The following is a 57,671-nucleotide window of genomic DNA, read 5'->3' as shown; positions in this document are numbered from 1 at the left end:
CGTTGTCTGCGTTCGTGCCAATCACTTCCAGCTCCGGGTGCAGATCTTTCAGGCGCTGGTGCGCGTTCTGCATGATGCAGCCTTTACCCGCCATGGAGAGCATCTCGGCATCGTTCATGCCATCGCCAAAGGCGATACAGTCTTTCAGATCAAAACCCAGCCGTTTCGCTACCGCTTCCAGCGCGTGACCTTTGGACACCCCGCCCGCCATCACTTCCAGACAGGTCAGCGTGGAGAAGCTCACGTTCACGCGGTCGCCCCAGCGGGCGTTGATCGCCTGCTCCAGCGGCAGTAACTCCTCATGATTTACACAGGTGAAGAACACCTTACTGATCCCTTCCGGCTCCAGCAGACCCGGCTCGTACAGTGAGTACTGGAATACGGCTTCCTTGAAGAAGCGCATCTCTTCCGGGCGATGGCGGTTCATAAACCACTCGTCGTCGCGGTAAACGTTAGTCACGATATCCGGGTTGTTATGCACAATGCCGAACAAATCGGTGGCGATGTCACGATCGAGATTATGGGTAAAAATCAGGTTGCCGTCCGTGTCATGTACGCGCGCACCGTTAGAGGTGATCATGTACGACTTGATCTCCAGGTTATCGCGGATCTGCCCCACGTCCACGTGGTGGCGACCGGTGGCGAACACGAAGTTCACGCCACGGGCAGTCAGGAGTTTTAGGGTCTCTTTCGCATAAGGCGACAGGGTGTGGTCGGGGGAAAGCAGCGTGCCATCTAAATCAGATGCAACAACCTGGTACATAGGGATTTCAACCTCTGGTGGAAAACAATAATCAGTTATGCCTGTTGAAAAATTCAACAATGGCGTTGAGCGCGACTGAGCGCATAGCGTCCTTTTCAAAAAGGATCTCATGGTACGCACCGTTGATGACCAGCGGTTTACCCCCTTCACAGGGATGGCCCGCAGCGGCGCGAAGTTCACAATAGCGGTCATGCATGCGGTTATCCACCACACGCTCTTCTTCCGCCTGGATCAGGAGCGTCGGCGTGTCATCATCGCCTACGCCTGCCAGCACCTGTTCACCGGCATGAATACCTTCCCGCACCCAGTGCCAGGTGGGGCCGCCGACCCGCAGACGCGGTTCATCGGCATAAAAACGCAGGTTGCGCCGATAACGCTGCCGACTGTGGGTTAACACGTTGATGGCAAACGGTAACGCCCGCCAGCGTCCTGTTCCGATGGCATAGCCTTCTCGAATGCGCTGATGGCCCTCAGCCCAGTCGAGAAGATGGCGCACCATCCAGTCAGGAAAACGTATCACAATGCCGTACATCGGCGCGGTCAGCGCAATGGCGTCGCACTGGTGCTTATGGCGCTGCAAAAACAACGTCGAGATCGCGCCCCCCATGGAGTGGGCAAGAATATAACGCTTGCGCCACGGTCCGGGCTGCACTTCCTGCTGCCAGAACGCGGCCAGATCGTCGACGTAATCGCTGAAGTTATCCACGTGGCCGCGATGGGTATCCGGTAACATCCGGCCAGAAAGCCCCTGCCCGCGATGGTCGATAATTAACACATCAAAGCCCAGATGGAACAGGTCATACGCCAGCTCGGCATATTTGATATAGCTTTCGATGCGCCCGGGGCAGACCACAATCACCCGGTCATTTTTTTCATCACGGAAACGAACGAAGCGTACCGGGATTTCCCCGACGCCCATAAACTCATCTTCCTCACGCTGGCGCCAGAAATCGGTCAGCGGCCCCATGGAGAAAGCAGCAAATGCGTTTTCTCGTGTTTCCCAGTCCTTTTTCTGCTGAAACATTGGGTTTCCACCCCCCGTAATTCAGGGAATATCGTTTTTTTCGTCACCGGTCACAAAATGACTCAACAATAGCGTATTGTGGCATAAAAACAGACGATCCGGGAGTTTCAAATGACCTTCGAGTGGTGGTTCGCCTACCTGCTGACATCCATCATCCTCAGCCTTTCACCTGGCTCGGGCGCAATCAACACCATGACTACCTCCATTAATCACGGCTATCGCGGCGCGGTGGCGTCAATCGCCGGTTTACAGACCGGGCTTGGCATTCATATTGTGCTGGTGGGGATTGGTCTGGGCACGCTGTTCTCCCGTTCGGTGCTGGCCTTCGAGGTGCTGAAATGGGCTGGCGCAGCGTATCTTATCTGGCTGGGCATTCAGCAGTGGCGCACCGCTGGCTCGATTGATCTGCATACGCTCTCCCGGACGCAAACACGCGGCCACCTGTTTAAGCGCGCGGTGTTCGTTAACCTGACCAACCCGAAAAGCATCGTGTTCCTCGCCGCCCTGTTCCCGCAGTTTATCGTGCCGCATCAGCCACAGGTGATGCAGTACGTGGTGCTGGGCGCAACCACCATTATTGTCGATATCATTGTGATGATTGGTTACGCGACGCTGGCGCAGCGAATTGCGGCGTGGATCAAAGGGCCTAAGCAGATGAAGGCCCTGAACAAAGTCTTTGGTTCGCTGTTTATGCTGGTTGGCGCGCTGCTTGCGTCAGCGCGTCATGCTTAGCGAGAAATGATGAGATGAATGCCGAAGCCGGCGAACAACGCGCCGGCGAAGCCGTCGATCCACTTCGCGATGCGCTGGTAGCCGCGACGCATCGCCGGTAAGGCAAACAGGCTTGCCACAACGGTAAACCAGGCGAACGTTTCCACAACGATCAGCAGGAAGATCCCCCAGCGCGCGCCCGCGCCGACGTTATCCCCCACAAACAGCGAGAATACCGAGCCGAAGTAAATAATTGCTTTCGGGTTCGCCAGGTTGGTCAGCAGCCCTTTCACAAAGCTACGGCCGCCCGTTGCCAGCTCAACCTTTGGCTCTTCCGGCTTGTTCTCTTCTTTCTTCAGCGCCCCGCGCAGCATCTGGTAGCCCATCCAGCACAGGTACAGACCGCCGCCAACCATAATGATGTTATGCAGCCACGCCATTTTCGCCAGGATCAGGTTCAGACCGAGCAGCGCAACCGCCGCCCAGACCATGACGCCCATGGTAATACCGAGCACACCCATCATCGCCTCTTTGCGGGAGCGGCTGACGGCCGTTTGCGACACGAAGAAAAAATCAGGGCCTGGGCTCATCAGCGCAACGATGTGCACTAACGCCACGGTGAGAAATAGCATTAACATAATTAGCTCGCGGGGAAATAATACAGTGAGTCACCATCCTGGCACTTTTTCGCCCGGCTGACTACTCCTCATCATCACCATCAGCGTGGGAACGGATGAGCGCCATAAACTCTTTACCGAAGCGCTCCAGCTTGCGCGTGCCGACGCCGTTGACGCTGAGCATCTCGCTGGCGCTGAGCGGCATTTGCTCGGCCATCTCGATCAGCGTCGCGTCGTTGAACACCACGTATGGCGGGATGTTCTCTTCATCGGCAATAGCTTTACGCAGCTTACGCAGCTTGGCGAACAGCTTGCGGTCGTAGTTACCGCCGTAGGATTTTTGCATCACGCGCGGCTTCAGGGCGACGACGCGCGGAACGGCGAGCTTCAGTTCAACCTCGCCACGCAGGACAGGTCGCGCCGCTTCGGTCAGCTGAAGCGCAGAATGCTGGGCAATATTTTGCGTGGCAAAGCCGAGGTGGATCAACTGGCGGATAATACTCACCCAGTGCTCATGGCTCTGGTCTTTCCCGATGCCGTAAACCGGCAGCTTGTCGTGACCCATATCGCGGATACGCTGGTTGTTAGCCCCGCGCAGCACTTCAACGACGTAGCCCATCCCAAAGCGCTGGTTCACGCGTCCGATAGTCGAGAGCGCTTTGCGCGCGTCCATCAGGCCATCGTACTGCTTCGGCGGGTCGAGGCAGATATCGCAGTTGCCGCACGGCGCCTGACGCCCTTCACCAAAGTAGTTGAGTAACACCAGACGGCGGCAGGTTTGCGCTTCGGCGAAGGCCCCCATCGCGTTAAGCTTGTGGCGTTCGATATCCTGCAACTGCCCCTGCGGTTTCTCTTCCAGACAGCGGCGCAGCCACGCCATATCCGCCGGGTCGTAAAACAGCATCGCTTCCGCAGGCAGACCATCACGCCCGGCGCGGCCGGTTTCCTGATAGTAGGATTCGATATTGCGCGGAATGTCGAAATGCACCACAAAGCGCACGTTGGGCTTGTTGATCCCCATCCCGAACGCCACCGTTGCGACCACGATTTGCAGGTCGTCGCGCTGGAATTTTTCCTGCACGTCGGCGCGGATGTGGTTCTCTAACCCGGCATGGTATGCCGCCGCGCTAAAGCCGCGATTTTGCAGACGCGCAGCGGTGTCTTCCACCTTTGCGCGGCTGTTGCAGTAGATGATGCCGGACTTGCCGCGCTGCTCCTGCACGTAGCGCAGGAGCTGATCCAGCGGCTTGAACTTTTCCATCAGCATATAGCGGATGTTCGGGCGGTCGAAGCTGCTGACCTGAATATACGGGTCGTTCAGTCCCAGCAGGCGAACGATGTCCTGACGCGTGGTGTCGTCCGCCGTGGCGGTAAGCGCCATAAACGGCAGCTCGGGGAAGCGCTGACGAAGCTGGCCGAGGGCGGCGTATTCCGGGCGGAAATCGTGCCCCCACTGGGAGATACAGTGCGCTTCATCCACCGCCAGCAGCACCGGGTTCCAGTGCGCCAGGTGGTCGAGGAAGTTGTCCAGCATCAGGCGCTCTGGCGCGATATACAGCAGGCGAACCTGTCCGGTGCGGCACCCGGCCATCACCTCTTGCTGCTGCTCGCGAGTTTGCGTTGAGTTAAGACAGGCCGCCGCCACGCCGTTGGCGAGCAGCTGGTCGACCTGGTCTTTCATCAGGGAAATAAGGGGTGATACCACAACCGTCAGGCCATTAAGCACCAGCGCGGGCACCTGATAGCAGAGCGATTTACCGCCGCCGGTCGGCATGACCACCAGGCAATCGCGGCCTTCCAGAACGGTTTCAATGATGGTTTCCTGGCCAGGACGGAACTGCTGGTAGCCAAAGGTTTCATGCAAAACCTGTTTAGCCAGCGATTCCTGATTCAATACTTCCGCCTGCGCCACGTTAACCCCATATGCCAGAAATGAAACAGGCGCTATTTTCAGCGCCTGAGAGAGAAACTTCAACGTTTAACGCAAAAACATTCGAGCAGCTTAGAAAATATCGTTCAGCATGACGCCCACACCGACGCGGGTCTGGTTGAAGTTGTAGTCGATCAGCGATTCGCCGTAGCCGCTATACACCTGGGTATAGAGACGCACGTGTTTCGTTACCGGGTAGCTCAGGCCCAGCTCTGCACCGCCGTAGCCGGTATTCCAGTTGTACTGGCCTTTGGCGCTCAGCACCGCGTCACCCAGCTGATAGCCCACCTTAAGCTGATAGTATCCCATGTATTTGGTGATATCCGGGTTGTCATCGGTGCTGCCTACTACGTACCACGGCTTCACTTCCACCATGAAATTGCCGTTCTGCGCCATCAGACGCGTATAGATGCGGTTCCAGCTGCGTGAGGTTGGGTCGGAACGACCGTTGGAATCGTGGTTATAGCCCACCTCCACGTCTCGCAGCGTCCAGCCTGCAAACTCATAATCGGTGGCGAAACCGAGGAACAGCTGCGGTTCATAGTTGGTTTCGCGGAACGGTGATGACTCCCCGCTGTTGGAGAGTTGCCACCATGACTTCTGCGTGTAGGACGCGCCAAGTACCGAGTTCGGCCCCAGGATGCCGCGCCAGAACGGGAAGGCGAGGCTGAGCTGGAACTTCACCTCATCTTTACGCGCATTATCAGACCAGTTATAGGAGCTTATCGCCTCTTTGTTGAGATCGCTGGTCTGGGTGTAGATCACGTAGTTTGTGTCATACGGGTACAGCGTGAACGGATTGTCATGCTCCTGAAGCATATTGGCGATGATGCTGCCCTTAACGGCAGGTTTATCATGCACCTCTTTGATCGTCGCTTCCTGCGCATATGCTGTGAGGGGCAGCGCAACCGCCGCCAGTAACCAACCCAGATACGTCCGCATCGGTGGTGTTCTCCTGAAATGGTGACATTTAATGAATAGTTTTGTCCGGGCATTCTACAGACTTCTGCGATAACTTCCGCTTCCTCGTTTCTTAAAGTGGCATTCCTTTATCCTGAAGCATAAAATCAACATTTTGTTAACAACAAGGATGCCACGTCAGATGTCAGCCACACTCACCGCCGAAGAAACCTTAAAGCTCGTGGGCGAGATTTTTGTGTACCACATGCCGTTCAACCGTGCACTGGGTCTTGAGCTGGAGCGATACGAAAAAGACTTCGCTCAGCTGAGTTTCAATAATCAGCCAATGATGGTCGGTAACTGGGCGCAAAGCATTTTGCACGGCGGGGTAATTGCCTCCGCGCTGGACGTGGCGGCCGGTCTGGTGTGCGTGGGCAGCACGCTGACGCGCCACGACACCATCAACGAAGATGAGTTACGCCAGCGCCTGTCGCGCATGGGCACCATCGATTTACGCGTCGACTACCTGCGCCCAGGACGCGGAAACCGCTTCACCTGTACCAGCAGCCTGCTGCGCGCCGGGAATAAAGTTGCCGTCGCCCGCGTTGAGCTGCATAACGAGGAGCAGGTTTATATCGCCAGCGCAACCGCCACTTATATGGTGGGTTGAGACGGCAAATTCGGGTAAAATTACTTCACTTTTTTGTAACGGATTTTCCCGATGGATGCTAAACAGACGCGGCAGGGCGTTTTACTCGCCCTTGCCGCTTATTTTATTTGGGGTATAGCACCGGCGTACTTCAAACTTATCGCCTATGTCCCGGCGGACGAGATCCTCACTCACCGCGTCATCTGGTCGTTTTTCTTCATGATTGCGCTGATGAGTATCAGCCGTCAGTGGTCAGGCGTCAAAACGCTGCTGAAAACCCCGAAGAAGGTCTTCCTGCTCGCCCTCTCTGCGGTGCTGATTGGCGGAAACTGGCTGCTGTTTATCTGGGCGGTGAATAACCATCACATGCTCGAAGCCAGCCTGGGCTACTTTATTAACCCGCTGGTCAATATTTTGCTGGGGATGATTTTCCTCGGCGAGCGCTTTCGCCGGATGCAGTGGGTGGCAGTGATTCTGGCCTTCTGCGGCGTGCTGGTACAGCTGTGGACCTTCGGCTCACTGCCGGTTATCGCCCTGGGGCTGGCGTTCAGCTTTGCCTTCTACGGCCTGGTGCGTAAAAAAATCGCCGTGGAAGCGCAGACGGGAATGCTGTTTGAAACCCTGTGGCTGCTGCCTGTCGCCGCGATCTACCTGTTCGGTATTGCCGACAGCGCCACCAGCCATATGGGCAGCAACCCATGGTCGCTGAACCTGATGCTGATGGCCGCGGGCGTGGTCACGACGATACCCCTGCTGTGCTTCACCGGCGCGGCAACGCGTCTGCGCCTCTCCACGTTGGGCTTCTTCCAGTACATTGGCCCGACGCTGATGTTCCTGCTGGCGGTGGTGTTTTACGGCGAGGTGCCGGGTGCGGATAAGATGGTGACGTTCGCCTTTATCTGGGTGGCGCTGGCCATCTTTGTTGCGGATGCGATTTATACCCAGCGCAGGGTGCGCAAAGGGCTGTGATGTTGCCCTCACCCTAACCCTCTCCCACAGGGAGAGGGAATTCGATCGTAGGGCGGGTAAGCGCAGCGCCACCCGCCAGATTTTTACAGCCAGTTCCGGCGTTTAAAATAGAGATACGGCGCCAGCCCGGCGAGGATCATAAAGATAATCGCCCCCGGGTAGCCAAAGCTCCACTTCAGTTCCGGCATAAACTCGAAGTTCATCCCGTAGCTGGAGGCTACCAGCGTCGGCGGCAGGAACACCACGGACACCACCGAGAAGATCTTGATGATGCGGTTCTGCTCGATGTTGATGAAGCCCATCGCCGCCTGCATCAGGAAGTTGACCTTCTGGAACAGGGATTCGTTGTGCGGCAGCAGGGATTCGATATCGCGTAAGATCTCACGCGCCTGCTCCAGCTGACCGCCCGGCAGACGCGCCTTGCGCACCAGGAAGTTCAGCGCGCGCTGGGTATCCATCAGACACAAACGCACCTTCCAGCCGATATCTTCCAGCTCTGCCAGCGTGGACAACGCTTCGTCGTACTCATCACCCTGATGGCCTTCCATGATCACGCGGCTCAGCTTTTCCAGGTCGCTGTAGATGTTTTCGATTTCATCCGCCAGCTGTTCGATTTTGGTTTCGAACAGATCCAGCAGCAGCTCATAAGCGTTGCCGTCCATCATCGCCTGGCTGCGGGCACGCATACGGTAGAGACGAAACGCAGGCAGTTCGCGCTCGCGCAGGGTGAACAGGCGGCCATCGCGGATGGTAAACGCCACGGTGGAGTTCCCCGCGTGGTCTTCGGCATCCTCGAAAAAGAAGAAGGAGTGAATGTGCAGGCCGTCTTCGTCTTCAAAAAAACGGGCGGATGCTTCGATGTCTTCCAGTTCCGGGCGTGTCGCCAGGCTTTGCCCCAGTTCAGATTGTACGCGAAGGCGCTCATCGTCGTCCGGCTCGACCAGATCCACCCATACGGCATCAATGAGGGGCTGTGACTCTTCGGCTTCAAGCCGAGTCAGTCGGTTATTTTCGAGTTGAAATGCGCTCAACATGACCGGGACTCCCAATGCAAAAAATATCGGACAGTTCGGTGGGCACACAGAAACAAATTGGGTTTCAGACCATTAAACAGCCTGACTCAGCGCGACGGGAATGATGCAGTCGCTGACAACCACTAAGGCCATCAGCAAGAGGAGATAGCCTTAGGAGTTGTTCCTGGATGACAGGGAATTGAGCCAGTATCTACTGGGTGTGTCCAAGGCGAATGTCCTCTTAGCGTAATCGTGCGCGCATGTTACGCCAGCAATAACTGTGGCGTCAACACGCAACGGAACGCTGAAGGGCATTAATTGACCTTCAACGTATAAGGCTAGCAGATTATTACAAAATAGTGATATTTTTCTGAAAGTTACACACTTTCCAGCTTGGCATAGGCTGCCACCAGCCATTTGATCCCCTGCCCCTGGAACGCTACCTGCAAACGGCTGTGCTCGCCGCTGCCTTCCAGGTTGACGATGGTGCCTTCGCCAAACTTCGAGTGGCGCACGCGCTGGCCCAGCTTGTAACCGGTGTCGGTTTCAGAGATCGGCGAGCCCATACGCTGATGGCTGACCGGACGGCTGATGCTGGCGCGCAGGCGCACCTCTTCCACACACTCTTCCGGCAGTTCGCCGATAAAGCGCGACGGACGGTGATACACCTCTTTCCCGTACAGGCGGCGGGTTTCCGCGTAGGTCAGAGTCAGTTTCTGCATCGCACGGGTCACGCCCACGTAGGCCAGACGACGCTCCTCTTCCAGACGCCCGCCTTCATCCAGCGACATCTGGCTCGGGAACATCCCCTCTTCCATCCCGACGATGAACACCTGCGGGAACTCCAGACCTTTCGCGGAGTGCAGGGTCATCAGCTGAACCGCATCCTGCCAGGTATCGGCCTGCCCTTCACCCGCCTCCAGCGCGGCGTGAGAGAGGAATGCCTGCAACGGCATCAGGTCTTCGTCTTCTTCGTTGTAGCTGAACTGGCGCGTTGCCGTCACCAGTTCCTCTAAGTTCTCAATACGGGTCTGGCCCTTCTCGCCTTTTTCCTGCTCGTACATGGTGCGCAAGCCGGAATCTTTAATCACCCGGTCGGTCTGGACGTGCAGCGGCATGTCGGCCGTTTCCTGCGCCAGTGCGTCGATTAACTCCAGAAAGCGTTGCAATGCGCTGGCGGCGCGCCCGGCGAGGGCTTTTTCCTGTAACAGCTCGCGGCATGCCTGCCACAACGTGAGCTGACGATCGCGCGAGGCCTGACGCACCACGTCCAGCGTACGATCGCCGATGCCGCGCGTCGGTGTGTTCACCACGCGCTCAAATGCCGCATCGTCGTTACGGTTGGCAATCAGACGCAAGTACGAGAGCGCATCTTTGATCTCCTGACGTTCGAAGAAGCGCATACCTCCATAAATGCGGTACGGCATGCTCACCTGCAACAGCGCCTCTTCCAGCACGCGCGACTGGGCGTTGCTGCGATAGAGAATGGCACACTGCTCCAGCGCGCCGCCGTTCTCCTGCCAGGTTTTAATGCGGTTCACAACGAAACGGGCTTCGTCGAGCTCGTTGAAGGCGCAGTAAATCGAAATCGGTTCGCCGTCGACGCCATCGGTCCACAGCTTTTTACCCAGGCGCCCGTTGTTGTTCTCAATCAGGGCGTTGGCCGCGCTCAGAATGTTGCTGGTAGAACGGTAGTTCTGTTCCAGACGGATGGTTTGCGCGCCGGGGAAATCGTTGAGGAAGCGCTGGATGTTCTCCACCTGCGCGCCGCGCCAGCCGTAGATAGACTGGTCGTCATCGCCTACGATCATCACCTTGCCGGTATCCCCGGCCAGCAGGCGGATCCAGGCGTACTGGATGTTGTTGGTATCCTGGAATTCGTCCACCAGGATGTTGGTAAAGCGTTCACGGTAGTGTTGCAGGATATGCGGTTTGTTCAGCCACAGCTCGTGGGCGCGCAGCAGCAGCTCGGCGAAATCCACCAGACCGGCGCGATCGCACGCTTCCTGATAGGCCTTGTAGACGTTCTGCCAGGTCTGCTCGACCGGGTTACCGAAGCTCTGAATATGATGCGGACGCAGCCCTTCGTCTTTTTGACCGTTGATGTACCACATCGCCTGACGCGGCGGCCACTGCTTCTCGTCGAGATTCATCGCCTTGATCAGGCGTTTCAGCAGGCGCAGCTGATCTTCGCTGTCGAGGATCTGGAAATCCTGCGGCAGGTTAGCGTCCATATGGTGCGCGCGCAGCAGACGGTGCGCCAGGCCGTGGAAGGTGCCAACCCACATGCCGCCCTGGCTGGTGCCCATCAGCTGTGCGATACGGTGGCGCATCTCCGCCGCCGCCTTGTTGGTGAACGTCACGGCCATAATCGAGTACGGCGAGCAGTTCTCCACGCTCTGTAGCCAGGCGATACGGTGAACCAGCACGCGCGTCTTACCACTGCCCGCTCCAGCCAGTACCAGCAGGTTTGTACGCGAGGCGGCAACCGCGTCACGCTGTTTATCATTAAGGCTGTCGAGCAGGTAAGAAACGTCCATTGGCACCGTCACGTCATGGCGGGCAGGCAAATGTTTCCATTCGCCAAAACCCTGTTAATTTATACAGAACAATTGATGATTATATCAGCGTCGTGAGGGATGCCAACCGTGAAATTTCCACGTGCGGCAGAAGACGGCTATCCGGGGTAGTCATCAGATCGGCATTTTCCGGCTTGATCCAGCAGGCCTGCATGCCGCAGCGGATCGCCCCGGCGACGTCCGTGGTCAGGTCGTCGCCCACGTGCAGGATCTCACCGAGCGGCAAATCCAGTTTTTCCGCTGCCAGATGATACATATCGTTGAACGGCTTCGAGCGTCCGTGCGGGCCCGCGCGCAGCACGAACTGAAAATAGTTCCCCAGACCAAACAGTTCAGGCTGAGCGTTGCCGTTGGTGATGGCCACCAGCGGCCACTTTTCGGCGAGCTTCGCCAGCGTGTCGTGGGTCTCCTGCGGCACGTCGATGCGACTGCGCCATTTGGCGAAGTTTTCCATGGCCGCTTCGGCACCCGTGGCCGCGTCCTGCGCGCTCAGGCCGGCATTGAGCATCGCCTGCTCAACCGCACGGCGGCGCCATTCGGTCACGTCATGATAAATTTCCGGCTCGGTTTCCCGCAGGGACTGACGCAGCTTCTGGAAATCTTTGTTCTGCATTGTTTTCAGCGCAGGATGGTAGTTCTGCACAAACGCCAGCGACTCCTGCTCGGTACGCAGGATCACCGGACGATTGTCGTAAAGGGTGTCATCAAGATCAAACGTCAGGGCTGAGATCTGACCAAGTGGGCGGTAAAAACGCATTATTTCCCCCGTTTGGCGCGTGGATGCGCCGCGTCATACACCGAGGCAAGGTGTTGGAAGTCTAAGTGGGTATAGATTTGGGTGGTCGACAGATTCGCGTGACCAAGCAGCTCCTGTACGCCGCGCAGGTCGCCGCTTGATTCCAGCATGTGCGTCGCAAAAGAGTGGCGCAGCTTGTGGGGGTGAACGTGGCTGTTCAGCCCCTGCTTAATGCCCCACTCCGCAAAGCGCTTCTGCACGTTACGCGCCGAGATCCGCTTGCCGAGTTTCGACAGGAACAGCGCATCTTCGTCGGCGCCAAACAGCCCGCGCAGATCCAGCCAGTGCTCAATCCAGGAGACCGCATTGCGGCCGATCGGCAGGCGGCGCTCTTTGCTGCCCTTGCCCATTACCCACACCTCGGCGGATTCCAGATCGAGGTGCTTTAAGTCGAGGTTCACCAGCTCAGAGAGACGCAGGCCCGCGCCGTACATCACCTCCAGCATCGCGCGGTCGCGCACGGCCAGCGGATCGTTAAGATCGATATCCAGCAGGCGGTTTACGTCGTCGACGTCGATATTTTTCGGCAGATGACGCGGGGCTTTCGGCGTGGCGATCCCTTTTGCCGGGTTGGCTTTCAGACCGCCCTGACTGACCAGCCAGTCGAAGAAACTGCGCAGGGCAGAGAGCCGGAGCGCCAGGCTCGCCGGGCTGAGATTTTTTTTACGGCTACGCACGACGAACCCGCGTACCGTGGCGGCGTCACATTGTTGCCAGCTTTTCAGGCCGATTTCATCGGCAATCTGCATGATGGCATCAAGCTGACGCTGATAGTTGAGCAGCGTAATAGGGCTGAGCTGGCGTTCTACGCCCAGATAGCGCAGAAAGCGGATGACGTCAGTGGCGAGCAGTCCGTCCGTCATACGCGCTCAATCCAGCGCTCCAGCAACTCAGGCAACATCAGGGCGATCTCCTGCAACAGTTGCGTACCCTGCCCCTGTTCATAGTGATGCGCGTCGCGGCTGGTAAATAACATCACGCCCAGGTCACCATCGCGCCCCATCAGCGACATCGCCACCGAGCCGATAGCTTTGGCTTCCGGCAGCACCACCAGCAGTTCTGGCCCGTTGAGCGGCCCCAGATAATGGTGCTCATGGCCCAGACGCTGAATGCGCAGCGGCTCAAACGCCTGACGGCTCAGCGCCAGATGGGTAAACCCGGACGGCGCGCCAATGCGCCAGCGGTCAGGGAAGAGACGGATCGTCGCGCCTGCCAGCCCCAGCTCGCGCGCCCAGCGGTGGAAGCGGTTGAGGAACTCTTCGAGACTGTGTGCGGAAGCCAGACGCGCCTGAAGGTGCAGAAGACGGTAGAACAGGCTTTCGTTATTGCTGGCCTGCTCCATCAGCAGCGTCATGTTCTCTTCGAGCTGATTGATGTGGTTGCGCGAGCGCGCCATGTGCCATTCAACCAGCGACACGGTCTCGCGAACCGGATGCGGCACGCGCATCCGTTCGACGACGCGTGCATTGCGGATAAAAAACTCAGGATTGTGCAGCAGATAATCCACAACAGTGCTGTCGTCCAGCTCTGTTACAGGTTCCCGCAGTTCTTCCCCTGGTTGCTTCATAGATGGATAAACCCGTCATAAACATGTGTCGCCGGGCCAGTCATGTACAGTGGATGACCCGCTCCTTTCCAGGCGATATCAAGCCGACCGCCTGGTAATTCCACGCGAACCTCTTCTGCCAGTAACCCCTGTGAGATACCGACGGCCACCGCCGCACAGGCACCGCTTCCGCAGGCCTGGGTTTCGCCCGCGCCGCGCTCGTAAACCCGCAGGCGAATATGTTCACGCTTCACCACTTGCATGAAACCGATGTTCGCCCGCTCCGGGAAGCGCTCGTGGCTTTCCAGCACCGGGCCGAGCGTTTCAACCGCCGCGGTTTGCACATCATCCACCTGAATCACGCAGTGCGGGTTACCCATTGAGACGACGCCGCACAATACTGTCTGCTCGGCGGCACGCATGATATAGGTCTTTTCCGCTTTGTTGGCGCGAAACGGCACGGCAGAGGGTTCGAAGTTCGGCTCTCCCATGTTCACGCGCACCAGTTCGTCGTCGGTGACGCTGAGCACCATCCGGCCATTGGCGGTGCTGACGCGGATATCGCGCTTGTTGGTCAGCCCTTTCAGCCGAACAAAGCGGGCAAAACAGCGCGCGCCGTTGCCGCACTGGGAAACTTCGCTGCCGTCGGCGTTAAAAATGCGATAGTGAAAGTCCAGGTCAGGATCGTAAGGCGGCTCCACCACCAGCAGCTGGTCAAACCCCACGCCCACGTGTCGATCCGCCAGACGACGGATCAGTTCCGGGGAGAAAAAGACATTCTGCGTTACCGCGTCGACGACCATAAAGTCGTTGCCAAGGCCATGCATTTTAGAGAACTGCATCATTTGCTCCATTGCGCGGGTACAGAACGTAATTGTCAGAGATTGACCTGAGTCGGGCCGCCGTTATTGCCGCGATCGTTGGTATCCGGCGTAGATGACTCGATACCACTTTGCACCGGTTTTGTCGGCGGTGGTGCGTTTTTATCCTCTGGCGGGAAGTACAGTGGTCCCTTCAGTCCACAGCCGGTCAGGCTAAACAGAGTGACAAGAACGACAAGCGTTCGGAAGACGTTTTTCATGTAGAGGTTGCCCGTAAGTTCAAATCTGTTTCTATCATCGCAGGAGAAGACACAAAAGCAAGAGTTTGCCGCTTTCCTGCAACGGGAATTATTTAGCGTTATACTGCCGCCATCACGAAAAACAGGAATAAAACCATGAACGACAGTGAATTTCATCGCCTTGCCGATACCCTGTGGATGACCATCGAAGAGCGTATCGACGACTGGGACGGCGACAGCGATATCGATTGTGAAATCAACGGCGGGATCCTGACCTTAAGCTTCGAAAACGGCAGCAAGATTATTATTAACCGTCAGGAGCCGCTTCACCAGGTGTGGCTGGCGGCGAAACAGGGCGGCTATCACTTTGATCTGAAAGGTGACGAGTGGGTCTGCGACCGCAGCGGCGAAACGTTCTGGGATCTGCTGGAGCAGGCAGCGACCGCGCAGGCGGGTGAGGACGTGAGTTTCAGGTAGTTTTGTTGCCCGGTGGCGGCTACGCCTTACCGGGCCTACAGCGGCTCGAACCGTAGGCCGGGTAAGCGATAGCGCCACCCGGCGAAAAGCCTCAGGAAAAATACTGCTGCAACAGCGGCGCAGTTTCCTGGTTAGCGGGCGCCGCAGTGGTAATCGCCTGCGTACGGAACGGGATCACCTGCGCTCGCCCATCCACATTCACAATCTGGTAGAACTGCGGCAGGTTGAAGTTGATAAAACTTGAGCCGTAGGTAAAGCGATCGTGCGAAGACGAATAGAAGCGGCTGACGTCGCGCACCAGCTCCTCTTTGCTGCCTTCACAGTGGTGATACACCTCGGCACGGTTGGTTTCATCCAGAATGTAGATGTTAAACCCGGCATTATCGCCCGACTCTTCGAAGAAGAACTGAATAATCCCTTCACTCGCAAAGCCATCTACCACCTGCGGCAGCTTAACGTGATTGGTTTCCACCTGAACCGACAGGCCATGCAGTTTGTTGTGTGAAATCGCGCCGTAGAATTCAATGGCGTTCTCCAGCTTCTGCACCGACACGTTCAGGCGCTCAAAGAACAGGCCCCAGGTCTGGCCGGAGACGCGCAGCGCTTTAAAGCGCCCGGTTTCCTGACGGGTGCTGGAGAGACGCAGTTCGATGCACTCAGACACCAGCTGCTGCACGCGGGTACGAATCAGGCCGCGCAGGTGCTGGCTGTAGCAGAACACCTCCACGCTGTCCGGGGGTGCGGCGTCCTGGTGCATCTTGCCGAGGATCGTTTTCAGCGCCTCGATCATCGCCTGCTCGCCGTTAAAGTGTAAGGTACGCACTTCGTTCCACGAGTTGCGGTACAGTAGATCCACGCTACCCACCAGGCAGTTTTGCTGCTCGCCGAAGCTAAAGACGTCCAGCTTGCGGAAGTCAAAGTGAACGACCTGATTGCGGAAGGCCGCCGTCGGGTCGTATTCCAGGTTGACGATGATCGCCAGATGGCGGATCTCACACGGGCTGTAGAGCGCCTTTGGCGTCGGAGCAGGCAGACGCAGTGGGAAGTGGTGCGAGACATCCGCCACCATCTCCTGCAACTTGGCTAAATCGACCACCTCGTTACCCTTGATAAACAACCGGGTGCGTGAGGTGAGAAGGCCGTTAAACCAGGCCCAGGCCACCAGCTTGTTCAGATAGCGGTTATATTCCAGCGGCTGATGGCTGATGATCGAATCCATGCTTGGCGCACGGTTGTACAGATACCACCCGGTGCGGTTTGCGCGGCCCGGCGGCACGTAGATAAAGGTCAGATTCGGCTCAGACAGGTCAGGCGAAATCTGTGGGTTAACCAGCGTAACCTTGCCCGGCAACGCTTCAAACGCGGCGTACAGTTTACGGGTCAGCACCCCGATATCCTGTGGGCTGGCAGAAACGCTAAGGTTGTTACGGCGGGCAAAGCGGATCAGGTTGCGGTAGCTCTGCATCATCGCATCAAGCAGTTCGTTGTGCGCCTCGCGCACCTGATCGATCTTCCAGTTGGCGCGGTTGTCCAGCATGGCGAGACGCGCTTCGTCCCATCCCCACTCTTTGACTAACTGGCTGACGACTTCACGACGCCAGCCCACGCAGGCGCGTTCGCGGCTCAGTTTTTCACAAACTTTGAGATAGAAACATCGACGCACCAGGTCAAGACGCGTGGCGTCCTCAATGGCTGTCAGGTATTCGGTGACGCGTTCCAGCATCATGCAGTAGGCATCAAGCCCGTAGGAGACGATCTCCCCGTCGTGCAGACGCTGTTTAATATCTTTCGCCAGCAGGCGCGGCGTGGGGTATTCCCAGGAGTAAGCTTCCAGCAGCAGGGTTTTCAGCACCGCTTTGTATGGTGAATCAATGCTCTTATAAAGCTGCCAGAGGCTTGCGCCAAAGTACTCTTCGGCGGACAGGGAGCTCAGGCCGCCCAGATCCAGCCACTCGTTTGGCGTCAGAACGCCCTGCGAGTAAAGCGACATGACGTAGTCGTCATAATTCTCTTCTTCATCGCACGGCACCATATTCCACAGAATACGTTTCCCGGCCAGGCGAACGGCAGTACGGTAAAACTCATCCAGCAACAGGATGTGCTGAGTCGAGCCGCAGTCTTCACCACCCAGACTGCCGCTTTCGTTATGGCGGAAACGGTTTTCATCAATCAGGAAGAAGCTCACTTCCACGCCGAGCGACGCCGCCCAGCTCTCCAGCAGGCTGCATTTACGCTGCAACAGCTGGCGCTCTTCATTGTCGAGCCAGGACTGATGGCAGACCCAGATATCCAGGTCAGAAGAGCAGCTTTGCCCAACCGATGATGTGCTGCCCATGGAGTAAACCCCGGTAATCGGCAGCTCGCCTTTTGGCGAATCCTGCGGCGGCATACCACGGTAGAGTTCAAGTTCAGTCAGGTAATGCTGTTGGGTTTCATCAGGCGTGAAGAGGCAAATGCCCTGGGGAACGTTACCATCGAGGTAACCCGGCATTAGCGGATGGTGATAGTGCAACAATGTCGGCAGAAGACTGTATACCTGCTGGAAAGCAGGGCCCATGGCAGCAAGCGCGCGATCCACGCGCAATTGATTGATGGCATCCAGTCTCTGTTTCAGAGTCTCAATATAGAGGTACAAGACGTATCGCCTGATGTTTCCGGGTGTCGCATGCCAGTCAGAACAGAAAAAGCAGCGGACCCGCAGTATTTCAAAAAATAACCGTTACCCTTTTTTCGCCTTTTGCTTTTCTGGTGGTACAGACGAAAAAATGGTCTAAAACGTGATCAATTTAACACCTTGCCGGTTGACCGTAAAGAAAGATGCGCTACATACAAGTGTAGCACCGTTCTGTACGTGTAAATTCCTGAATACGGCGATGGCTGACGAATACGCCGCCCTGTCCCTCTCACTCTTCATCAACCGTAAAACTGCCATCCGAGTGTCAACAATGTTAGGATGGTTAGCGATTGATAATGACGGTAACAAGCATGTTAGACAATGTTTTGAGAATTGCCACACGCCAAAGTCCTCTTGCACTCTGGCAGGCACATTATGTTAAGCAGCGCCTGGAAGCCTGCCACACCGGATTACGCGTTGAGCTGGTGCCAATGGTTACGCGTGGCGATGTCATTCTGGATACGCCGCTGGCCAAAGTGGGCGGAAAAGGTCTGTTTGTCAAAGAGCTGGAGCTGGCATTGCTTGAGAACCGCGCCGATATCGCCGTGCATTCGATGAAGGATGTGCCCGTTGAGTTCCCGGAAGGGCTGGGGCTGGTGACCATCTGCGAGCGCGAGGATCCGCGCGATGCGTTTGTCTCTAATCGATATGACTCGCTCGATGCGTTGCCGGCAGGCAGCGTGGTCGGCACGTCAAGTTTACGCCGCCAGTGTCAGCTGGCTGAACGTCGCCCGGATCTGGTGATTCGCTCGCTGCGTGGGAACGTCGGCACACGCCTTGGCAAGCTGGATAACGGCGACTACGATGCCATTATTCTTGCGGTTGCGGGCCTGAAACGCCTGGGGCTGGAAGAACGTATTCGCGTGGCGTTGCCGCCGGAGCTGTCGCTGCCCGCCGTCGGCCAGGGCGCCGTCGGCATTGAGTGTCGTCTGGATGATGTGCGCACTCAGGCACTGCTGGCGCCGCTGAATCATGACGATACCGCCGTTCGCGTAAAAGCCGAGCGCGCGATGAATACACGCCTCGAAGGAGGCTGTCAGGTGCCAATTGGCAGCTATGCTGAATTAACTGACGGTGAACTGTGGCTGCGTGCGCTGGTTGGCGCGCCGGACGGCTCGCATATGGTTCGCGGTGAACGTCGCGGCAAACCGCAAGATGCCGAGGCGCTTGGCGTATCGCTGGCGGAAGAGCTGCTGAATAACGGCGCACGTGAAATTCTGGCCGAGGTCTATAACGGAGAGCCCCCTGCATGAGCATACTTGTCACCCGCCCTTCTCCCGCAGGAGAGCAGTTAGTGAGCCGTCTGCGCGCACTGGGGCAGGTGGCCTGGAGTTTTCCGCTGATTGAATTCTCCCCCGGTCGCGAGCTGCCTGAGCTCGCTGACCAGATGCGTCTCTTGCAGGAAGGCGATCTGCTCTTTGCGCTGTCGCAGCATGCCGTGGAGTTTGCCCATGCGCAGCTGCAACAACAGGGCGTTCGCTGGCCTCACGCCCCCCGCTATTTCGCCATCGGGCGCACTACGGCGCTGGCCTTACATACCGCGAGCGGAATCGATGTTCGTTACCCGTTAGATCGGGAAATCAGCGAAGTCTTGCTACAATTACCTGAATTACAAAACATTGCCGGAAAGCGCGCGCTTATTTTGCGCGGCAACGGTGGCCGCGAACTGCTGGGCGAGACGCTGCGCGAACGCGGCGCAGACGTGACGTTTGTGGAGTGCTATCAGCGCTGTGCAAAACACTATGATGGCGCGGAAGAAGCAATGCGCTGGCACGCCCGCGGTATTAATACGCTGGTGGTCACCAGCGGTGAAATGTTACAACAGCTTTGGTCGCTGATTCCGCTTTGGTATCGCGAAAACTGGTTACTCCGCTGTCGGCTTCTGGTCGTCAGTGAGCGTCTGGCGAACCACGCCCGGGAACTGGGCTGGCAGGATATTCGGATCGCTGAAAACGCCGACAACGATGCGCTGCTGCGCGCATTACAATAACTCTCAAATGGGAAGCCATAATGACGGAACACGAAAAATCCTCCGCCGTGGTTGAAGAGACCAGGGAGACTGTGGACACCACGTCACAGCCAGAGACGACAGACACAACCGTTGAGAAGAAAAACGGCAGCAATAAAACCAGCCTCACGCTGAGCGTGATTGCCATCGCGATTGCGCTGGCCGCAGGCGTGGGTCTCTACGGACTGGTGAAGAAACAAGGCACCAACCAGACGGCCACCAGCGACGCGCTGGTTAACCAAATCACTGCCCTACAGAAAGCGCAGGAGACGCAAAAAGCTGAGCTGGAAGGTGTGATCAAACAGCAGGCTGCCGCCCTCGCCGACGCGAACAGCAAACGTGAAGAGTTGACCAAACAGCTGAGCGAAGTGCAGGAAAAAGTCGCCACAATTTCGGGAACCGATGCCAAAACCTGGCTACTTTCACAGGCCGATTTTCTGGTGAAACTGGCCGGGCGCAAGCTCTGGAGCGATCAGGATGTAACCACCGCCGCCGCGCTGCTGAAAAGCGCCGACGCAAGCCTGGCTGATATGAACGATCCGAGCCTCATCAACGCACGCCGCGCTATTACGGAAGATATCGCCAGCCTGTCCGCGGTTTCTCAGGTCGACTACGACGGTATCATCCTTAAGGTGAATCAGCTCTCGAACCAGATTGATAACCTTCAGCTGGCCGATAACAACGACGATGACTCTCCGATGGATTCCGACGGTACCGAGCTGTCCAGTTCCCTGAGCGAATGGCGTATCAACCTGCAAAAGAGCTGGCAGAACTTTATGGACAGCTTTATAACCATTCGCCGCCGCGATGAAACTGCCGTGCCGCTGCTGGCACCGAACCAGGACGTCTATCTACGCGAAAACATTCGTTCCCGCCTGTTGGTCGCGGCGCAGGCCGTGCCGCGTCACCAGGAAGAGACCTACAAACAGGCGCTGGATAACGTTTCAACCTGGGTACGTGCTTACTACGATACCAATGATGCAACCACGACCGCGTTCCTCGAGGATATCGACAAGCTGAGCCAGCAAAACATCACCATGAACGTACCGGACAAGCTGGAAAGTCAGCCGATTCTGGAGAAGATCATGCAGACGCGCGTGCGTAACTTGCTGGCCCAGCCGGGCGTTCCGGCAGAGCGTCCGGCTGAAGCACCTGCCGCCGCGCCAGCGCCTGAAAGCGCGCCGCAAGGAGAGTAATGATGCTAAAAGTCTTATTACTCTTCATCCTGCTGATCGCCGGGATTGTACTGGGGCCGATGCTTGCGGGTCACCAGGGTTACGTATTGATCCAGACCGATAACTACAACATCGAAACCAGCGTAACAGGGCTGGTGATTATCCTGATCCTGGGTGTGGTCGTTCTGCTGGCAGTGGAGTGGCTCCTGCGTCGTATTTTCCGTACCGGCGTACATACGCGCGGCTGGTTCGTTGGCCGTAAGCGCCGTCGCGCCCGTAAGCAGACCGAGCAGGCATTGCTGAAGCTGGCCGAAGGTGACTATCAGCAGGTTGAAAAGCTAATGTCGAAAAATGCCGACCATGCAGAACAGCCGGTTGTTAACTATCTGCTGGCCGCTGAGGCGGCGCAACAGCGAGGCGATGAGGCCCGCGCCAATCAGCATCTTGAACGCGCGTCTGAGCTCTCTACTAAGGATCCGATTCCGGTTGAGATCACCCGCGTTCGTCTGCAACTGGCGCGCAATGAAAACCATGCCGCACGTCACGGCGTTGACCGTCTGCTGGAAATTACCCCTCGTCATCCGGAAGTGCTGCGTCTTGCTGAGCAGGCATATATTCGGACCGGTGCATGGGGCTCGCTGCTGGACATTATCCCTTCCATGGCGAAAGCCGACGTGGGCGATGATGAACATCGTGATGAACTTCAGCGTCTGGCCTGGATTGGCCTGATGGATCAGGCGCGCGCCGATCTCGGCAGCGACGGCCTGAAAACCTGGTGGAAAAACCAGAGCCGCAAAACGCGCCAGCAGGTTCCTCTTCAGGTTGCGATGGCAGAACATCTGATTGAGTGTGACGACCATGACACCGCGCAGGAGATCCTCCTCGACGGTCTCAAGCGACAGTATGATGACCGCCTGGTGATGGTCATCCCGCGTCTGAAAACCAACAATCCGGAACAAATTGAAAAAGCACTGCGCCAGCAGATCAAAACCGTGGGCGATCGTCCGCTGCTGTGGAGTACGCTGGGCCAGTCTCTGATGAAACACGGCGAGTGGCAGGAGGCGAGTCTCGCCTTCCGCGCCGCGCTGAAGCAACGCCCGGACGCATTTGATTACGCCTGGCTTGCTGATTCGCTGGACAAGCAGCACAAGCCGGAAGAGGCCGCAGCTATGCGCCGTGATGGGCTGTTATTGACGTTGCAAAATAACGGAACGCAGCAGTAATTAACAGGAGGCCAGATGGCCTCCTTTTTTTATCTCATTTCTCCTGCTACATTCTTTTAACACTTACCAGCAAACGAACCCGCCAATGTAACGATGTCTTTTCCTTAACTTTTTTTTTGCACACGCGCTTACCCGCGTGGAATAAACCGTTTCTGAAAGGATATCGTCATGAACTCGCTTTTATATGCGCTTTTCGAAGCGCTGCGGTGCTATCGCTGGCTCCGCCTGCTGGCCTGCGCCTTTATCTTTAGCTCCCTGGGTAATGGCTTAACTCAGGTTGTTGTTTTCGGATTATTGTTACAGTGGTCAGCCCCGTCAGCGCTGTTAACCCTCGCCTTCCTTTTTGCTACGGTGCCCGGTTTTATCGGCAGCCTGATTGGTGAAAAGCTGTGCCAGCGGTTTTCACCTCTCTACCTGTTGATGCTGACCGAATGGCTGGGCTTGCTCGCCCTGCTCTTTCCCCTTTCAGGCGCACATTACCACAGCATACCGGCGCTGCTTGCGGTGCAATCCACAGAAGCGTTGCTGAGCGGGATGAGCTGGCCTGCGTTAACGCTTCTGTTTAAACGCGGACTGCATGAGGCAGAACTGCCTGCGGCAACGTGTCTGGAAAATGTGATTTTTGCCTCCCAGGTTTTGTTAGGAACCGGGCTGGGTGTGGTGTTGTTCCAGCGCATCCCGGTCTTCGCCTTACTGGTCATCGACGCCGCCAGTTTTATGGGATCGCTGGTCATGCTGTTTCTCGCAGAACGCCAGTATGTAGCGCGTCCAGCACCGTTGCCTGTCGGGGACCCTCAACCTGTGGCATTGCGCTGGCAAACTCTGACCCTTCGACAAAAACGCAGTTTGCTGATTTTGCCTGCCCTTGCTGCCGTAGGCTCGCCTGCAATGGCGTTGCTGCCAGCACTGGCGCAGCAGATCAATCCCGAGAATGCCGCTGGGCTTGCGCTGCCCTTGCTTTTTGCCAGAAGCCTGGGACAGCTTTGTGGCCCCTTGCTGCTCAGAAAAGAGAGTCTGACGCGCTTTGCAGCAAGAACGCCTTTGCTACTTAGCTGTCTTGCTCTTTTTCTGGCAGCCTATGGGTTGCTTCCGTTTTTATCCGCATGGGTCGTGCTTGCGCTGGGGATGATCTTTATCGCGCATCTGGCGTCGAATATCGTTTTTGCGGCGGGTACGTTTGGGGTACTGAGTAATTTTCAGGCTATACAGATATCCGCTGCCAGCGGTAAGGCCTGGCGCTGGCAAACGTTGAGCGCTTCCCTTTTTACGGGCCTCGCCGCAATGACGGCGACGATATTGGGAGCGGCTCAGACGCTATATGCTGTCTCTGCTATCGCTCTGCTGTTAGTGGCGCTGGTCCTGGCCCATTATCGTGAATAAGGCATAAAAAAACGCCTGCTATAAAAGCAGGCGTTAAAACAGGTCTGTAAGACAACATATTTGGTGCTTCACTCAACGTTGTGTCCATGGTGTCTGATGAGGCCGAAGCGACATCTGTCAGTGGACGATAAGCACCGTAAACGGCTCTGCGTCATTCCTGAGTTTATGAGGCCTTAAGGCGAACATAAGAGATGGAATGAGCATCTACACGCATATTATTGCATGTAATGTGCCAGGTTTACACGCAGAACTTTTACATCGCGCAACATTTTAAGATAAAAGGAAATTATGTTGTTAAGAACCGCCTGAAGCCATACAACATCGCGCTAAAGTCGGTGATCTGTCGCCACAAGGAGACAGGTTAAGAGGTGAAATAATAAATACTTAAATATTAATGGTTTATATGTCGCTGAATCGCGACAAGGATATGGGGTGTTGTCGGGAAATGACTACAGGATAAAAAAACGCAGAAAACAAAAAACCCCGCCGAAGCGGGGTTCAAAATTGGTCGGCGAGAGAGGATTCGAACCTCCGACCCACTGGTCCCAAACCAGTTGCGCTACCAAGCTGCGCTACTCGCCGATGTACTGCTTTTTTGAATTTTTAGTTCAACTCATTAAAAGTCGTGGTGCGAGGGGGGGGACTTGAACCCCCACGTCCGTAAGAACACTAACACCTGAAGCTAGCGCGTCTACCAATTCCGCCACCTTCGCAATTCACAACTCTTTCAATAATGGGGTGGCTAATGGGATTCGAACCCACGACAACTGGAATCACAATCCAGGGCTCTACCAACTGAGCTATAGCCACCACTGTATTCTTTCACGCGGTTCTGACTACTTCTCAGACCACCGCAGCTCTAGCGCCGGGACTAAAATGGCGCGCCCGACAGGATTCGAACCTGAGACCTCTGCCTCCGGAGGGCAGCGCTCTATCCAGCTGAGCTACGGGCGCTTAGCGCCGTTGCGGGGCTGGATATTACGTACCTCCGTCCCCGCTGTCTAGTGCTTTTTTGAAAAAAATGCGCGTTTGGTTATGGTTTGCACATTTTGCCGCTTATTCCTCCACTTTATGGGCGGAGCCACGGCGACCCAGGCCAAAAAGTTTATATGCAGCTGTGACGGCAGCCAGGAAGATCATCCCGACAAACAGCGACATGCGGGTATCTTCATTAAAGTACATTCCAATTAATACGCAAATCAGGAACGCCATCGTCAAATAGTTCGCATACGGGAACAGAATGGAGCGGAACGGATGGCTGGCGATCGCTTTTTTGTGCGCCTGCCGGAAACGCAACTGGCTAATCAAAATGACAAACCACGGTACCATCCCCGGCAGCACGCTGGCGCTATAGACGTAAACAAACACGCGCTGCGGATTTGGGATGATATAGTTCAGGCAAGAGCCAATCAGCAAAATCACAATCGACACCGCTACGCCCGCCACCGGTACACCTACGCGGGAGACTTTGCCCATCACAGCCGGCAGCTGTTTGTTTTGCGAGAGCGCGTAAAGCATACGCCCACAGCTGTACATTCCGCTGTTACAGCCGGAAAGCGCCGCCGTCAGTACCACAAAGTTGATAATGGCGGCTGCCGCCGTGATGCCAATCTTAGCGAAAGTTAAGACAAACGGGCTGCCGGTGGTGCCGATCTCGTTCCATGGGAAAATGGTCACGATAACGAAGATCGCGCCCACATAGAAAATCAGGATACGCCACAGCACCTTGCCTACCGCGCTACGCAGTGTGACCTGCGGGTTTTTCGCCTCACCGGCGGTAATGCCGATCAGCTCAACGCCCTGATAGGAGGCGACAACGATACAGAGCGCCGTCAGAAATCCCTTCCAGCCACCCGCAAAGAAGCCGCCGTGCCCGGTCAGGTTACCGAAACCGACAGCGTGCCCGCCGTTACCGAAGCCAAAGAAGATGACACCCAGACCCACAACAATCATCACGATGATGGTGGTAACTTTGATCATCGCAAACCAGAATTCGATTTCACCGTAAAGACGAACGGCGGCAAGGTTCGCCAGCGCCACTAGCCCTACGGCAATAAGCGCGGGTATCCACTGGGCCATCTCCGGGAACCAGAACTGCACGTAGACCCCGATGGCGGTGATCTCCGAAATCCCGACGGCCATCCACATAAACCAGTACGACCAGGCCGTGAGATAACCAAAGAACGGGCTCATATACCGGTGGGCGTAAACGGCGAAAGAGCCCGTTACCGGCTCCAGGAACAGCATTTCGCCCATTGAGCGCATGATGAAGAAGACGAACAGTCCGGCAATAATATACGCCAGCAGGACGGAAGGCCCCGCCCATTTCAGCGTGCTTGCCGAGCCCATAAACAGGCCAACGCCGATAGTCCCGCCTAGCGCGATCAATTCAATATGTCGAGCTTCCAGCCCACGCTGAAGCTCCGGTTTTTTCTCTGCCATAATTCCTCGGTTGTGTTTGCTGTTTCCCGACTTATTGCCGGGTATTGTTTTTGAGGGGTACTGAAATACGGAGCGAATGGTTTCTTAAATTCTGGCAAATGGCAAACAATGCATTAAAAAAATGAATGCATTGCACAGAAATTCAGCAGCTTTGCAGGGGGCGTTGCAGCGCGAACAGCAGATCGCGCTGCATATTGATTACATTTTCCCGGTGTAGTGCCAGGCGAGGTAGCGCAGAAGACGAATCTGTCGTTTGATACGCGTCGGTTGAGAGAGCAGGCGGTAGAGCCACTCCAGCCCCAGGTTTTGCCAGACTTTGGGCGCACGCTTAACGTGGCCGGTAAAGACGTCGTAGGTGCCGCCGACGCCCATATAGAGCGCATCCGGGCTGACCAGACGGCAATCGCGCATCAGAATTTCCTGCCGCGGCGACCCCATGGCGACAGTGACAATTTTCGCCCCGCTGTCGCGCACGCGCTCATATAACGCCTGGCGATCTTCCGGCCTGAAATAGCCATCCTGACTGCCCACGATGTTAACATTCCACTGGTTACGCAGCTTTTGTTCGGTCTGCGCCAGCACCTCTGGCTTGCCGCCGATCAAAAATACCGGTGTGCCTTCAGCGCCTGCGCGTTCCATAAGCCGCTCCCAAAGGTCAGCTCCCGCCACGCGAGACACATTAGCGTCTGGAAACTTTTTACGAATTGAACGCACCACGCTAATACCGTCTGCGTATTTAAACTCCGCGGCTTCAATCAGGCTTTTCACTTCCGCATTATCTTCAACCGCCAGCATTTTTTCTGCGTTGATGGCCACCAGCGTGCCCGATTTCATCTGCCCGTCCGCGAACAGGAAATCCAGCGCGTGCTGCATGTCACGCCAGCCAATCAGCTGTAGCCCGCGCAGCGCATAACGCGGGGCTGAAGTTGTATCCGTCATGATAATCCCTACTCAGACTTGCGACAGCGTTGTGCTGCCCTGTGGCTCACGTCTGTGCACAAGCCCTGCACTGTCAAACAACCAGTACAGCAGTTTTGCCAGCAGCAGACAGAGTCCGAAAACGACCATAAAGAACACCACGCGTGAGACGAATGAATCCAGCCCCTCGCGCGCCAGAACGATCATATTGAAAATGGCACCGAAACAGAAACTGTGCAAAACAGCGGCTTTGTAGCGGTTGGTCTCTTCGTTACCCAGCGTATATAGCCAGTCGAACCATTTTATTATCAACCCGACCGCGATCGCGCCCGGCAGGATAAACCACGTTCCGCCCATCACTACCAGCGAGCCAATCAGGGTTGGGGAAATTGCCAGTCCCGAATGGTTGTTCAGCACTTCCCAGGTAAAGTAGTTCGCCGTGTTCAGGACAATACCGGGACGGTCAGGCCACAGCCACGTCGGTATAAAGACATAGAAATCGCGAACAATCGGCGCCAGCCCCTGGAATTCGATTTTGTCGTAGTTTTGCAGCAGTAAAGCCAGGTTTTCCCACGGCGAGAAGGTATCGCGCGTCAGATACAGGAAGGTATAAAACGCTTCGTCGCCGGCCACGTTCAGTCCGTAGCGCTTCAGCGCCAGCCAGAACATCCCCACAATGCCAAAGACGCCTGCCGCCGCCAGCATCCACAGCGAGATCCAGCCGCGAATAATGCCGATAAACAGGAAAATCGCGAAGGCGATAATGATGTTGGCGCGGGTGCCGCCGACGATCATGTAGGTCAGAATGCCAAATGCGACGGTGCTGACCAGGAAGAACAGCCAGGCTTTGCTGTCCTGACGCAGGAAAAAGACCACCAGCATCGCCGGAATGAAGAAATAGAAGAAACGCTTGAGCGCGACGCCGGAGACTTCGGCGGAGAAAATCTGGCTATAGGACTGTAACTTAAACAGTAAAAAGCCGTTATGCATGAAGAAAATCGCCACGCTGACGAGGGCGATGGTCATCAGCATAACCCACGTCAGATGGGTTTCTACCCGGTTCATGGTAAACAGCGCACGACGGGGTGCGGTGTCTTTCGCCGCGCGCAGGCGCGTTTTATAGGTGACGTAATACACCGCGTAGAAGCAGGTCGCAGAGAGCAGTGCCTGCAACAAGATTTCCGGCGGAGCGACGCCAACATCAAAGCGGAACACGAGGATGCTGGTCAGCGGGAAGCCAAAGAAAAAGGTCAGCAAAAACAGCAGCGAGAAGAAAACGTTGAAGTTAAAACGTACGCGCCGGAACTCAAACCAGGTGAGCGTGGCGATAAACAGCGTGCTCAGCAGCCAGACCACCAGCAAGCCGCTAAATTGCAACTGGCTCATGCGTTGTCTCCTGAAGCAATACGCAGCGCGTGGTGCCACGGCGTGAGGTAGTTCGGGCTGAAAAAGTCGATGCTATTTTTATCCACCAGCGTGAGCTGACGCTGCGCTTCCCGTACTACCTCGACATTAAGCGTGTCAGAGGTAAACAGCACAGGAATATGCTGTTCGGCCATGTCCTGCCAGAACGGGTTTTCGCGGTTGAGCACGCACGGTACGCCCGCCTGAATCAGCAGACACAGCGTACCAATCCCCTGCTGACGGGCAAAGATGAAATAGCCCAGATCGCATTTTCGCAGGAGCGCGAGATAGTCATCAAATTCCAGCTTATCGTTGAGAATGTGCAGATTTTCCGCGCTAAACAGCGCAAGCCCCTGCTGGCGAACGTCATTGATGTAGGCGTCGTTATTGGCGGGATAGCCCATCGGCACCACTACGTTCACCGTATCGCCAAACTGCTGATGCACCGCCCGCAGCGCCGCGACATGCTCGTTACTGCGATCGCCGGAATTTCCCACCAGGATGGTCAGTTTGCCCTCACGAACCGCGTCATTCGCCAGGGTGTTCAGCGCAGGATCCATACGGGTCGGAAAATAGAGCAGCCCCCCGCGAACCTTCGGGTGCTGTTTAGCAAAATAGTTGAGATCGCCACGGGTAGCAAAAACGCAGCCCACGCGCGCCTGGGCCAGACGACGCAGCGGATAGAAAAGACGGAATTTCCAGCCACGGGAGACTTCGTAGAGATCCGCTCCCCAGATATGCCAGCTGAACTGGGAAGGTTTTATCCCGCCGCTTAACAGCGCCAGCCACAGGCCAGTATTGAACTGTCCGTGGAAGAAGAAACGCTGGCTTCGGTCCGCTTTAGCTTTCGCGACAACGGCTTTGGTCAGCGCCGCTTTGTCTGGCCAGAAGGTGATGTGCAATGCCGGACACGCCGCGCTCAGACCGTTATCGCGTCCAACGACCATAAACTCGCGCGCATCGGGCGTGCCGGATGCCAGTTCATCATTGAAGAAACGTAGAACGGTCTGGTTGTGATGCGGGATATCCGATCCCAGTATGTGTATCAGTGCAGTCATGCGCGTTTACGCCAAAGTAAAAATACGCCGCAACAGGCAGCGAAATAAACGATATAAGTTGCCATATAGGCCTGAGCCGCCCCCAGCGCACCGTGGGTGGGGATCAGCCAGTGAGAAAATGCCGTCAGCAGCGCAAACTGGCCGATCTCTGCCAGGATATACAACCGCAGCGAAGCCTTCGCAATCACCAGATAGCCGAAAACGTATGCCCCCACTTTCAGCACATCGCCGACCAGTTGCCAGGCAAACAGATCGCGCATGGCGGTAAACTTCGCCGAAAACAGCAGCCAGATGGCGAAATCACGCATTAACCAGACGGTAAAGCTGGCGATCGCAACCGCCGGCAACACAAAACGCAGGGAGCGAAAAATCTCGCGGGTAATATCCTGCCTGGAAGTCAGGCGCGATAAGGTTGGCAGTAAATAGACGCTAAAGGAAGCCGTAATAAATTGGAGGTAAGCATCTGAAATGCTGCTCACGCCCTGCCAGATCCCCACTTCATCCCAGCTGTAATGCGCTGCCAGCAGGTTTCGCATCATCACGTAGGCAACGGGAAGCGTTACCGAAGTGATGAGCGCCATCAGGGTAAACTTACCGAGCTGCCCCGCCAGCATCTTGTCCCACTGCGGTTTCAGGTAATTCAGCGGGACATTGCCTCTGCGCATCAGCATAAACGCTGCCGGAATGACAACGAGCGCAGGCACCAGCGCCAGCCCCAGCAGCGCGCCTTCATAGCCGCCCAGCCGATAGCAAAAGTAGTAGGCGATAACGCCGATGATGCTGCCGAGGATCAGCGCCAGCGCATTCCCGGCGGCATCACGGAAGCCTTTCATCAGCGCCAGCAGCAGGTTTGCCCAGGCGATCCCCATCTGAACGAGCGCCACCAGGCGCACCAGCCCCTGATAATGCGTGTGTCCGAACAGCCCCTGGCTGATGGGTGCCGCCGCCAGCAAAAAGACGACGGCCAGCAACGTAGAGAAGCCCAGCACCATAGCCGAGGAGGTGCCCACCACCGTGCGGAGCTTTTCGGCATCGTCATGATGCTGCGCGACGTATTTGGTGACGCCATTGAATATCCCAGCTCCCGCCAGCACGCCAAGCACCGTGACCAGCTGGCGGAAGTTCCCTGCCAGCCCAACGCCTGACGGACCAAATGAGACGGCCAGCAGCTTGACGACCAGTAACCCGGCGCCAATTTTTACTAGCGTGGACGCTGCCGTCCACACCGACGCTTTTGCCAGAGACATATCAGGCGAAATAACTCAGAAGCGAATTGATCACCGTACGCTGGTTCACCGGCGCGAGGTTGTAGAACAGGGGCAGGCGGAGCAGACGTTCGCTCTCTTTGGTGGTGTAACGGTCTTCACCGGCAAACATCCCGAAGGCTTCGCCAGCCGGGCTGGAGTGCAGCGGAATATAGTGGAATACCGCCATAATTTCCGCCTCTTTCAGCCAGGCAATCAGCTTGCTGCGATCGTCGTTATCGCGCAGCTTGATGTAGAACATGTGAGCGTTGTGGATGCAGTCTGCCGGAACAGTCGGCAGTTCAATACGTCCGGCTTTTGCCAGCGGCTCCAGCGCGTCGTAGTAGGTTTGCCACAGGGAGAGGCGTTGCAGATTGATTCGCTCTGCCGCTTCCAGCTGCGCCCAGAGATACGCGGCCTGCAAATCCGCCATCAGGTAGCTTGAGCCGATATCGCGCCAGGTGTACTTATCTACCTGACCGCGGAAGAACTGGCTGCGGTTGGTCCCTTTTTCACGGATCACTTCCGCACGCTCCACCAGGGCACGATCGTTAATCAACGTCGCGCCACCTTCGCCGCCTGCGGTGTAGTTTTTGGTTTCGTGGAAGCTAAAGCAGCCGATATGACCAATGGTGCCCAGCGCGCGACCTTTGTAGGTGGACATCACGCCCTGCGCGGCGTCTTCCACCACAAACAGGTTGTGCTTTTTGGCGATGGCCATGATGGTGTCCATCTCACAGGCCACGCCCGCGTAATGCACCGGCACAATCGCCCGCGTTTTGTCAGTGATCGCCGCTTCAATCAGCGTTTCGTCGATGTTCATGGTATCCGGACGGATATCCACAAACACGATTTTCGCCCCGCGCAGGACAAACGCGTTCGCCGTGGAGACGAAGGTGTAGCTCGGCATGATCACTTCATCGCCAGGCTGGATATCCAGCAGCAGCGCCGCCATCTCGAGCGATGCGGTACAGGACGGCGTCAGCAGCACCTTGGCACTGTGAAAACGTTGCTCCATCCACTGCTGGCAGCGGCGGGTAAAACCGCCGTCGCCACAGAGCTTGCCGCTGCCCATAGCCGACTGCATGTAATCAAGTTCAGTGCCCACAACGGGAGGCGCGTTAAATGGAATCATCTTGTCACCTGTATAACCAGTAGGCGGTGGCGTCGATGCTGGCACCACTCGCAATATAACGTTTAAGCGCAGCGGTGTTGCCCATCTGGGTTGCGACCCGCAGCGTCGATACCTGTTGTTGCTCCGCCCAGTGCAGCGCCGCCTGCATGAGTTTCTCGCCCATGCCGCGCCCGGCTAACAATCCGATGCGCGCCTCGTGCTCGGTGAGCCTGCGAAGCGAAACAAAACCCTGAATCTGTCCCCCGTCAGTACGGAACACCAGACATACGTGGTCAAACGTGCCTTTGACCGCATTCTCTATCCACTGAGCATAAAAGCGACCGCTGTCATCGGGCGCATACCAGGGCGCCCGGAAACGGCTCTGAGCGAAGGCCAGCGCCGCCATCTTGCGCAGCGTGGGGATATCCTGCTCCGTTGCAATTTCCGCGCCCGGTGAGGCGTAGCGCGCCACGGTAACAGAGAGATCAACCTCGCCCTCGACCAGCCGGAATCCGTGCTGCTGGAGGGCGTCCAGCAGATCGGCGCGGTCCGCCGGGATCTTAGCCTGTACGCGCTGCCAGGCGCTGAAGTCTGCATCCTGCAACGCAGGGGCATTGTCGCGCAGACGCACTATCGCTGAGGGACGCGCAAAAAATGCGCTTTCCCACTCAAGAGACTCCAGCACGCCGTTGAGGATACTCAACGCCACACGCCTTTGGTATCAACAACATACTGCTGACGTACGGCATCACCGGAAACCGCTTTAAACGCATTGTGATCCACCAGCAGCACCAGCACATCCGCCGTCGCCAGCGCGTCATCCAGGGCGGTAAGGGTGCAGTGACCGGCAAGTTTTGCCGGCAACGCATGAATATTCGGCTCAACCACCAGCGTTTCACCGCTGTGCCAGGCAGCGATCATTTCGGCAATTTCCATCGCCGGGCTTTCGCGCAGATCGTCAATATTCGGTTTGAATGCCAGACCAAAGCAGGCAATTTTCAGTTCACTGGCGCGTTTGCCGCTGTCGGCCAGGCAATCCGCGACCGTGGCTTTGACCTGGTTGATAACCCAGTGCGGTTTATGGTCGTTTACTTCGCGCGCGGTGCGAATCAGGCGTGCCTGTTCCGGATTTTGCGCCACGATAAACCACGGATCGACCGCGATGCAGTGCCCACCCACGCCCGGCCCCGGCTGAAGGATGTTCACGCGGGGGTGACGGTTGGCAAGGCGAATAAGTTCCCAGACGTTAATCCCCTGATCGGCGCAAATCAACGACAGTTCATTCGCAAACGCGATGTTAACGTCGCGGAAGCTGTTTTCGGTCAGTTTGCACATCTCGGCGGTGCGGGAGTTGGTCACCACACATTCGCCTTCAAGGAAAATTTTATACAGCTCGCTGGCGCGCGTGGAGCAGACTGGCGTCATGCCGCCAATCACGCGGTCATTTTTAATCAGTTCCACCATCACCTGGCCTGGCAGTACGCGCTCAGGGCAGTAGGCGATATTGATATCGGCCTGGTCGCCCACCTGCTGGGGGAAGCTAAGATCGGGACGCGCCTCGGCCAGCCACTGTGCCATCTGCTCGGTTGCCCCAACAGGTGAAGTGGACTCAAGGATAACCAGCGCCCCTTTCTTCAGCACAGGCGCAATGGATTTTGCCGCCGCCTCGACGTAAACCATGTCAGGCTCATGATCGCCTTTAAAGGGTGTTGGAACCGCAATCAGGTACGCATCGGCTTCTACCGGCGTGGTGCTGGCGCGCAGGAAGCCACCGTCCACCGCCTTTTTCACCACGCGATCGAGATCGGGCTCCACGATATGAATTTCGCCACGGTTGATGGTTTCCACCGCGTGCGCGTTGATATCTACGCCAACGACCTGCTTTTGACGAGAGGCAAAGGCCGCCGCAGTAGGCAGCCCGATATAGCCAAGACCAACAACAGAGATGGTAGTAAAACTCATAGCGTTACCCGATTGTGTTTAAGTGCGTGCAAAATACGACCACAAGCCTGCCCGTCACCGTACGGATTGTGGGCCCGGCTCATCGCCTGATACTCTTCATCGTCATGCAGTAAGCGCGTGACCTCTTCGACAATACGACGCGGATCCGTTCCCACCAGACGCACGGTACCAGCAGTGACCGCTTCCGGGCGTTCGGTGGTTTCACGCATCACCAGTACCGGCTTACCGAGTGAAGGCGCCTCTTCCTGAATGCCGCCAGAATCGGTCAGGATCAGCCAGGCGTGGTTCATCAGCCAGACAAATGGCAGATAGTCCTGCGGCTCGATCAGGAGCACGTTTTCCACGTGACCCAGGATACGGTTGACCGGTTCGCTGACGTTCGGGTTGAGGTGCACCGGATAGACAATCTGCACATCCTCGTTCTGCGCGGCGATTTCAGCCAGCGCGTGGCAGATTTGCTCAAAGCCACGGCCAAAGCTTTCGCGGCGGTGGCCCGTCACCAGAATCGTTTTCTTGCCGTTGTTCAGGAACGGATAGCGCGCAGCAAGTTCTGCCTGAAGCTCGCTGTTAGCCAGCACGCGGTCACGCACCCAAATCAGCGCATCAATGACCGTATTGCCGGTGACGAAGATCTTGCTGTTGCTGATATTTTCGCGCAGCAGGTTTTGGCGTGAGTTCTCGGTTGGCGCAAAATGGTACATCGCCAGGTGACCGGTGAGCGTACGGTTGGCCTCTTCCGGCCACGGGGAATAGAGATTGCCGGTACGCAGACCCGCTTCAATATGACCAACGGGGATACGCTGATAGAACGCGGCCAGGCTGGTTGCCACGGTAGTGGTGGTGTCGCCGTGCACCAGCACTACATCCGGCTTGAACGACTCCAGAATAGGCTTTAATTCTTGCAGAATACGGCAGGTGATTTCCGTCAGTCCCTGTCCCGGTTTCATTATATTGAGATCGTAATCCGGGACGATAGAAAAGAGGGTTAAGACCTGATCGAGCATCTCACGGTGCTGGGCAGTCACGCACACTTTCGCTTCAATATCAGGATCTCTGGCCAGCGCATGAACCAGAGGCGCCATCTTGATGGCCTCCGGCCTGGTGCCAAATACGGTTAGTACTTTCACATCGATTCTCTTCGATTAGACGATGAAGGCCGCAGCCTTCATCGTAGACGGCGTTCTTAGTTTGTGCGGCGACGCAATAACGCTACGCCAGCGCCAGTCAGTGCGCCCACAATCCCCCACATGATCATCAGGAATGCGCGACGCGGACTATCGCGTTTTACAGGCTCTTCAGGCGTTCTTAAATAACGATAGGTCTGAAAACGCGGGTCCAGCGTTGGACCGACGTTGAGCGTATTGAGCATGGCGCGGTTTTGGTCGTAATCAAGGTCAAAGTCAGGGCCAACGGCCTGGATATTTTCCAGACGAGCCTGAAGCATTGGGCGACCAAGAAGGAACATTTCTGAATCCGGGAGTTCGTCCGCCGGAACATCCGTTTCGCTACGGGAAATATTGTGCTGTTCCGCAATCTTCAGCGCCTGCTCAAGATTATGCACGCGACGGGCGAAGATGGCCTTAGCGACCTCTTCCTGGCGTTTGACCTGCGCTTTCATCTGGATAGTGCGCGCAGCCCAGGCGCCTTTCAGCTCGTCATTCAAATGACTGGCCGCGCGCTGGCTGGCAAAAGCAACGTACTGACGCAACAGGTTATTGGCGTCCGGCGCCGTTTCCGCAATCAGCTTCACGCTGTCGCTAACGTTACGAAGCACATCGCCAGGCATAAACTGAATGTTATTAATCAGATCATCCAGCAGCGCGGCATCCGCTTTGCTGTTACCGACCATGCGCTGCTTGTAGTAGTCCGTCTGGGACCAGAAATCGCGACGTGTATCCCACGACGCCAGCTGCATCACAAACTCTTTGTAGGATTCATCCATCACCGAGGCCTGATCCGGGGTCGCCAGATTGGCCTTGATATCAAGATTACGCAGGAATTGCTGCTGGGAGTAGTAGCCTCCAAGCATATTCACCGTTGGTCGGTCTGTGATCGCCGTGGCGCTCCACTCTTGTTTTGCAAAGAAGGTGTAAGCAAGCGCTAACAGCGCGAACCCCAGGGCAATCCCTACAATCCACAGTTTGCCCTGCCATAACACGCGAAACAAACCACGAATATCCAGCTCGTTCTCAGTGCCCACTGATTTCGCTCCCGCCAACGGTTGAGTCATCATAGTCCCGGTTTTACTTAGTTAATGTTGTGTTTTTGCCACTGTTCCGACGCATCCTGCGTTTTAAACGTTTAATAAAACGCGCGACTTTCCATGCACGCTTGATGCAGTAACCGTACATGAAAAATGCTAGCAAGAATAATACCAACATTACCCATTCAGGAATGAAATGTGCGTATTCTGCGGCAACGCCAATCGCAGCCAGAATAGCAGCCGCAAGCGTAATCAACACAAATGCCTGACGAGACGTGAAGCCGGCGCGCATAATCAGGTGGTGAATATGCTGCCGATCGGGAGAAAACGGGCTCATTCCTTTACGCAGACGGCGGTACATAATAGCGACCATGTCCATCAGCGGGATGGCGATAATCCAGAGAGCCGTTACCGGGCTGATAGGGTGCGTTTTACCCTGCGTGGTTTCCAGCAGGACCCAGATAACCGTAAAGCCAATCAGGGTACTGCCCGCATCGCCCATAAAGACTTTATAGCGACGCCCTAACACACCCAGGTTCAGGCAGATGTATGGCAGGATGGCGGCAATCATAGCAAAGCACCACATTGACAGGCTGTACTGGCCGTCAAACCATAAGATGATGCCGATCGCGCCAAACGAAACAGAGGACAGCCCACCAAGCAGACCGTCTATACCGTCAACCATGTTAAAGGCGTTGATAGCCGCCCACACGGCAAACAGCGTCAGGAAGAAGCCGAATGGCCCAAGCACCAGCTCCCAGGGACCAAACACGTAGCCCAGGCTTCTGAGATAGAGGCCGCCTACCACCATCATAATGATGCCAATGGCCGCCTGTACCGTCGCGCGGAACTTCACGCTGATATCAAAACGATCATCAAGGGCGCCGACCAGTACCAGCACACCGGCACATGCCAGATAGAGTGCGGCATGGGGGATATAATAATCCGCGATCCCGAATGTGAAACAGATGCCTGCGTATACCGAAATGCCGCCCACCAGCGGAATAAGCCCCTGATGACGTTTACGGAAGTTCGGTTTGTCCACTAACCCAATTCTTTTTGCTACCTTGCGCGCAATGAACAAAAAACAGGTTGTGAATAAAAAAATACTGATCAGCTCAGTTACTGCAGTGAGTAGATTCACAATGGATTGCTCTCAACAAATGTTAGTCCCGGAAGTATAACCATGAAGCCTCTGCCTCAGAAGGATTAAAGATGGCTTCTCACAACTCCCTTTGTATGTTTTTCAATCAATTATTTCTTTGACTGTGCAAACATTCTTATTGTCGCACCGACAGGTCAAAATTGGGAGTGTGTGGTAATAGCGTATAGTCCATAAATAAAAAACGCCACGTAAAAACGTGGCGTTTACTGGGATTATTTGCGTTACGAGCGTTTCATCATGTCGAAGAAATCGTCGTTCGTTTTGGTCATCGCCAGTTTGTTGATGAGGAATTCCATTGCGTCGATTTCGCCCATTGGATGGATGATTTTGCGCAGGATCCACATTTTCTGAAGCTCTTCCTGAGTGGTAAGCAGCTCTTCTTTACGGGTACCGGAACGGTTGTAGTCGATCGCCGGGAAGACGCGTTTTTCTGCGATTTTACGAGAAAGGTGCAGTTCCATGTTGCCTGTACCTTTGAACTCTTCGTAGATAACTTCGTCCATTTTGGAGCCGGTATCGATCAGCGCCGTCGCGATAATGGTCAGGCTACCGCCCTCTTCCACGTTACGCGCCGCACCGAAGAAACGCTTCGGACGATGCAGGGCGTTGGCATCCACACCACCGGTCAGTACTTTACCGGAAGCCGGCACCACGGTGTTGTAGGCACGCGCCAGACGGGTGATGGAGTCGAGCAGGATGATCACATCTTTCTTGTGCTCAACCAGGCGTTTCGCCTTCTCGATAACCATTTCCGCAACCTGAACGTGGCGGGAAGCAGGCTCGTCGAAGGTAGACGCAACCACTTCCCCTTTCACCAGACGCTGCATCTCGGTCACTTCTTCCGGACGTTCGTCAATCAGCAGCACCATCAGCACACAGTCTGGGTGATTGTAAGCAATGCTCTGCGCGATGTTTTGCAGCAGCATGGTTTTACCGGCTTTTGGCGGCGCTACAATCAGACCACGCTGGCCACGACCAATTGGCGATGCCAGATCCAGCACACGCGCGGTTAAGTCTTCAGTAGACCCGTTACCACGCTCCATGCGCAGGCGAGAGTTCGCGTGCAGCGGCGTTAAGTTCTCGAACAGGATCTTATTGCGGGAGTTTTCCGGTTTGTCGTAGTTGACTTCGTTAACCTTCAACAGCGCAAAGTAGCGTTCACCCTCTTTTGGAGGACGAATCTTACCTGAAATGGTGTCACCAGTGCGGAGGTTGAAACGGCGGATTTGGCTAGGGGATACGTAGATGTCGTCAGGGCCGGCGAGGTAGGAGCTGTCTGCGGAGCGGAGGAAACCAAATCCGTCTTGCAGTATCTCCAGCACACCGTCGCCAAAGATATCTTCGCCACTCTTAGCGTGCTGCTTCAGGATGGCGAAAATGATGTCCTGCTTGCGCATACGAGCCTGGTTTTCCAGTCCCATATTTTCGCCGAGAGTGATCAGCTCAGAAACCGGCGTATTCTTTAATTCGGTAAGATTCATAATGGTGTGGGTTCTTAAACTCGGGGTGATTCTCGAACTTAATGTTGTGAATGGTATGGCAGGGTCATCCATGCCTGTTTAGCGGCCATCACCTCATGTCTGTTCGCTGTCTGGTCACAGGGAAAGAACGCAGAACTGAAACGACAAGACGGATTGAGTGACAAGCCCGGAATCTAGCAACTTCACGCACTGTTTATGTTAACAACGGGAAGTATCGGGTAAAACAAGATTCAAACAACAAGATATGTTTAAAACGTAGTCATAGCTAACTTAGCACGACTAAAGCCGGGCGTCCAGATCTCGCCGTTAATTAGGCGCTCTGGACGCTCAGCTGAGAAACCTTACGCCAGGTTAGCGTCCAGGAACTCTTTCAGTTGACCTTTGGACAGTGCGCCCACTTTGGTCGCTGCCACGTCACCGTTCTTGAACAGCAGCAGGGTCGGGATGCCACGGATACCGTATTTTGGCGCGGTGCCCGGGTTCTGGTCGATGTTCAGCTTGGCAACGGTCAGTTTGCCCTGATATTCGTCAGCGATTTCATCCAGAATCGGAGCGATCATTTTGCAAGGACCACACCATTCAGCCCAGAAATCAACGAGGATCAGCCCGTCAGCTTTAAGTACGTCCGTGTCAAAACTGTCGTCAGTCAGGTGAATAATTTTATCGCTCATATATAACTCCACAGGAATAAGCCTGGTACGTTGGTTTTGTCTCCACCAACGACGTGTTGATGTCGCATTAACCAACTAAAGGTTGACTTTATTTCACCGGATACGCTTTCGTAAAGCAATAGTAAGCTGATATTCTACCACACTATGAGCAAAACACATTTAACAGAACAGAAGTTTTCCGACTTCGCCCTGCACCCAAAGGTGATCGAAGCCCTTGAAACTAAAGGGTTTCATAACTGCACGCCCATTCAGGCTCTCGCCCTGCCGCTGACGCTGGCCGGTCGCGATGTTGCAGGGCAGGCGCAAACCGGTACTGGCAAAACGATGGCGTTTTTAACGTCAACGTTTCATTATTTACTTTCTCACCCAGCGATTGCAGACCGCAAAGTTAACCAGCCGCGCGCGCTAATTATGGCCCCGACGCGAGAACTGGCGGTACAGATCCACGCAGACGCTGAGCCCCTGGCGCAAGCCACCGGCCTGAAACTTGGCCTGGCCTACGGCGGCGACGGCTACGATAAACAGCTGAAAGTACTGGAAAGCGGCGTCGATATCCTGATTGGGACCACCGGCCGTCTTATCGACTACGCCAAACAGAACCATATCAACCTCGGCGCAATCCAGGTCGTGGTGCTGGATGAAGCAGACCGCATGTACGATCTGGGCTTCATTAAAGACATCCGCTGGCTGTTCCGCCGTATGCCTGCGGCAAACCAGCGTCTGAACATGCTGTTCTCCGCAACCCTGTCATACCGCGTACGTGAACTCGCATTCGAGCAGATGAACAATGCGGAATATGTGGAAGTAGAACCGGAGCAGAAAACCGGGCACCGCATTAAAGAAGAGCTTTTTTATCCTTCTAATGAAGAGAAAATGCGCCTGTTGCAAACCCTGATCGAAGAAGAGTGGCCGGATCGCGCGATTATCTTCGCGAACACCAAACACCGCTGTGAAGATATCTGGGGACACCTGGCGGCAGATGGTCACCGTGTGGGTCTGCTGACCGGCGACGTGGCGCAGAAAAAACGCCTGCGCATTCTCGACGAATTTACTCGTGGCGACCTTGATATTCTGGTCGCGACCGACGTGGCGGCCCGTGGCCTGCACATTCCAGCCGTGACGCACGTCTTTAACTATGATCTGCCAGATGACTGTGAAGACTATGTACACCGTATCGGTCGTACTGGTCGTGCAGGCGCAAGCGGTCACTCCATCAGCCTTGCGTGTGAAGAGTATGCGCTGAACCTTCCGGCCATTGAGACCTACATCGGTCACTCTATTCCACAGAGCAAATACAATCCGGAAGCGCTGTTAAGCGAGTTGCCGCCACCTAAGCGCCTTACACGTCCACGCTCCGGCAATGGCCCGCGTCGTTCCGGCGGTGCACCGCGTAATCGTCGTCGTTCAGGTTAAGAAAATATGCTCAGCTCCACCTCGCTTTATGCGGCAATTGATCTCGGTTCGAATAGTTTTCATATGCTGGTTGTGCGCGAGGTGGCGGGAAGCATACAAACGCTGACGCGCATTAAGCGCAAGGTCCGCCTCGCGGCGGGCCTGAGCAGCGATAATCATCTCTCCCCGGAAGCCATGGAACGTGGCTGGCAGTGTCTGCGTCTGTTTGCAGAACGTTTACAGGATATCCCGCTCAGTCAAATTCGCGTTGTTGCCACGGCGACCCTACGTCTTGCGGTTAACGCTGGCGATTTCATTGCCAGAGCACAGGAAATTCTGGGCTGTCCGGTGCAGGTCATCAGCGGTGAAGAAGAAGCGCGTCTGATTTATCAGGGTGTGGCGCATACGACCGGCGGCGACGATCGTCGTCTGGTGGTCGATATCGGTGGCGCCAGTACCGAACTGGTCACGGGCACAGGCGCGCAGGCGACGTCACTGTTCAGCCTGTCGATGGGCTGTGTGACCTGGCTGGAACGCTACTTTACCGATCGAAACCTTGCCAAAGAGAATTTTGACGAGGCGGAAAACGCGGCGCGTGCGGTCCTGCGCCCGGTCATGGACGAACTGCGCTATCATGGCTGGAAAGTGTGTGTCGGCGCGTCCGGAACCGTGCAGGCGTTGCAGGAAATCATGATGGCACAGGGGATGGACGAGCGGATCACGCTTGCCAAACTCCAGCAGCTTAAACAGCGCGCCATCCAGTGTGGTCGTCTGGAAGAGCTTGAAATAGAAGGGCTGACGCTTGAACGCGCGCTGGTTTTCCCCAGTGGGCTCGCCATACTGATTGCCATTTTCACCGAGCTTAATATCCAGTGTATGACCCTGGCAGGCGGTGCGCTGCGTGAAGGTCTGGTCTACGGAATGCTGCACCAGTCGGTCGATCAGGACATCCGTAGCCGTACGCTGCGTAACGTTCAACGCCGCTTTATTGTGGATACCGACCAAGCGCAGAGAGTGAGTCAACTGGCGTCACAGTTTGCCGATCAGGTGAAAAAAAGCTGGGATATTGAACCGTTAAGCCGCGATCTGTTGCTAAGCGCCTGTGCGCTACATGAAATTGGTCTCAGCGTGGAGTACAAGCAGGCACCGCTGCACGCGGCCTGGCTGGTGCGTAATCTCGATTTGCCGGGTTATACGCCCGCCCAGAAGAAGCTACTGGCCACCCTGCTGCTGAATCAGACTAACGCCGTCGATCTCTCTTCCCTTCACCAGCAGAACGCTGTGCCGCCGCGCGTGGCGGAGCATCTGTGTCGTCTGCTTCGGCTGGCGATCCTGTTTGCCAGTCGGCGTCGAGATGATTTGCTGCCAGCCATTACGCTGGCGGCAGACGATGAGAAACTGACGCTGACGCTACCGGAAAACTGGCTTGAGGATCATCCGCTTGGGGCGGAACTGATTGAGCAGGAGTACCAGTGGCAGAGCTATGTGCACTGGGCGCTTGATGTGAAGTGACCCTTGAAGCGTGCCGGGTGGAGGCTTCGCCTTACCCGGCCTACAAATAGTTATCCCTTCTCTTTGGCTTTTGCCAGCATCGCGCGAATGTTTGCCACGTTTGCCTGCCCTTTATGCATACGCTCTTCAGCGGTAATGACTTTACGCTCCTGCTCCCAGATAAGATCGTCCTGAGGCAACTCCAGCAGAAAACGGCTCGGCTCCGGGCGCACCAGCTCACCATACTGACGGCGCTCTTTGCACAGCGTAAACGTCAGCTCTTTCTGCGCACGGGTGATCCCAACGTAGGCCAGACGGCGCTCTTCGTCGACGTTATCTTCATCAATGCTGCTCTGGTGCGGCAATAGGCCCTCTTCCATCCCCACCAGATAGACATAAGGGAACTCCAGCCCTTTCGAGGCATGTAACGTCATCAGCTGAACCTGATCGGCCTCTTCTTCGCTTTCCCCGCGCTCCATCATATCGCGCAGCGTGAAGCGGGTGACCACCTGCGTCAGGGTCATGGGCTCGTCAATCTCAGATCCTTCAAGCATTTCGGTCATCCAGCTGAAGAGCTGGTTAACGTTTTTCATGCGCATCTCTGCCGCTTTCGGGCTGGCGGAGGTTTCATACAACCAGGATTCGTAATCAATGCCGTGGATCAGATCGCGTACTGCCGCCACAGGCTCGCGCTCAGCCAGACGCTGCACCTCACCCAGCCAGTGGGTAAAGCGGGTTAAGGCCTCATAGCCGCGCCCGGTCAGGGTCTGGCTCAGCCCCATATCGAAGCTGGCGGTGAACAGGCTTTTGTTGCGGGTCATCGCCCATTCACCCAGCTTTTGCAGCGTCGCAGAGCCAATCTCGCGCTTCGGCGTATTTACAATGCGCAGGAAAGCGCTGTCGTCATCCGGGTTGGTCAGCACGCGCAGATAGGCCAGCAGATCCTTGATTTCCGGACGCGAAAAGAACGACGTACCGCCGGAGATTTTGTAGGGGATGCGGTTCTGCATCAGCATCTTTTCAAAGACGCGCGACTGGTGGTTACCGCGATAGAGGATCGCGTAATCCTTGTATTCAGTTTTGTTGACGAAGTGATGGGCAATCAGCTCGCCGGTTACGCGCTCCGCTTCGTGCTCTTCGTTATTGGCGCTAAGGACTTTCAGCTCGGTGCCGTAACCCAGTTCGGAGAACAGGCGCTTCTCAAAGACGTGCGGGTTATTGGCAATCAGGATGTTCGCCGCCTTCAGGATACGCCCGGAGGAACGGTAGTTCTGCTCCAGTTTAATCACCTGCAACGCCGGGAAGTCTTTGCTCAGCAGCACCAGGTTCTGCGGACGTGCGCCACGCCAGGAGTAAATCGACTGATCGTCATCGCCTACGACGGTAAAGCGCGCACGCTGCCCTACCAGCAGCTTTACCAGCTCGTACTGGCTGGTGTTGGTATCCTGGTATTCATCCACCAGCAGGTAACGAATTTTGTTCTGCCAGCGCTCGCGCACCTCTTCATTCCGCTGAAGCAGCAGCGTCGGCAGCAGGATCAGATCGTCGAAATCCAGGACGTTACAGGCTTTCATATGCGCGTCGTACAGGCCATAACAGTGGGCAAAGATGCGGTCGCGCTCGCCTTTGGCGCTTGCCGCTGCCTGGGCCGGCGTCATCAGATCGTTTTTCCAGTTCGAGATCGTCGAGATCAGCTGTTGCAACAGCACTTTGTCATCTTCGATCAGCCCTTCCGTTAGCTCTTTAAGCAGCGCCACCTGGTCGGTGTCATCAAAGAGAGAAAAGTTGGACTTCATGCCCAGCGCCGCGTATTCGCGCTTGATAATATCCAGACCCAGCGTGTGGAAGGTGGAGATCATCAGCCCGCGCGCCTCTTTACGGCCCAGCGTCTGGCCGACGCGCTCTTTCATCTCACGCGCCGCTTTGTTGGTAAAGGTGACCGCCGCGATATGGCGCGCCTGGTATCCACAACCCCGAATTAAATGGGCGATTTTGTTGGTGATCACGCGTGTTTTACCGGATCCCGCTCCCGCCAGCACCAGGCAGGGTCCGGTGACGAATTCGACAGCTTGTTGTTGTCCGGGGTTTAAACGCATAAATGATCACTCAATGAAAGTCGGGAGAGGAGGAAAAACGCGTGGTAGTATACCGACCGTAAACTAGTCGACTCAAGGCACGATCATGGCAAAAACAGCAGCAGCACTGCATATCCTTGTTAAAGAAGAGAAACTGGCACAGGATCTGCTCGAACAGATTAAAAACGGCGCCGACTTCGGCAAACTGGCGAAGAAACACTCGATTTGCCCGTCAGGCAAACGCGGTGGTGACTTAGGCGAGTTCCGCCAGGGCCAGATGGTCCCGGCGTTTGATAAAGTGGTCTTCTCCTGCCCGGTGCTGGAGCCAACCGGCCCACTGCATACGCAGTTCGGCTATCACATTATCAAAGTGTTATACCGCAACTAATCAAAAGCCCGGTGCATTGACTCACCGGGCTTTTTTATTTGGCTGTTCCGGCGTTCAGATGCCGTCGCCGTATTCGAAGGTGTGGTGAATACCGTTAAAGTGCTGATCCATATCCATCGACGGCTTATCGCTGTCTGGCTTACCGACGATGCGCGCCGGGACGCCAGCGGCGGTGGTGTGCGGCGGTACAGGCTGGAGCACAACCGACCCCGCGCCAATCTTCGCGCCGCGTCCGACTTCAATATTGCCGAGGATTTTAGCACCCGCGCCAATCATCACCCCTTCACGAATTTTCGGATGGCGATCGCCGCTGGTTTTACCGGTACCGCCCAGCGTAACGGATTGCAGGATCGACACGTCATCTTCGATCACCGCCGTTTCACCGACAACAATGCCGGTGGCGTGGTCGAGCATGATCCCACGGCCAATTTTCGCCGCCGGATGAATATCGACCTGGAAGGTCACGGAAACCTGGTTTTGAAGAAAGATGGCCAGCGCGCGGCGTCCCTCATTCCATAACCAGTGGCCGATGCGGTACGCCTGTAAGGCGTGGAATCCTTTGAGATACAGTAGCGGCGTGGAGTATTTATCCACCGCCGGGTCACGCGTGCGCACGGCCTGAATGTCGCAGGCGGCAGAAGCAATCATCTCCGGATCTGCGGCGTAGGCCTCTTCCACCACCTCGCGAATGGCAATAGCAGGCATGATAGGGGAAGCCAGTTTATTGGCGAGCATATAGCTCAGGGCGCTGCCGAGATTTTCGTGCTTAAGTAGCGTCGCGTGATAGAAACTGGCCAGCATGGGCTCACAGTCGGCCAAAGCTCGGGCTTCGGCTTTAATATTATTCCAGACGATATCCAGTTCTTCACACGGCATTGCTTGCTCCAGACGATAGTTAATGACCAGCCAGTTCTGCGCTGGCTGGGTCATTCAGGTGACGATACTTCCCGGCTAATTGCTGCTGCGCTCGTCCTTGCGCGCACGACCTAATAAGGTCAATGCTGCCTCGCGCGCATTTTTTCCGCAATACAATACCTGATAAATTTCCTCGGTTATTGGCATTTCGACACCGAAACGGTGCGCCAATTCGCGAACTTCTTTGGTATTGCGATAGCCTTCAACCACCTGACCAATCTTCTCCTGCGCGCTTTTTACATCGCTGCCCTGTCCGAGCATCATGCCAAAGCGGCGGTTACGCGACTGGTTATCGGTGCAGGTCAGCACCAGGTCGCCCAGCCCAGCCATTCCCATAAAAGTGGCCGGATCGGCACCGAGCGCTTCGCCCAGGCGGGACATTTCGGTCAGACCACGGGTGATCAACGCCGTACGCGCATTCGCGCCGAAACCGATGCCGTCAGACATCCCGGCCCCGATGGCAATGACGTTCTTCACCGCGCCGCCCAGCTGCACGCCGATAAAATCGGGGTTGCTGTACACGCGGAAGCTTTTGCCGCAGTGCAGCAGTTGCTGAAGATCGTCTGAAAATGCCTGGTCGGTGGACGCCAGCGAGATCGCCGTCGGCAAGCCCGCAGCCAGCTCTTTGGCAAAGGTCGGCCCCGAGATCACCGCCAGCGGGATCGCTGTTCCCAGCGCTTCGCGGGCAACGTCCTGCAACAGACGTCCGGTTTCCGCTTCCAGCCCCTTCGTCGCCCACACAATACGCGCATCCGCACGCATCAGCGGCTTAATCTGACGCAGGACTTCGCCAAACACGTGGCTTGGCACCACAATCAGAATATTGCGGCTGGCCGCCAGCGCGGTCGCGAGGTCGCTTTCCAGATAGAGAGAGTCAGGGAACGGAACGTCCGGGAGAAACGCCACGTTGCAGCGGTCGTGTTGCAACGTCGCGATATGTTTTGGATCGTGGCCCCACAGGACCACGTCGTGACCATTTCTTGCCAGCGTGATGGCAAGAGCGGTGCCGTAAGAGCCGGCACCGATCACAGTCATTGACGCATTAACAGTGCTCATCAGGCATCCTGATGTTGTTCGGCACCTTCGCCAGCCTGCTGCTGTAGATAGTTCATGAACAGCGCATCAAAGTTTACTGGCGCGAGGTTCAGTTGCGGGAATGTACCGCGAGAAACCAGGCTGGTGATGCATTCACGCGCATACGGGAACAGGATGTTCGGGCAGTATGCACCCAGGCAATGCGCCATCTGGTTACCTTCGATGCCGCCGATGGAGAAGATACCGCCCTGCTGAACTTCGCACAGGAACGCAGTTTCTTCGCCCAGAGAGGCGGTCACGGTGACACGCAGTACGACTTCATACACATCATCCGCCAGCTGGGTGGATGCGGTATCCAGATCAAGTTTAACCTCTGGCTGCCAGTCTTTCTGGAAAACGTGCGGCGCATTTGGCGCTTCGAAAGAGACATCCTTGGTGTAGATGCGCTGGATCTGGAAAGTCATCTCGGTGTTATTTTGTTCTGACATGGAAAAACCCTTTTTAATTGTCCTAAAGTCTCTAGCTCAGCAGCGGATCGAGTCCACCACGGGCGTCGAGCGCATACAAGTCATCACAGCCGCCAATGTGCTGCGCATCAATAAAAATCTGTGGAACCGTTGTGCGACCACTGCGTTGGATCATCTCTTCGCGTTTAATCGCGTCACCATCGATCGGCAGTTCCTTGAACGTTACGCCTTTGCTGGACAGCAGCGCTTTCGCTCTGTGGCAGAACGGGCACGTTGCTTTGGTGTAGATCTCAATATTGGCCATCACTTAACTCCTTATTTACCGCGCACTAAAGGAAGATTCTCCCCGCTCCAGCCGGAGATGCCTTCTTTCAGCACCGTTACGTTTTCAAAGCCTGCTTTATGCAGTGCGTTGGCAGATTCCTGCGCCTGCATGCCAGTGCCGTCAACAACAATAATCGGCTGGGCTTTATGCTTCTCCAGCTCACCAATGTTGTTCGCTTTAATTTCCGCTGGCAGCAGGTTGATAGCACCTGCAATATGGCCCTTGCGGAAATCGTCGCGCTGACGCAGATCGACAACCACGGCGTCCTCTTTGTTGATCAGACGTGTCGCTTCACCGCGGGTGATCACCTTAATTTTAGACGTCAGTCCTTTAAATGTGGTGAACAGTACAGCGACCAGCAGGCCAATCCACGCGATGCTCAGAACCGGGTGGCGGCTAACGAATTGCATAATTTCTTGCATGGGGGGTAACAACTCCCGACTAAGTGATTAAAAAAACCAGGACAGGAGTATACCTGTGCGCTGTGGCAAATACAGCCAGCGACATAAAGCTAATCTATTTTCTGCGGCATGCCACGTAAAAAAAGCCTCAAAATGGCCTGAGAACAGCCTTGCCCCCGCGCTTTCTTTGATCTTCTGCGGCTATTTTATCGATTCAGCTGTAGTAAAATTACGCAAATTTTTTGTCTCTTGAGCATGAGGTTGTCGCAATGTCGGTTTCTAAAAAACCTATGGTACTGGTGATTCTGGATGGCTATGGCTACCGTGAAGATCAACAGGATAACGCCATTTTCAACGCCAAAACCCCGGTTATGGATGCGCTATGGGCAAAACGTCCCCACACCCTGATTGATGCGTCTGGCCTGGAAGTGGGTCTGCCGGATCGTCAGATGGGCAACTCAGAAGTGGGTCACGTTAACCTGGGTGCGGGCCGTATCGTTTATCAGGACCTGACGCGCCTGGACGTTGAAATCAAAGAACGTACATTCTTTGCCAACCCAACGCTCACCGGAGCGGTTGATAAAGCCGTTGCCGCAGGCAAGGCCGTTCACATTATGGGTCTGCTCTCTGCGGGCGGTGTTCACAGCCACGAAGATCACATCATGGCGATGGTAGAACTGGCCGCTGAGCACGGTGCGGAAAAAATCTATCTGCACGCCTTCCTGGATGGTCGCGATACGCCGCCACGCAGCGCAAAAGGTTCTCTTGAAGCGTTTGAAGACAAATTTGCCGCACTGGGCAAAGGCCGCGTGGCGTCCATCATTGGTCGTTACTATGCCATGGACCGCGACAACCGCTGGGACCGCGTTGAGCAAGCCTATGATCTGCTGACCCTGGCAAAAGGCGAGTTCCAGTTCCCGACCGCCGTTGAAGGCCTGGAAGCGGCTTACGCGCGTGATGAAAACGACGAATTTGTGAAGGCAACCGTGATCCGCGCTGAAGGCCAGGCCGATGCCGCCATGGAAGATGGCGATGCGCTGATCTTCATGAACTTCCGTGCCGATCGCGCGCGCGAAATCACCCGCGCCTTCGTCAACAGCGATTTTGACGGTTTCGCCCGTAAGAAAGTGGCGAAGATTGATTTCATCCAGTTGACCGAATATGCAGCGGATATCAAAGCCCCATGCGCGTATCCGCCCGCCTCGCTGGCAAACACCTTCGGCGAGTGGATGGCGAAAAATGACAAAACGCAGCTGCGCATCTCCGAAACTGAGAAGTATGCGCACGTGACATTCTTCTTTAACGGCGGCGTAGAAGAGCCGTTTAAAGGCGAAGACCGCATCCTGATTAACTCACCGAAAGTCGCCACTTACGATCTCCAGCCAGAAATGAGCTCTGCGGAGCTGACCGAAAAACTGGTGGCCGCGATCGAAAGCGGTAAATACGACACCATCATCTGTAACTATCCGAATGGCGATATGGTGGGCCACACCGGCGTGATGGAAGCAGCCGTTAAAGCGGTTGAAGCACTGGACCACTGCGTTGAGCAGGTTGCGAAAGCGGTTGAATCCGTAGGCGGCCAACTGCTGATTACCGCTGACCACGGTAACGCAGAACAGATGCGTGACCCGGCAACCGGTCAGGCACATACCGCCCATACCAACCTGCCTGTTCCACTGATTTATGTGGGTGATAAATCAGTGAAAGCAGTGGAAGGCGGCAAGCTTTCCGACATCGCGCCAACCATGTTGTCGCTGATGGGTATGGAAATCCCTGAAGAGATGACTGGCAAGCCGCTGTTCATCGTGGAATAATCGCTCCCCATGAGGGGAAAGGCGATTTTTTCAATCACATGGGTCGTGAAGCCGCTTCGGTTATCAGTCAGACCTCTGCTTTGCGCCAGCGCACTCAGCGCTGGCGTATTGCTGTGCGCCGCATCCGCCCATGCGGATGACCGCGATCAGCTTAAATCCATTCAGGCCGATATCGCCGCCAAAGAGCGTGCGGTACGTCAGCAGCAACAGCAGCGCGCCACCCTGCTCGCCCAGCTTAAAAAGCAGGAAGAGGCCATTTCCGCCGCCGCGCGTAAGCTGCGTGAAACACAAAACACCCTTGCCCAGCTCAATAAGCAAATCGATGAAATGAACGCGTCGATTGCGAAACTGGAGCGTCAGCGCGATGCCCAGGAGCGGAACCTTGCTGCACAACTTGATGCTGCTTTCCGTCAGGGTGAACACACAGGCCTTCAGCTGATCCTCAGCGGTGAAGAGAGCCAGCGAGGTCAGCGTTTACAGGCCTATTTCGGCTATCTTAACCAGGCGCGTCAGGAGACCATTGCGCAGCTGAAACAGACGCGCGAAGAAGTCACCACGCAAAAAGCCGAGCTGGAAGAGAAGCAGAGCCAGCAGCAAACGCTGCTCTACGATCAGCAGGCGCAGCAGGAGAAGCTTGAGCAGGCGCGCAATGAGCGTAAGAAGACGCTCGCCGGGCTGGAGTCCTCTATCCAGGCAGGACAAAGCCAGCTGAGCGAAATGCGCGCCAACGAATCGAGACTGCGTAACAGCATTGCCCGGGCAGAAGCCGCGGCCAAAGCGCGCGCCGAAAAAGAAGCGCGCGAAGCGCAGGCGGTGCGTAATAAGCAGCAGGAAGCCTCCCGGAAAGGCACCACCTACAAACCGACTGAAAATGAACGTTCCCTGATGTCCCGTACCGGCGGCCTCGGCTCCCCGCGTGGTCAGGCTTACTGGCCCGTTCGCGGTACGATCCTGCATCGCTATGGCGAACAGTTGCAGGGTGAGCTACGTTGGAAGGGGATCGTTATCGGTGCGTCTGAAGGTAGCGAAGTGAAAGCCATCGCCGATGGCCGCGTGATCCTGGCCGACTGGCTACAGGGTTATGGGCTCGTGGTGGTGGTTGAACACGGTAAAGGCGACATGAGTCTTTACGGCTACAACCAGAGTGCGCTGGTCAGCGTTGGCACTCAGGTGCGCGCGGGTCAACCCATTGCCCTTGTGGGCAGCAGTGGCGGTCAGGGCCGCCCGTCACTCTATTTCGAAATTCGTCGTCAGGGTCAGGCGGTCAATCCACAGCCGTGGTTGGGAAGATAAGTTTTGCTTCAATTTCGTCGAATTGTTTTTTCCGTAGTCAGCGCACTGGCGCTGGCTGCACCGGTTTATGCAGGCAAACTCGCGATTGTGATTGATGACTTCGGTTATCGACCACACTATGAAAATCAGGTGCTGGCGATGCCGTCAGCCATCTCTGTCGCCGTCCTGCCTAATGCGCCTCACGCGCATGAAATGGCGACCAAAGCTCACAATGGCGGCCATCAGGTCCTTATCCATCTGCCGATGGCCCCCCTCAGCAAGCAGCCGCTGGAAAAAGATACCCTGCGCCCGGACATGAGCAGCGACGAGATCGATCGCATCATCCGCGATGCATACAATAAAGTGCCGTATGCCGTGGGTCTGAATAACCATATGGGCAGCGCGATGACCTCCAGCCTGTACGGTATGCTGAAAGTGATGCAGGCGCTGGAGCGTTACAACCTCTATTTCCTCGACAGCATGACCATCGGCAACAGCCAGGCGATGCGTGCCGCTCAGGGAACGGGCGTGAAAGTCATCAAGCGCAAAGTATTCCTGGATGACTCCCAGAACGAAGCGGATATCCGCGTCCAGTTCAACCGCGCGGTACAGCTGGCGCGCCGTAACGGTTCGGCGATTGCCATTGGGCATCCGCATCCATCTACCGTTCGCGTTTTGCAGCAAATGTTGCCGGGCTTACCCGCCGATATCACGCTGGTGCGTCCGAGCGATCTGCTCAATGAACCTCAGGTGGATACTTCCCGTCCGGGTAGCGCGCAACCACCCGCAACGCGGCCACGTAATCCATTCCGCGGCGTGAAGAACTGCACGCTGAAACAGCCGCCTGAACCGGTCTATGCAACCCGCTTCTTCACGGTGATTGGCGAAAGCATCAGCAGCAGTACGCTGGTTAAATACGTCCAGCAACAGTGGCAGGGTTGGGGAAAAAAAGCCTGATCGGCTAACGCCTATTCTGCCAGATAAGAGTCCGACTGCTCTTTTGCAACGGACTCTTTCTTTTCCCGATTCTGATACCAGGCCTTGAAATACTTCAAAAAACTGTACGCCGTGGCATAAAACCCTGTCACCACACCCACTTTGCCCTGACGCCAGGCACCACTAAACAGATACCATTTGAAAAATGCGCCGATAGCGCTGATCGCTCCGCGACCAAGAGAGGGACGTATCGTCTGATATTGAACCAGGCGAGTGGTATATCCGTTTAATTTATTGAAAAGTTCATGCAGTGAATAAAATGTATCATGTCTGACATAGCCAGGAATACGTTCAGAATGGAGAAAACCTTCGACCTGATCGTCTACTGGCCGGTTATTAAATCGCGACTGCGTACGGTTAAAAAGACGCACCGGATAATCCGGTGATGAGACGGGATAAATCGTTCGGACATTTTCTCCCAGAACAAACCAGTGACGACATATCCGCCACGCCATATCCGGTTCGGGTTCATCGCCCATTTTTAATTTTAAAATAGCATCAACGGTTTCTTGATCGAGTATTTCGTCGCTGTCCATGCACAGCACCCAGTCGTTGTGCGCATGGGATACGGCATGGTTCATCTGCTCGCCGTGCCAGCTATATTTTTTGAATATGGCCGACAATCCATAACTCTGGCAAATATATATCGTTGCGTCTGTACTTCCGGAATCAACTACAACGAATTCATCCGCTATTTTTAAAAGAGGAGGAATAACATCGTGCAACGTTCTTTCGGAGTTAAACGTTAATAAGCAGACCGTTATTTTAAACATTTTCTCACTCTCTCAATAACAACATAAATATTTTCGCTAATAGTATCTAATTGAGAAGAGGCGATTAAAGTCTTAAATCACACTTTTAAAATAAGCGTGTTTAAAACGTTTTCTTATAAAAAGACAAAGAAATACAAAAAATCTATTTTATTTCAACAAATTCTTTATAATGCGGTCAGATGAAGGGTAGCATACGGATTCAGACATGCCGCAAAAACGTAAAATCCTCCTCCTGGACACGGGCAAAGAATGGGGGGGAGGTACCAACAGTATGCTTGAGCTTCTGAAGCGAATCAACCGCGAAAAATTCGACATTACTTGTTGTTTTTACAGTGATTATAGTCGTGCTGAAGGTGAAACGATAGGCCAGGTGCTCAATAGCATTGGGATACCTCTACTCGTTATCCCTCAACGTAAGCAACCGGCATGGGCAAAACTCCTGAAAGAAGCGGGACGTGGTCTGCTGTTTTTCTCGCGTTCAGCGCGCAAAGCATTTACGCGGCATATCGATACCCTGTGGCGCATTCGCCCCAACGTCAGCAAGATCGAGACCATTTTCAGGGAAGGTGGATTCGATACGCTGTATATGAACAACCAGCCAGGCTCTAACGAAGAAGGGTATCTGGCGGGCGCAAACCTGCATGCGCGGATAATCCAGCACTGCCGGATTGAACCGGTGCTAACCCCGCCGCTGGTGAAGCTGGTGAATACCCATGCCACAAAAATCATCGCCGTCTCGCACGGCGTTGAACGTGTGCTACTTCAGCATGGCGTCCGGCCAGCGCTGTGTACCACGGTCAACAATGCCATCGACATCCACCAGCCTTTGCCCGACCGACGCGCGATGCGCCAGCGCCTGAACATTGATGATGACACGTTTGTGTTCGGCAGCGTTGGCTCGTTAATCCCTCGCAAGGCCAATCATCACACGCTGGAGGCGCTGGCCCAGTTCAACCAGAGGCACCCGCAGGCAAAATGGAAGATGGTGCTGGTCGGTGAAGGGGCTGAGCGCGGCGCGCTGACGGCACAGGCTGACGCGCTGGGGATTGCTGAACACGTGATTTTTACCGGTTTCCAGAACACGCCTTTTGACTACCTTGCTACCTTTGACGCGTTTATTCTGGCCTCGAAGAGCGAAGGTCTGCCGCGCGTCGTGCTGGAGGCAATGCTGCTGAACATCCCAGTGATTGGTTCAAAGGTGACCGGCACGGCAGAATTGATCGACCACGAGTCGACCGGCCTGCTGTTTCCGTGGAGCGATGTGTCGCAACTTGCTCAACACCTGGATAATATCTGGCAGGATCCTGCTCTGCGCGCCCGGCTCGCCGCAGCCGCGCACCAGAATGTCTGCAACGTGTATGCCATTGAAAGCTATGTTAACGGTGTCGAGGCCGTTCTTGGCGCGCAATAACCAAACGAGAAGAACATGTTTAAATTCCTGAATGCTCGCTACCGCCACATTACCGGGCGTCATAACATTCCGTACGCTTCCCTTCCGGTCACGCGCGATCTCGTTGCGGTTGATTCCATTGTGATCCCGTGTACGGGCGCGGATTTCGTCGAAGAGGCGTTATTATCAGCGACCTTTGCAGAGCGTTACGCCACCGACGTCAGCGAGATTGTTATCGTCAGCGATCAGCCTGAATCCGCTTTTGGCGAACTGCCGCCAAAAACCCGCGTTGTGACCCTCACGCCGCCAAAACGTGAAGAGGGGTACCGCTATAAGCAGATCTACCTCAGTCGTCTGGTGAAGCTTAATGCTCCGCTTCAGGCGCGCGGTGAAGGGGTGCTGATGATCGACTCCGATCTCAACCTGCTGAAGATGCCCCAGATCAACATGACCGATATGCACATCTACTCCAGCTTCCGTCAGGGCAAAATGATTGCCAAGCTGGACGGCGCCCCCGCAGAAAAAGTGCCGGCCTATTACAAAGAAACGGTGCGCCCGTATCTGGTCGATCACGTTAACGGCGCGTTTCTTGCGGCCACCAAAAAGACCTGGCGCCGTATCTGCCCGCTGTGGCTGACGCTGTTCCAGGATACCTGGGAGCTGATGGACGATACGCAGCCGCCGACCGATCAGCTGCCGCTCGCTGCGCTGCTGGACATGCTGGATGTAAAAACGGTTAACCTGGGCGACTGGATGAACTGGCCGGTCTCCAAGAAGATCGGCGGTCAGGAAGCCGTTGTGCCGAAAGAGGTGATTGGCGCGCACGGTGGTTTCCCGCTTTCCGAGTGGCAGAAGTATCTGGAATCGCCGGATAACAAACTGCTGTTCAAAGGTCAGGACTACACCCGCAAGGTGCGTTACCTGACGGACGAAGAGAAAAAGAATCAGTAAAAAAAGGGGCCGCTGGCCCCTTTTTCATTATTTATCCCAGCTCAGGATCACTTTCCCTGACTGGCCGGAACGCATCGCGTCAAAGCCCTGCTGGAACTCATCGATGGAGAAACGGTGAGTGATAATCGGGGACAGATCCAGACCAGACTGGATCAGCGCGGCCATCTTGTACCAGGTCTCAAACATCTCGCGGCCATAGATGCCCTTAATGAATAGCCCCTTGAAGATGACTTTGTTCCAGTCGATGGACATATCTGACGGCGGAATACCCAGCATCGCGATACGACCACCGTGGTTCATGGTGTCGAGCATGGTGCGGAACGCGGGTGGCGCGCCGGACATCTCCAGACCCACGTCAAAGCCTTCGGTCATGCCCAGCTCTTCCATCACGTCGGTCAGGCTCTCTTTCGAGACATCCACCGCGCGGGTGACGCCCATTTTGCGCGCCAGCGACAGGCGGTATTCGTTCACGTCGGTGATCACCACGTTGCGCGCACCCACATGCTTCGCCACGGCAGCCGCCATAATACCGATGGGGCCTGCGCCGGAGACCAGCACGTCTTCCCCCACCAGGTCGAAGGAGAGCGCCGTATGTACCGCGTTGCCGAACGGGTCGAAGATGGAGGCCAGATCGTCAGAGATATTGTCCGGGATTTTGAACGCGTTAAACGCCGGGATCACCAGGTATTCCGCGAAGCAGCCCGGACGGTTCACGCCCACGCCGACGGTGTTGCGGCACAGGTGGGTACGCCCACCGCGACAGTTGCGGCAGTGACCACAGGTAATGTGGCCTTCACCGGAGACGCGGTCGCCAATGTTGAAGCCTTTCACTTCCTGGCCGATGCCGACTACTTCGCCGACATATTCGTGGCCGACTACCATTGGCACGGGAATAGTTTTTTGCGACCACTGGTCCCAGTTGTAGATGTGAACGTCAGTACCGCAGATGGCGGTTTTACGAATTTTGATCAGCAGATCGTTATGACCGACTTCCGGCTCCGGTACGTCGGTCATCCAAATCCCTTCTTCCGCTTTCAGTTTGGATAACGCTTTCATCACACGTCCTCAGGCAATTACGCCCAGCTGTTTGCCGATGCGGGTAAAGGCTTCCACCGCACGTTCAATTTGTTCAGGCGAGTGCGCCGCAGACATCTGGGTGCGGATACGCGCCTGACCTTTTGGTACCACCGGGAAGAAGAACCCGGTCACGTAAATCCCTTCTTTCTGAAGCTCACGAGCAAATTTCTGCGCGACAACCGCGTCGCCCAGCATCACCGGAATGATCGCGTGATCGGCACCGGCCAGGGTGAATCCTGCGGCACTCATTTTTTCACGGAACAGGCGGGCGTTAGCCCACAGGCGGTCGCGCAGCTCAGCGCCGGATTCCACCATCTCCAGCACTTTAATAGAGGCAGCCACAATCGCCGGTGCCAGGGAGTTGGAGAACAGGTACGGGCGGGAGCGCTGACGCAGCCACTCAACCACCTCTTTACGCGCAGCGGTATAACCGCCAGACGCGCCGCCGAGCGCTTTGCCCAGCGTACCGGTGATGATGTCCACGCGGCCCATTACGTCGCAGTATTCGTGGGAGCCGCGGCCGTTTTCGCCGACAAAGCCAACCGCGTGAGAGTCATCCACCATCACCAGCGCGTCGTATTTATCCGCCAGATCGCACACGCCCTTCAGGTTGGCGATCACGCCATCCATGGAGAACACGCCGTCGGTGGCGATCAGCACGTGGCGGGCACCCGCTTCGCGTGCCTCTTTCAGGCGGGCTTCCAGCTCAACCATGTCGTTGTTGGCGTAGCGGAAACGCTTCGCTTTACACAGGCGAACACCGTCGATGATGGAGGCGTGGTTCAGGGCGTCGGAGATAATCGCATCTTCTGCGCCGAGCAGGGTTTCAAACAGACCGCCGTTGGCGTCGAAGCAGGATGAGTACAGAATCGCGTCTTCCATTCCGAGGAAGTTCGCCAGCTTTTGCTCAAGCTGCTTGTGGCTGTCCTGGGTACCGCAGATAAAGCGAACGGAGGCCATACCGAAACCGTGGGTGTCCATGCCGTTTTTCGCCGCGGCAATCAGCTCAGGGTGATTCGCAAGACCTAAGTAGTTGTTCGCGCGAAAGTTGATCACATGGCTGCCGTCGGCAACGGTGATGTCCGCCTGCTGGGCAGACGTGATAATACGCTCTTCTTTGAACAACCCTTCCGCACGTGCGGTCTCGAGGTCGCTGTTTAACTGTTTGTAAAAATCACCACGCATTGCAATTCTCCAGACTCGGCAAATTTTGGCACATATTACCCAAACCAATAGTTCATGACGAGATGACGCAGTATCTCTTCTCGTTTTTGCAGCATAAATCACGCGTACCCCTGCTGCATATCGGTGAATGGCTGAAGCCTGAGCATTGTGATGATATGATAAAGAGATTAGCGTTCGGGATATTCCCCGACTCATACTTCAAAGGTTACAGTTATGATCATCGTTACTGGCGGCGCGGGCTTTATCGGCAGCAATATTGTTAAGGCCCTCAATGACAAAGGCATCACCGACATTCTGGTGGTGGACAACCTGAAAGACGGCACCAAGTTCGTGAACCTGGTGGATCTGAACATCGCTGACTACATGGATAAAGAAGACTTCCTTATCCAGATTATGGCGGGTGAAGAGTTCGGCGAGATCGAAGCCATCTTCCACGAAGGTGCATGCTCCTCCACCACCGAGTGGGACGGCAAGTACATGATGGATAACAACTATCAGTACTCCAAAGAGCTCCTGCACTACTGCCTGGAGCGTGAAATTCCGTTCCTGTACGCCTCTTCCGCGGCAA

54 protein-coding genes and 4 tRNA genes (2 of these 58 cut by a window edge) are annotated in these 57,671 nt (G+C 55.7%); 18 read left to right on the top strand and 40 right to left on the bottom strand.

What is annotated here, in order from left to right:
- Both yigL and pldB read right to left on the bottom strand, forming a co-directional pair.
- Positions 1-763, bottom strand: partial view of a sugar/pyridoxal phosphate phosphatase YigL gene (yigL, locus tag DD597_RS20925; protein ID WP_003860797.1) — the 5' portion only. The gene continues 38 nt to the left of window position 1, outside the view; the window shows 763 of its 801 coding nt (coding positions 1-763); its start codon is at positions 761-763; its stop codon lies off the left edge, out of view.
- Positions 764-794: 31 nt separating this feature from the next.
- Complete coding sequence (pldB, locus tag DD597_RS20920; protein WP_015570002.1) at positions 795-1,787, bottom strand: lysophospholipase L2; 993 nt, start codon at positions 1,785-1,787, stop codon at positions 795-797.
- A gap of 111 nt (positions 1,788-1,898) precedes the next feature.
- Between pldB and rhtB the strand changes: the two genes are divergently transcribed.
- Positions 1,899-2,519, top strand: a complete 621-nt coding sequence (gene rhtB / locus DD597_RS20915) for a homoserine/homoserine lactone efflux protein (RefSeq protein ID WP_129256557.1) — start codon at positions 1,899-1,901, stop codon at positions 2,517-2,519.
- Here the strand turns inward: rhtB and rhtC are convergent.
- From rhtC to pldA, 3 genes are all read right to left on the bottom strand, one after another.
- The gene (gene rhtC / locus DD597_RS20910) at positions 2,516-3,136 is read right to left on the bottom strand and encodes a threonine export protein RhtC (RefSeq protein WP_023323988.1); all 621 of its coding nucleotides are present in this window, start codon (positions 3,134-3,136) and stop codon (positions 2,516-2,518) included. The two genes, rhtB and rhtC, sit on opposite strands and share 4 nt — an antisense overlap.
- Before the next feature lie 61 nt (positions 3,137-3,197).
- On the bottom strand, positions 3,198-5,027 hold the full coding sequence (recQ, locus tag DD597_RS20905) for an ATP-dependent DNA helicase RecQ (RefSeq protein WP_003860800.1): 1,830 nt from the start codon (positions 5,025-5,027) through the stop codon (positions 3,198-3,200).
- A 90-nt stretch (positions 5,028-5,117) separates the two neighbouring features.
- Positions 5,118-5,987, bottom strand: coding sequence for a phospholipase A (pldA, locus tag DD597_RS20900; protein WP_003860803.1), 870 nt, complete (start codon positions 5,985-5,987; stop codon positions 5,118-5,120).
- A 160-nt stretch (positions 5,988-6,147) separates the two neighbouring features.
- On the opposite strand from pldA, the gene yigI reads away from it, so the two are divergent.
- Both yigI and rarD read left to right on the top strand, forming a co-directional pair.
- The gene (gene yigI / locus DD597_RS20895; RefSeq protein ID WP_006812366.1) at positions 6,148-6,615 is read left to right on the top strand and encodes an acyl-CoA thioesterase YigI; all 468 of its coding nucleotides are present in this window, start codon (positions 6,148-6,150) and stop codon (positions 6,613-6,615) included.
- A gap of 51 nt (positions 6,616-6,666) precedes the next feature.
- Positions 6,667-7,563 carry an EamA family transporter RarD gene (rarD, locus tag DD597_RS20890; RefSeq protein WP_017694744.1) on the top strand — a complete coding sequence of 299 codons (897 nt, stop codon included), beginning with the start codon at positions 6,667-6,669 and terminating at the stop codon, positions 7,561-7,563.
- An 83-nt stretch (positions 7,564-7,646) separates the two neighbouring features.
- Here the strand turns inward: rarD and corA are convergent, their stop codons facing one another.
- The 8 genes from corA to DD597_RS20850 all read right to left on the bottom strand — a co-directional run bounded on the left by corA (position 7,647) and on the right by DD597_RS20850 (position 14,578).
- Positions 7,647-8,597: a magnesium/cobalt transporter CorA gene (corA, locus tag DD597_RS20885; protein ID WP_032608220.1), complete on the bottom strand. Its 951-nt coding sequence runs from the start codon at positions 8,595-8,597 to the stop codon at positions 7,647-7,649.
- 150 nt (positions 8,598-8,747) lie between these two features.
- Entirely contained in the window at positions 8,748-8,804 is a 57-nt protein-coding gene (ysgD, locus tag DD597_RS25065) for a YsgD/CorL family protein (RefSeq protein WP_212743980.1), read from the bottom strand.
- A 149-nt stretch (positions 8,805-8,953) separates the two neighbouring features.
- On the bottom strand, positions 8,954-11,116 hold the full coding sequence (uvrD, locus tag DD597_RS20875; RefSeq protein WP_017383586.1) for a DNA helicase II: 2,163 nt from the start codon (positions 11,114-11,116) through the stop codon (positions 8,954-8,956).
- Positions 11,117-11,195: 79 nt separating this feature from the next.
- Positions 11,196-11,912, bottom strand: a complete 717-nt coding sequence (gene yigB, locus DD597_RS20870; RefSeq protein WP_003860811.1) for a 5-amino-6-(5-phospho-D-ribitylamino)uracil phosphatase YigB — start codon at positions 11,910-11,912, stop codon at positions 11,196-11,198.
- Positions 11,912-12,814 carry a tyrosine recombinase XerC gene (gene xerC, locus DD597_RS20865; protein WP_063855613.1) on the bottom strand — a complete coding sequence of 301 codons (903 nt, stop codon included), beginning with the start codon at positions 12,812-12,814 and terminating at the stop codon, positions 11,912-11,914. Before xerC ends, yigB begins: the two co-directional genes overlap by 1 nt.
- Positions 12,811-13,518: a DUF484 domain-containing protein gene (locus tag DD597_RS20860; protein ID WP_003860814.1), complete on the bottom strand. Its 708-nt coding sequence runs from the start codon at positions 13,516-13,518 to the stop codon at positions 12,811-12,813. Before DD597_RS20860 ends, xerC begins: the two co-directional genes overlap by 4 nt.
- Entirely contained in the window at positions 13,515-14,339 is an 825-nt protein-coding gene (gene dapF / locus DD597_RS20855; RefSeq protein WP_022646661.1) for a diaminopimelate epimerase, read from the bottom strand. Before dapF ends, DD597_RS20860 begins: the two co-directional genes overlap by 4 nt.
- 35 nt (positions 14,340-14,374) lie before the next feature.
- Positions 14,375-14,578 (bottom strand): lipoprotein, encoded by a 204-nt coding sequence (locus DD597_RS20850; protein WP_003860815.1) that lies wholly within the window; start codon positions 14,576-14,578, stop codon positions 14,375-14,377.
- 135 nt (positions 14,579-14,713) lie between these two features.
- On the opposite strand from DD597_RS20850, the gene cyaY reads away from it, so the two are divergent.
- Positions 14,714-15,034 (top strand): iron donor protein CyaY, encoded by a 321-nt coding sequence (gene cyaY / locus DD597_RS20845; RefSeq protein WP_003860816.1) that lies wholly within the window; start codon positions 14,714-14,716, stop codon positions 15,032-15,034.
- 91 nt (positions 15,035-15,125) lie between these two features.
- On the opposite strand, the gene cyaA is transcribed toward cyaY, so the two are convergent.
- Positions 15,126-17,669: a class I adenylate cyclase gene (gene cyaA / locus DD597_RS20840; RefSeq protein ID WP_023315185.1), complete on the bottom strand. Its 2,544-nt coding sequence runs from the start codon at positions 17,667-17,669 to the stop codon at positions 15,126-15,128.
- A gap of 350 nt (positions 17,670-18,019) precedes the next feature.
- Here cyaA and hemC point away from each other — a divergent pair, with 350 nt between their 5' ends.
- The 5 genes from hemC (at position 18,020) to DD597_RS20810 (ending at position 23,494) form a co-directional block, all read left to right on the top strand.
- On the top strand, positions 18,020-18,961 hold the full coding sequence (hemC, locus tag DD597_RS20830) for a hydroxymethylbilane synthase (RefSeq protein ID WP_032628002.1): 942 nt from the start codon (positions 18,020-18,022) through the stop codon (positions 18,959-18,961).
- Positions 18,958-19,698 (top strand): uroporphyrinogen-III synthase, encoded by a 741-nt coding sequence (hemD, locus tag DD597_RS20825; RefSeq protein ID WP_003860818.1) that lies wholly within the window; start codon positions 18,958-18,960, stop codon positions 19,696-19,698. The genes hemC and hemD overlap by 4 nt, the downstream gene beginning before the upstream one ends.
- A 20-nt stretch (positions 19,699-19,718) precedes the next feature.
- Positions 19,719-20,912, top strand: coding sequence for a uroporphyrinogen-III C-methyltransferase (hemX, locus tag DD597_RS20820; RefSeq protein ID WP_006812379.1), 1,194 nt, complete (start codon positions 19,719-19,721; stop codon positions 20,910-20,912).
- Between the two features lie 2 nt (positions 20,913-20,914).
- Positions 20,915-22,114: a protoheme IX biogenesis protein HemY gene (gene hemY, locus DD597_RS20815; RefSeq protein ID WP_129256564.1), complete on the top strand. Its 1,200-nt coding sequence runs from the start codon at positions 20,915-20,917 to the stop codon at positions 22,112-22,114.
- A 168-nt stretch (positions 22,115-22,282) separates the two neighbouring features.
- Positions 22,283-23,494 (top strand): hypothetical protein, encoded by a 1,212-nt coding sequence (locus DD597_RS20810; protein ID WP_045346008.1) that lies wholly within the window; start codon positions 22,283-22,285, stop codon positions 23,492-23,494.
- Positions 23,495-23,999: 505 nt separating this feature from the next.
- Here the strand turns inward: DD597_RS20810 and DD597_RS20805 are convergent.
- The 17 genes from DD597_RS20805 to trxA form a co-directional block, all read right to left on the bottom strand.
- Positions 24,000-24,076: transfer RNA gene (locus DD597_RS20805), tRNA-Pro, on the bottom strand.
- A gap of 44 nt (positions 24,077-24,120) precedes the next feature.
- A tRNA-Leu gene (locus DD597_RS20800) sits at positions 24,121-24,207 on the bottom strand.
- A gap of 21 nt (positions 24,208-24,228) precedes the next feature.
- Positions 24,229-24,304, bottom strand: a tRNA-His gene (locus tag DD597_RS20795).
- Positions 24,305-24,371: 67 nt separating this feature from the next.
- A tRNA-Arg gene (locus DD597_RS20790) sits at positions 24,372-24,448 on the bottom strand.
- A gap of 102 nt (positions 24,449-24,550) precedes the next feature.
- Positions 24,551-25,936 (bottom strand): amino acid permease, encoded by a 1,386-nt coding sequence (locus DD597_RS20785; protein WP_023315180.1) that lies wholly within the window; start codon positions 25,934-25,936, stop codon positions 24,551-24,553.
- 198 nt (positions 25,937-26,134) lie between these two features.
- Entirely contained in the window at positions 26,135-26,875 is a 741-nt protein-coding gene (gene wecG / locus DD597_RS20780) for a lipopolysaccharide N-acetylmannosaminouronosyltransferase (RefSeq protein WP_022646653.1), read from the bottom strand.
- A 12-nt stretch (positions 26,876-26,887) separates the two neighbouring features.
- Positions 26,888-28,240, bottom strand: a complete 1,353-nt coding sequence (gene wzyE / locus DD597_RS20775) for an ECA oligosaccharide polymerase (protein WP_003860820.1) — start codon at positions 28,238-28,240, stop codon at positions 26,888-26,890.
- Positions 28,237-29,316 (bottom strand): TDP-N-acetylfucosamine:lipid II N-acetylfucosaminyltransferase, encoded by a 1,080-nt coding sequence (locus tag DD597_RS20770; RefSeq protein WP_129256556.1) that lies wholly within the window; start codon positions 29,314-29,316, stop codon positions 28,237-28,239. Before DD597_RS20770 ends, wzyE begins: the two co-directional genes overlap by 4 nt.
- Positions 29,313-30,563, bottom strand: coding sequence for a lipid III flippase WzxE (wzxE, locus tag DD597_RS20765; protein ID WP_123060806.1), 1,251 nt, complete (start codon positions 30,561-30,563; stop codon positions 29,313-29,315). Before wzxE ends, DD597_RS20770 begins: the two co-directional genes overlap by 4 nt.
- 1 nt (position 30,564) lies before the next feature.
- Positions 30,565-31,695, bottom strand: a complete 1,131-nt coding sequence (gene rffA, locus DD597_RS20760) for a dTDP-4-amino-4,6-dideoxygalactose transaminase (protein ID WP_022650166.1) — start codon at positions 31,693-31,695, stop codon at positions 30,565-30,567.
- 4 nt (positions 31,696-31,699) lie between these two features.
- On the bottom strand, positions 31,700-32,377 hold the full coding sequence (gene rffC / locus DD597_RS20755) for a dTDP-4-amino-4,6-dideoxy-D-galactose acyltransferase (RefSeq protein ID WP_022650165.1): 678 nt from the start codon (positions 32,375-32,377) through the stop codon (positions 31,700-31,702).
- Positions 32,374-33,636 (bottom strand): UDP-N-acetyl-D-mannosamine dehydrogenase, encoded by a 1,263-nt coding sequence (gene wecC / locus DD597_RS20750; protein ID WP_032661067.1) that lies wholly within the window; start codon positions 33,634-33,636, stop codon positions 32,374-32,376. The genes rffC and wecC overlap by 4 nt, the downstream gene beginning before the upstream one ends.
- Complete coding sequence (gene wecB / locus DD597_RS20745) at positions 33,633-34,763, bottom strand: non-hydrolyzing UDP-N-acetylglucosamine 2-epimerase (RefSeq protein WP_129256555.1); 1,131 nt, start codon at positions 34,761-34,763, stop codon at positions 33,633-33,635. Before wecB ends, wecC begins: the two co-directional genes overlap by 4 nt.
- Positions 34,764-34,819: 56 nt before the next feature.
- Positions 34,820-35,866: an ECA polysaccharide chain length modulation protein gene (gene wzzE / locus DD597_RS20740; RefSeq protein WP_017383601.1), complete on the bottom strand. Its 1,047-nt coding sequence runs from the start codon at positions 35,864-35,866 to the stop codon at positions 34,820-34,822.
- Positions 35,867-35,879: 13 nt separating this feature from the next.
- Positions 35,880-36,983: a UDP-N-acetylglucosamine--undecaprenyl-phosphate N-acetylglucosaminephosphotransferase gene (gene wecA / locus DD597_RS20735; protein ID WP_001050933.1), complete on the bottom strand. Its 1,104-nt coding sequence runs from the start codon at positions 36,981-36,983 to the stop codon at positions 35,880-35,882.
- Between the two features lie 242 nt (positions 36,984-37,225).
- The gene (gene rho, locus DD597_RS20730) at positions 37,226-38,485 is read right to left on the bottom strand and encodes a transcription termination factor Rho (RefSeq protein WP_001054528.1); all 1,260 of its coding nucleotides are present in this window, start codon (positions 38,483-38,485) and stop codon (positions 37,226-37,228) included.
- A gap of 341 nt (positions 38,486-38,826) precedes the next feature.
- Complete coding sequence (trxA, locus tag DD597_RS20725; protein ID WP_006812392.1) at positions 38,827-39,156, bottom strand: thioredoxin TrxA; 330 nt, start codon at positions 39,154-39,156, stop codon at positions 38,827-38,829.
- A gap of 144 nt (positions 39,157-39,300) precedes the next feature.
- Between trxA and rhlB the strand changes: the two genes are divergently transcribed.
- Both rhlB and gppA read left to right on the top strand, forming a co-directional pair.
- Entirely contained in the window at positions 39,301-40,569 is a 1,269-nt protein-coding gene (gene rhlB, locus DD597_RS20720; RefSeq protein ID WP_003860827.1) for an ATP-dependent RNA helicase RhlB, read from the top strand.
- 6 nt (positions 40,570-40,575) lie between these two features.
- Positions 40,576-42,060: a guanosine-5'-triphosphate,3'-diphosphate diphosphatase gene (gene gppA, locus DD597_RS20715; RefSeq protein ID WP_003860828.1), complete on the top strand. Its 1,485-nt coding sequence runs from the start codon at positions 40,576-40,578 to the stop codon at positions 42,058-42,060.
- Positions 42,061-42,110: 50 nt separating this feature from the next.
- Here the strand turns inward: gppA and rep are convergent, their stop codons facing one another.
- Entirely contained in the window at positions 42,111-44,135 is a 2,025-nt protein-coding gene (gene rep, locus DD597_RS20710; RefSeq protein WP_003860830.1) for a DNA helicase Rep, read from the bottom strand.
- 85 nt (positions 44,136-44,220) lie between these two features.
- Between rep and ppiC the strand changes: the two genes are divergently transcribed.
- Complete coding sequence (gene ppiC / locus DD597_RS20705; RefSeq protein WP_006812396.1) at positions 44,221-44,502, top strand: peptidylprolyl isomerase PpiC; 282 nt, start codon at positions 44,221-44,223, stop codon at positions 44,500-44,502.
- A 54-nt stretch (positions 44,503-44,556) separates the two neighbouring features.
- Here the strand turns inward: ppiC and cysE are convergent, their stop codons facing one another.
- The 5 genes from cysE to DD597_RS20680 form a co-directional block, all read right to left on the bottom strand.
- Positions 44,557-45,378, bottom strand: a complete 822-nt coding sequence (gene cysE / locus DD597_RS20700) for a serine O-acetyltransferase (RefSeq protein ID WP_022646641.1) — start codon at positions 45,376-45,378, stop codon at positions 44,557-44,559.
- A gap of 75 nt (positions 45,379-45,453) precedes the next feature.
- Positions 45,454-46,473 carry an NAD(P)H-dependent glycerol-3-phosphate dehydrogenase gene (gpsA, locus tag DD597_RS20695; RefSeq protein WP_006812398.1) on the bottom strand — a complete coding sequence of 340 codons (1,020 nt, stop codon included), beginning with the start codon at positions 46,471-46,473 and terminating at the stop codon, positions 45,454-45,456.
- Positions 46,473-46,940, bottom strand: a complete 468-nt coding sequence (gene secB, locus DD597_RS20690) for a protein-export chaperone SecB (protein ID WP_003860835.1) — start codon at positions 46,938-46,940, stop codon at positions 46,473-46,475. Before secB ends, gpsA begins: the two co-directional genes overlap by 1 nt.
- 31 nt (positions 46,941-46,971) lie before the next feature.
- Complete coding sequence (gene grxC / locus DD597_RS20685) at positions 46,972-47,223, bottom strand: glutaredoxin 3 (protein WP_003860837.1); 252 nt, start codon at positions 47,221-47,223, stop codon at positions 46,972-46,974.
- Between the two features lie 11 nt (positions 47,224-47,234).
- Positions 47,235-47,666: a rhodanese-like domain-containing protein gene (locus DD597_RS20680; protein ID WP_003860840.1), complete on the bottom strand. Its 432-nt coding sequence runs from the start codon at positions 47,664-47,666 to the stop codon at positions 47,235-47,237.
- A 248-nt stretch (positions 47,667-47,914) separates the two neighbouring features.
- On the opposite strand from DD597_RS20680, the gene gpmM reads away from it, so the two are divergent.
- Genes gpmM through DD597_RS20665 form a run of 3 tightly spaced genes read left to right on the top strand, consistent with a single transcriptional unit; the run spans position 47,915 to position 51,688 of the window.
- Positions 47,915-49,459, top strand: coding sequence for a 2,3-bisphosphoglycerate-independent phosphoglycerate mutase (gene gpmM, locus DD597_RS20675; protein ID WP_129256554.1), 1,545 nt, complete (start codon positions 47,915-47,917; stop codon positions 49,457-49,459).
- Positions 49,460-49,492: 33 nt separating this feature from the next.
- Positions 49,493-50,752 carry a murein hydrolase activator EnvC gene (gene envC, locus DD597_RS20670; RefSeq protein WP_026094345.1) on the top strand — a complete coding sequence of 420 codons (1,260 nt, stop codon included), beginning with the start codon at positions 49,493-49,495 and terminating at the stop codon, positions 50,750-50,752.
- 3 nt (positions 50,753-50,755) lie between these two features.
- Positions 50,756-51,688, top strand: coding sequence for a divergent polysaccharide deacetylase family protein (locus DD597_RS20665; protein ID WP_032634365.1), 933 nt, complete (start codon positions 50,756-50,758; stop codon positions 51,686-51,688).
- A gap of 11 nt (positions 51,689-51,699) precedes the next feature.
- Here DD597_RS20665 and DD597_RS20660 read toward each other — a convergent pair whose 3' ends face one another.
- Positions 51,700-52,500 carry a glycosyltransferase family 2 protein gene (locus DD597_RS20660; RefSeq protein ID WP_023323978.1) on the bottom strand — a complete coding sequence of 267 codons (801 nt, stop codon included), beginning with the start codon at positions 52,498-52,500 and terminating at the stop codon, positions 51,700-51,702.
- A 205-nt stretch (positions 52,501-52,705) separates the two neighbouring features.
- On the opposite strand from DD597_RS20660, the gene DD597_RS20655 reads away from it, so the two are divergent.
- Positions 52,706-53,911 carry a glycosyltransferase gene (locus DD597_RS20655; protein ID WP_032608205.1) on the top strand — a complete coding sequence of 402 codons (1,206 nt, stop codon included), beginning with the start codon at positions 52,706-52,708 and terminating at the stop codon, positions 53,909-53,911.
- Between the two features lie 15 nt (positions 53,912-53,926).
- Complete coding sequence (locus DD597_RS20650) at positions 53,927-54,841, top strand: hypothetical protein (RefSeq protein WP_023323976.1); 915 nt, start codon at positions 53,927-53,929, stop codon at positions 54,839-54,841.
- A gap of 27 nt (positions 54,842-54,868) precedes the next feature.
- Here DD597_RS20650 and tdh read toward each other — a convergent pair whose 3' ends face one another.
- Both tdh and kbl read right to left on the bottom strand, forming a co-directional pair.
- Positions 54,869-55,897 carry an L-threonine 3-dehydrogenase gene (gene tdh, locus DD597_RS20645; protein ID WP_017383610.1) on the bottom strand — a complete coding sequence of 343 codons (1,029 nt, stop codon included), beginning with the start codon at positions 55,895-55,897 and terminating at the stop codon, positions 54,869-54,871.
- 9 nt (positions 55,898-55,906) lie between these two features.
- Entirely contained in the window at positions 55,907-57,103 is a 1,197-nt protein-coding gene (kbl, locus tag DD597_RS20640) for a glycine C-acetyltransferase (protein ID WP_129256553.1), read from the bottom strand.
- Between the two features lie 213 nt (positions 57,104-57,316).
- On the opposite strand from kbl, the gene rfaD reads away from it, so the two are divergent.
- On the top strand, positions 57,317-57,671 hold the 5' end (the start) of the coding sequence (rfaD, locus tag DD597_RS20635; protein WP_003860858.1) for an ADP-glyceromanno-heptose 6-epimerase. It continues 578 nt past the right edge of the window; only the first 355 of its 933 coding nucleotides appear in the window; the start codon lies at positions 57,317-57,319; the stop codon falls past the right edge of the window.

Origin of the sequence: Enterobacter cloacae complex sp. 677-3DZ2D5B (genome assembly GCF_004136695.1) — a bacterium.
Taxonomy (GTDB): domain Bacteria; phylum Pseudomonadota; class Gammaproteobacteria; order Enterobacterales; family Enterobacteriaceae; genus Enterobacter; species Enterobacter hormaechei_C.
The sequence above is the reverse complement of the archived record's forward strand: the minus strand, read 5'-3'. Positions and strand labels throughout refer to the sequence as shown.

Bases quoted from the DNA above. Each gene is read 5' to 3' on its own strand.
- DD597_RS20650 (WP_023323976.1), top strand. From the start codon at position 53,927: ATGTTTAAATTCCTGAATGCTCGCTACCGCCACATTACCGGGCGTCAT.
- xerC (WP_063855613.1), bottom strand. From the start codon at position 12,814: ATGACGGACGGACTGCTCGCCACTGACGTCATCCGCTTTCTGCGCTAT.
- hemX (WP_006812379.1), top strand. From the start codon at position 19,719: ATGACGGAACACGAAAAATCCTCCGCCGTGGTTGAAGAGACCAGGGAG.
- uvrD (WP_017383586.1), bottom strand. From the start codon at position 11,116: ATGGACGTTTCTTACCTGCTCGACAGCCTTAATGATAAACAGCGTGAC.
- secB (WP_003860835.1), bottom strand. From the start codon at position 46,940: ATGTCAGAACAAAATAACACCGAGATGACTTTCCAGATCCAGCGCATC.
- gpmM (WP_129256554.1), top strand. From the start codon at position 47,915: ATGTCGGTTTCTAAAAAACCTATGGTACTGGTGATTCTGGATGGCTAT.
- wecC (WP_032661067.1), bottom strand. From the start codon at position 33,636: ATGAGTTTTACTACCATCTCTGTTGTTGGTCTTGGCTATATCGGGCTG.
- DD597_RS20770 (WP_129256556.1), bottom strand. From the start codon at position 29,316: ATGACTGCACTGATACACATACTGGGATCGGATATCCCGCATCACAAC.
- wecG (WP_022646653.1), bottom strand. From the start codon at position 26,875: ATGACGGATACAACTTCAGCCCCGCGTTATGCGCTGCGCGGGCTACAG.
- wzzE (WP_017383601.1), bottom strand. From the start codon at position 35,866: ATGACTCAACCGTTGGCGGGAGCGAAATCAGTGGGCACTGAGAACGAG.
- DD597_RS20680 (WP_003860840.1), bottom strand. From the start codon at position 47,666: ATGCAAGAAATTATGCAATTCGTTAGCCGCCACCCGGTTCTGAGCATC.
- DD597_RS20850 (WP_003860815.1), bottom strand. From the start codon at position 14,578: ATGAAAAACGTCTTCCGAACGCTTGTCGTTCTTGTCACTCTGTTTAGC.
- DD597_RS20810 (WP_045346008.1), top strand. From the start codon at position 22,283: ATGAACTCGCTTTTATATGCGCTTTTCGAAGCGCTGCGGTGCTATCGC.
- corA (WP_032608220.1), bottom strand. From the start codon at position 8,597: ATGTTGAGCGCATTTCAACTCGAAAATAACCGACTGACTCGGCTTGAA.
- gppA (WP_003860828.1), top strand. From the start codon at position 40,576: ATGCTCAGCTCCACCTCGCTTTATGCGGCAATTGATCTCGGTTCGAAT.
- ppiC (WP_006812396.1), top strand. From the start codon at position 44,221: ATGGCAAAAACAGCAGCAGCACTGCATATCCTTGTTAAAGAAGAGAAA.
- rep (WP_003860830.1), bottom strand. From the start codon at position 44,135: ATGCGTTTAAACCCCGGACAACAACAAGCTGTCGAATTCGTCACCGGA.
- hemY (WP_129256564.1), top strand. From the start codon at position 20,915: ATGCTAAAAGTCTTATTACTCTTCATCCTGCTGATCGCCGGGATTGTA.
- rho (WP_001054528.1), bottom strand. From the start codon at position 38,485: ATGAATCTTACCGAATTAAAGAATACGCCGGTTTCTGAGCTGATCACT.
- gpsA (WP_006812398.1), bottom strand. From the start codon at position 46,473: ATGAGCACTGTTAATGCGTCAATGACTGTGATCGGTGCCGGCTCTTAC.
- wzxE (WP_123060806.1), bottom strand. From the start codon at position 30,563: ATGTCTCTGGCAAAAGCGTCGGTGTGGACGGCAGCGTCCACGCTAGTA.
- DD597_RS20785 (WP_023315180.1), bottom strand. From the start codon at position 25,936: ATGGCAGAGAAAAAACCGGAGCTTCAGCGTGGGCTGGAAGCTCGACAT.
- yigB (WP_003860811.1), bottom strand. From the start codon at position 11,912: ATGCGTTTTTACCGCCCACTTGGTCAGATCTCAGCCCTGACGTTTGAT.
- rhlB (WP_003860827.1), top strand. From the start codon at position 39,301: ATGAGCAAAACACATTTAACAGAACAGAAGTTTTCCGACTTCGCCCTG.
- grxC (WP_003860837.1), bottom strand. From the start codon at position 47,223: ATGGCCAATATTGAGATCTACACCAAAGCAACGTGCCCGTTCTGCCAC.
- rffA (WP_022650166.1), bottom strand. From the start codon at position 31,695: ATGATTCCATTTAACGCGCCTCCCGTTGTGGGCACTGAACTTGATTAC.
- DD597_RS20655 (WP_032608205.1), top strand. From the start codon at position 52,706: ATGCCGCAAAAACGTAAAATCCTCCTCCTGGACACGGGCAAAGAATGG.
- tdh (WP_017383610.1), bottom strand. From the start codon at position 55,897: ATGAAAGCGTTATCCAAACTGAAAGCGGAAGAAGGGATTTGGATGACC.
- hemD (WP_003860818.1), top strand. From the start codon at position 18,958: ATGAGCATACTTGTCACCCGCCCTTCTCCCGCAGGAGAGCAGTTAGTG.
- cyaY (WP_003860816.1), top strand. From the start codon at position 14,714: ATGAACGACAGTGAATTTCATCGCCTTGCCGATACCCTGTGGATGACC.
- trxA (WP_006812392.1), bottom strand. From the start codon at position 39,156: ATGAGCGATAAAATTATTCACCTGACTGACGACAGTTTTGACACGGAC.
- rhtB (WP_129256557.1), top strand. From the start codon at position 1,899: ATGACCTTCGAGTGGTGGTTCGCCTACCTGCTGACATCCATCATCCTC.
- DD597_RS20660 (WP_023323978.1), bottom strand. From the start codon at position 52,500: ATGTTTAAAATAACGGTCTGCTTATTAACGTTTAACTCCGAAAGAACG.
- DD597_RS20860 (WP_003860814.1), bottom strand. From the start codon at position 13,518: ATGAAGCAACCAGGGGAAGAACTGCGGGAACCTGTAACAGAGCTGGAC.
- wzyE (WP_003860820.1), bottom strand. From the start codon at position 28,240: ATGAGCCAGTTGCAATTTAGCGGCTTGCTGGTGGTCTGGCTGCTGAGC.
- kbl (WP_129256553.1), bottom strand. From the start codon at position 57,103: ATGCGTGGTGATTTTTACAAACAGTTAAACAGCGACCTCGAGACCGCA.
- dapF (WP_022646661.1), bottom strand. From the start codon at position 14,339: ATGCAGTTCTCTAAAATGCATGGCCTTGGCAACGACTTTATGGTCGTC.
- cysE (WP_022646641.1), bottom strand. From the start codon at position 45,378: ATGCCGTGTGAAGAACTGGATATCGTCTGGAATAATATTAAAGCCGAA.
- pldA (WP_003860803.1), bottom strand. From the start codon at position 5,987: ATGCGGACGTATCTGGGTTGGTTACTGGCGGCGGTTGCGCTGCCCCTC.
- yigI (WP_006812366.1), top strand. From the start codon at position 6,148: ATGTCAGCCACACTCACCGCCGAAGAAACCTTAAAGCTCGTGGGCGAG.
- rhtC (WP_023323988.1), bottom strand. From the start codon at position 3,136: ATGTTAATGCTATTTCTCACCGTGGCGTTAGTGCACATCGTTGCGCTG.
- rarD (WP_017694744.1), top strand. From the start codon at position 6,667: ATGGATGCTAAACAGACGCGGCAGGGCGTTTTACTCGCCCTTGCCGCT.
- pldB (WP_015570002.1), bottom strand. From the start codon at position 1,787: ATGTTTCAGCAGAAAAAGGACTGGGAAACACGAGAAAACGCATTTGCT.
- hemC (WP_032628002.1), top strand. From the start codon at position 18,020: ATGTTAGACAATGTTTTGAGAATTGCCACACGCCAAAGTCCTCTTGCA.